The 54,735-nt window shown below is 65.2% G+C and carries 57 protein-coding genes, 2 other RNA genes and 2 pseudogenes; 33 read left to right on the top strand and 28 right to left on the bottom strand.

All coding sequences use genetic code 11. The features are described 5' to 3' along the window. Positions 1-144 precede the first annotated feature (144 nt). The 8 genes from FLG15_RS07675 to FLG15_RS07710 all read right to left on the bottom strand — a co-directional run bounded on the left by FLG15_RS07675 (position 145) and on the right by FLG15_RS07710 (position 8,216). Entirely contained in the window at positions 145-552 is a 408-nt protein-coding gene (locus tag FLG15_RS07675; RefSeq protein WP_057677701.1) for an RcnB family protein, read from the bottom strand. A gap of 114 nt (positions 553-666) precedes the next feature. Beyond that, on the bottom strand, positions 667-1,377 hold the full coding sequence (gene phoU, locus FLG15_RS07680; RefSeq protein ID WP_008572166.1) for a phosphate signaling complex protein PhoU: 711 nt from the start codon (positions 1,375-1,377) through the stop codon (positions 667-669). 128 nt (positions 1,378-1,505) lie between these two features. Then, positions 1,506-2,336: a phosphate ABC transporter ATP-binding protein PstB gene (pstB, locus tag FLG15_RS07685; protein WP_005913798.1), complete on the bottom strand. Its 831-nt coding sequence runs from the start codon at positions 2,334-2,336 to the stop codon at positions 1,506-1,508. Positions 2,337-2,358: 22 nt separating this feature from the next. Further along, positions 2,359-3,228 carry a phosphate ABC transporter permease PstA gene (pstA, locus tag FLG15_RS07690; protein WP_057677702.1) on the bottom strand — a complete coding sequence of 290 codons (870 nt, stop codon included), beginning with the start codon at positions 3,226-3,228 and terminating at the stop codon, positions 2,359-2,361. Then, positions 3,228-4,202 (bottom strand): phosphate ABC transporter permease subunit PstC, encoded by a 975-nt coding sequence (gene pstC, locus FLG15_RS07695; protein WP_003487154.1) that lies wholly within the window; start codon positions 4,200-4,202, stop codon positions 3,228-3,230. Before pstC ends, pstA begins: the two co-directional genes overlap by 1 nt. A 112-nt stretch (positions 4,203-4,314) precedes the next feature. Next, complete coding sequence (gene pstS / locus FLG15_RS07700; RefSeq protein ID WP_150145786.1) at positions 4,315-5,406, bottom strand: phosphate ABC transporter substrate-binding protein PstS; 1,092 nt, start codon at positions 5,404-5,406, stop codon at positions 4,315-4,317. A gap of 351 nt (positions 5,407-5,757) precedes the next feature. Further along, the gene (pstS, locus tag FLG15_RS07705; protein ID WP_057677704.1) at positions 5,758-6,777 is read right to left on the bottom strand and encodes a phosphate ABC transporter substrate-binding protein PstS; all 1,020 of its coding nucleotides are present in this window, start codon (positions 6,775-6,777) and stop codon (positions 5,758-5,760) included. Positions 6,778-6,965: 188 nt separating this feature from the next. Next, positions 6,966-8,216 carry an OprO/OprP family phosphate-selective porin gene (locus FLG15_RS07710; protein ID WP_057677705.1) on the bottom strand — a complete coding sequence of 417 codons (1,251 nt, stop codon included), beginning with the start codon at positions 8,214-8,216 and terminating at the stop codon, positions 6,966-6,968. Between the two features lie 336 nt (positions 8,217-8,552). Here FLG15_RS07710 and FLG15_RS07715 point away from each other — a divergent pair, with 336 nt between their 5' ends. The 3 genes from FLG15_RS07715 to FLG15_RS07725 all read left to right on the top strand — a co-directional run bounded on the left by FLG15_RS07715 (position 8,553) and on the right by FLG15_RS07725 (position 11,248). After that, a complete protein-coding gene (locus FLG15_RS07715; protein ID WP_017155852.1) occupies positions 8,553-8,873 on the top strand; it encodes a hypothetical protein in 321 nt (106 codons plus the stop codon). 114 nt (positions 8,874-8,987) lie between these two features. After that, a complete protein-coding gene (locus tag FLG15_RS07720; protein ID WP_017155853.1) occupies positions 8,988-9,668 on the top strand; it encodes a carbonic anhydrase in 681 nt (226 codons plus the stop codon). Between the two features lie 11 nt (positions 9,669-9,679). After that, complete coding sequence (locus FLG15_RS07725) at positions 9,680-11,248, top strand: SulP family inorganic anion transporter (protein WP_017155854.1); 1,569 nt, start codon at positions 9,680-9,682, stop codon at positions 11,246-11,248. A gap of 217 nt (positions 11,249-11,465) precedes the next feature. Here FLG15_RS07725 and nth read toward each other — a convergent pair whose 3' ends face one another. The 3 genes from nth to FLG15_RS07740 are packed head-to-tail and all read right to left on the bottom strand — an operon-like array spanning position 11,466 to position 13,343. After that, positions 11,466-12,176 carry an endonuclease III gene (gene nth / locus FLG15_RS07730; protein WP_057677706.1) on the bottom strand — a complete coding sequence of 237 codons (711 nt, stop codon included), beginning with the start codon at positions 12,174-12,176 and terminating at the stop codon, positions 11,466-11,468. Further along, positions 12,173-12,553: a hypothetical protein gene (locus FLG15_RS07735; RefSeq protein ID WP_057677707.1), complete on the bottom strand. Its 381-nt coding sequence runs from the start codon at positions 12,551-12,553 to the stop codon at positions 12,173-12,175. Before FLG15_RS07735 ends, nth begins: the two co-directional genes overlap by 4 nt. 7 nt (positions 12,554-12,560) lie before the next feature. Next, the gene (locus FLG15_RS07740; protein ID WP_057677708.1) at positions 12,561-13,343 is read right to left on the bottom strand and encodes an enoyl-CoA hydratase-related protein; all 783 of its coding nucleotides are present in this window, start codon (positions 13,341-13,343) and stop codon (positions 12,561-12,563) included. A gap of 163 nt (positions 13,344-13,506) precedes the next feature. On the opposite strand from FLG15_RS07740, the gene FLG15_RS07745 reads away from it, so the two are divergent. The 4 genes from FLG15_RS07745 (at position 13,507) to FLG15_RS07760 (ending at position 17,050) form a co-directional block, all read left to right on the top strand. Beyond that, complete coding sequence (locus FLG15_RS07745) at positions 13,507-14,205, top strand: FKBP-type peptidyl-prolyl cis-trans isomerase (protein WP_004429231.1); 699 nt, start codon at positions 13,507-13,509, stop codon at positions 14,203-14,205. A 112-nt stretch (positions 14,206-14,317) separates the two neighbouring features. Beyond that, a complete protein-coding gene (locus tag FLG15_RS07750) occupies positions 14,318-15,139 on the top strand; it encodes a CoA pyrophosphatase (RefSeq protein WP_057677709.1) in 822 nt (273 codons plus the stop codon). Beyond that, entirely contained in the window at positions 15,136-16,008 is an 873-nt protein-coding gene (locus FLG15_RS07755) for a sulfurtransferase (RefSeq protein ID WP_057677710.1), read from the top strand. Before FLG15_RS07750 ends, FLG15_RS07755 begins: the two co-directional genes overlap by 4 nt. Positions 16,009-16,096: 88 nt before the next feature. Continuing rightward, entirely contained in the window at positions 16,097-17,050 is a 954-nt protein-coding gene (locus FLG15_RS07760; protein ID WP_057677711.1) for a DUF1684 domain-containing protein, read from the top strand. A gap of 490 nt (positions 17,051-17,540) precedes the next feature. On the opposite strand, the gene FLG15_RS07765 is transcribed toward FLG15_RS07760, so the two are convergent. After that, the gene (locus FLG15_RS07765) at positions 17,541-18,116 is read right to left on the bottom strand and encodes an N-acetylmuramoyl-L-alanine amidase (RefSeq protein ID WP_017155861.1); all 576 of its coding nucleotides are present in this window, start codon (positions 18,114-18,116) and stop codon (positions 17,541-17,543) included. A gap of 23 nt (positions 18,117-18,139) precedes the next feature. Here FLG15_RS07765 and FLG15_RS07770 point away from each other — a divergent pair, with 23 nt between their 5' ends. The 8 genes from FLG15_RS07770 to FLG15_RS07805 all read left to right on the top strand — a co-directional run bounded on the left by FLG15_RS07770 (position 18,140) and on the right by FLG15_RS07805 (position 25,936). Further along, a complete protein-coding gene (locus FLG15_RS07770) occupies positions 18,140-18,631 on the top strand; it encodes an MOSC domain-containing protein (protein ID WP_057677712.1) in 492 nt (163 codons plus the stop codon). Beyond that, on the top strand, positions 18,628-19,155 hold the full coding sequence (locus tag FLG15_RS07775) for an alpha/beta hydrolase (RefSeq protein ID WP_017159140.1): 528 nt from the start codon (positions 18,628-18,630) through the stop codon (positions 19,153-19,155). Before FLG15_RS07770 ends, FLG15_RS07775 begins: the two co-directional genes overlap by 4 nt. A gap of 40 nt (positions 19,156-19,195) precedes the next feature. Beyond that, a complete protein-coding gene (locus FLG15_RS07780) occupies positions 19,196-19,702 on the top strand; it encodes a GNAT family N-acetyltransferase (RefSeq protein ID WP_057677713.1) in 507 nt (168 codons plus the stop codon). Positions 19,703-19,887: 185 nt separating this feature from the next. Next, on the top strand, positions 19,888-21,501 hold the full coding sequence (locus FLG15_RS07785) for an ABC-F family ATP-binding cassette domain-containing protein (RefSeq protein WP_057677714.1): 1,614 nt from the start codon (positions 19,888-19,890) through the stop codon (positions 21,499-21,501). Continuing rightward, entirely contained in the window at positions 21,480-21,671 is a 192-nt protein-coding gene (locus FLG15_RS07790) for a hypothetical protein (RefSeq protein ID WP_057677715.1), read from the top strand. The genes FLG15_RS07785 and FLG15_RS07790 overlap by 22 nt, the downstream gene beginning before the upstream one ends. Next, positions 21,668-23,803 carry a bifunctional 23S rRNA (guanine(2069)-N(7))-methyltransferase RlmK/23S rRNA (guanine(2445)-N(2))-methyltransferase RlmL gene (gene rlmKL / locus FLG15_RS07795; RefSeq protein WP_150145788.1) on the top strand — a complete coding sequence of 712 codons (2,136 nt, stop codon included), beginning with the start codon at positions 21,668-21,670 and terminating at the stop codon, positions 23,801-23,803. The genes FLG15_RS07790 and rlmKL overlap by 4 nt, the downstream gene beginning before the upstream one ends. 219 nt (positions 23,804-24,022) lie before the next feature. Beyond that, the gene (locus FLG15_RS07800; protein WP_017155868.1) at positions 24,023-24,799 is read left to right on the top strand and encodes an NAD kinase; all 777 of its coding nucleotides are present in this window, start codon (positions 24,023-24,025) and stop codon (positions 24,797-24,799) included. A gap of 180 nt (positions 24,800-24,979) precedes the next feature. After that, complete coding sequence (locus FLG15_RS07805) at positions 24,980-25,936, top strand: 5'-nucleotidase (protein WP_007966260.1); 957 nt, start codon at positions 24,980-24,982, stop codon at positions 25,934-25,936. Positions 25,937-25,966: 30 nt separating this feature from the next. Here the strand turns inward: FLG15_RS07805 and FLG15_RS07810 are convergent, their stop codons facing one another. The 4 genes from FLG15_RS07810 to sbcB are packed head-to-tail and all read right to left on the bottom strand — an operon-like array spanning position 25,967 to position 29,680. Beyond that, positions 25,967-26,518, bottom strand: coding sequence for a DUF2939 domain-containing protein (locus FLG15_RS07810; protein ID WP_017155869.1), 552 nt, complete (start codon positions 26,516-26,518; stop codon positions 25,967-25,969). A gap of 41 nt (positions 26,519-26,559) precedes the next feature. Continuing rightward, on the bottom strand, positions 26,560-27,552 hold the full coding sequence (locus tag FLG15_RS07815) for an aldo/keto reductase (protein WP_057677717.1): 993 nt from the start codon (positions 27,550-27,552) through the stop codon (positions 26,560-26,562). Further along, entirely contained in the window at positions 27,552-28,238 is a 687-nt protein-coding gene (locus FLG15_RS07820) for a DUF2461 domain-containing protein (protein WP_057677718.1), read from the bottom strand. Before FLG15_RS07820 ends, FLG15_RS07815 begins: the two co-directional genes overlap by 1 nt. Then, positions 28,235-29,680 (bottom strand): exodeoxyribonuclease I, encoded by a 1,446-nt coding sequence (sbcB, locus tag FLG15_RS07825; protein WP_057677719.1) that lies wholly within the window; start codon positions 29,678-29,680, stop codon positions 28,235-28,237. The genes FLG15_RS07820 and sbcB overlap by 4 nt, the downstream gene beginning before the upstream one ends. Positions 29,681-29,827: 147 nt before the next feature. Here sbcB and FLG15_RS07830 point away from each other — a divergent pair. Next, positions 29,828-29,904: non-coding RNA, sX9 sRNA (locus tag FLG15_RS07830), on the top strand. 227 nt (positions 29,905-30,131) lie between these two features. Here the strand turns inward: FLG15_RS07830 and FLG15_RS07835 are convergent. From FLG15_RS07835 to can, 5 genes are all read right to left on the bottom strand, one after another. Continuing rightward, entirely contained in the window at positions 30,132-31,499 is a 1,368-nt protein-coding gene (locus tag FLG15_RS07835) for an FAD-dependent oxidoreductase (protein WP_057677720.1), read from the bottom strand. Positions 31,500-31,670: 171 nt separating this feature from the next. Continuing rightward, positions 31,671-32,942 carry a kynureninase gene (gene kynU / locus FLG15_RS07840; protein ID WP_057677721.1) on the bottom strand — a complete coding sequence of 424 codons (1,272 nt, stop codon included), beginning with the start codon at positions 32,940-32,942 and terminating at the stop codon, positions 31,671-31,673. Between the two features lie 33 nt (positions 32,943-32,975). Next, positions 32,976-35,156, bottom strand: coding sequence for an FUSC family protein (locus FLG15_RS07845; protein WP_150145790.1), 2,181 nt, complete (start codon positions 35,154-35,156; stop codon positions 32,976-32,978). A gap of 12 nt (positions 35,157-35,168) precedes the next feature. Then, on the bottom strand, positions 35,169-35,699 hold the full coding sequence (locus tag FLG15_RS07850; RefSeq protein WP_007966273.1) for a 3-hydroxyanthranilate 3,4-dioxygenase: 531 nt from the start codon (positions 35,697-35,699) through the stop codon (positions 35,169-35,171). An 85-nt stretch (positions 35,700-35,784) separates the two neighbouring features. Further along, positions 35,785-36,447 (bottom strand): carbonate dehydratase, encoded by a 663-nt coding sequence (gene can / locus FLG15_RS07855; RefSeq protein WP_007966275.1) that lies wholly within the window; start codon positions 36,445-36,447, stop codon positions 35,785-35,787. A 155-nt stretch (positions 36,448-36,602) separates the two neighbouring features. Here can and FLG15_RS07860 point away from each other — a divergent pair, with 155 nt between their 5' ends. The 5 genes and pseudogenes from FLG15_RS07860 (at position 36,603) to FLG15_RS07880 (ending at position 39,160) form a co-directional block, all read left to right on the top strand. Beyond that, on the top strand, positions 36,603-37,139 hold the full coding sequence (locus tag FLG15_RS07860; protein ID WP_057677723.1) for a glycoside hydrolase family 108 protein: 537 nt from the start codon (positions 36,603-36,605) through the stop codon (positions 37,137-37,139). Positions 37,140-37,181: 42 nt separating this feature from the next. Continuing rightward, positions 37,182-37,712 (top strand): DUF2589 domain-containing protein, encoded by a 531-nt coding sequence (locus tag FLG15_RS07865; protein WP_150145792.1) that lies wholly within the window; start codon positions 37,182-37,184, stop codon positions 37,710-37,712. Positions 37,713-37,761: 49 nt separating this feature from the next. Next, complete coding sequence (locus FLG15_RS07870) at positions 37,762-38,379, top strand: DUF2589 domain-containing protein (protein WP_003485902.1); 618 nt, start codon at positions 37,762-37,764, stop codon at positions 38,377-38,379. 46 nt (positions 38,380-38,425) lie between these two features. Next, positions 38,426-38,683, top strand: a pseudogene (locus FLG15_RS07875) (hypothetical protein); the annotation flags it as partial. Between the two features lie 3 nt (positions 38,684-38,686). Continuing rightward, positions 38,687-39,160 carry a hypothetical protein gene (locus FLG15_RS07880; RefSeq protein WP_150147599.1) on the top strand — a complete coding sequence of 158 codons (474 nt, stop codon included), beginning with the start codon at positions 38,687-38,689 and terminating at the stop codon, positions 39,158-39,160. Positions 39,161-39,168: 8 nt separating this feature from the next. On the opposite strand, the gene FLG15_RS07885 is transcribed toward FLG15_RS07880, so the two are convergent. Then, positions 39,169-39,381, bottom strand: coding sequence for a hypothetical protein (locus FLG15_RS07885; protein ID WP_150145794.1), 213 nt, complete (start codon positions 39,379-39,381; stop codon positions 39,169-39,171). A gap of 31 nt (positions 39,382-39,412) precedes the next feature. Here FLG15_RS07885 and FLG15_RS07890 point away from each other — a divergent pair, with 31 nt between their 5' ends. The 5 genes and pseudogenes from FLG15_RS07890 to FLG15_RS07910 all read left to right on the top strand — a co-directional run bounded on the left by FLG15_RS07890 (position 39,413) and on the right by FLG15_RS07910 (position 42,595). Next, positions 39,413-40,123: a hypothetical protein gene (locus tag FLG15_RS07890; protein WP_057677725.1), complete on the top strand. Its 711-nt coding sequence runs from the start codon at positions 39,413-39,415 to the stop codon at positions 40,121-40,123. A gap of 168 nt (positions 40,124-40,291) precedes the next feature. Next, positions 40,292-41,158: a hypothetical protein gene (locus FLG15_RS07895; protein WP_057677726.1), complete on the top strand. Its 867-nt coding sequence runs from the start codon at positions 40,292-40,294 to the stop codon at positions 41,156-41,158. 372 nt (positions 41,159-41,530) lie between these two features. Further along, entirely contained in the window at positions 41,531-42,244 is a 714-nt protein-coding gene (locus FLG15_RS07900) for a response regulator (RefSeq protein WP_017155885.1), read from the top strand. Continuing rightward, a pseudogene (locus FLG15_RS07905) lies at positions 42,211-42,406 on the top strand (hypothetical protein). Before FLG15_RS07900 ends, FLG15_RS07905 begins: the two are co-directional and overlap by 34 nt. Positions 42,407-42,519: 113 nt before the next feature. Beyond that, positions 42,520-42,595: non-coding RNA, sX9 sRNA (locus FLG15_RS07910), on the top strand. 345 nt (positions 42,596-42,940) lie between these two features. Here the strand turns inward: FLG15_RS07910 and FLG15_RS07915 are convergent. From FLG15_RS07915 to asnS, 5 genes are read right to left on the bottom strand one after another with little or no spacing between them, the layout of a single operon-like run. Then, a complete protein-coding gene (locus tag FLG15_RS07915) occupies positions 42,941-43,576 on the bottom strand; it encodes an FMN-binding negative transcriptional regulator (protein ID WP_057677727.1) in 636 nt (211 codons plus the stop codon). A 1-nt stretch (position 43,577) separates the two neighbouring features. Beyond that, on the bottom strand, positions 43,578-43,904 hold the full coding sequence (locus FLG15_RS07920) for a type 2 periplasmic-binding domain-containing protein (protein WP_017158152.1): 327 nt from the start codon (positions 43,902-43,904) through the stop codon (positions 43,578-43,580). Beyond that, complete coding sequence (locus FLG15_RS07925) at positions 43,901-44,206, bottom strand: hypothetical protein (RefSeq protein ID WP_017158153.1); 306 nt, start codon at positions 44,204-44,206, stop codon at positions 43,901-43,903. The genes FLG15_RS07920 and FLG15_RS07925 overlap by 4 nt, the downstream gene beginning before the upstream one ends. Beyond that, the gene (locus FLG15_RS07930; RefSeq protein WP_057677733.1) at positions 44,203-44,553 is read right to left on the bottom strand and encodes a hypothetical protein; all 351 of its coding nucleotides are present in this window, start codon (positions 44,551-44,553) and stop codon (positions 44,203-44,205) included. Before FLG15_RS07930 ends, FLG15_RS07925 begins: the two co-directional genes overlap by 4 nt. A 28-nt stretch (positions 44,554-44,581) precedes the next feature. Continuing rightward, on the bottom strand, positions 44,582-45,976 hold the full coding sequence (gene asnS / locus FLG15_RS07935) for an asparagine--tRNA ligase (RefSeq protein WP_057677728.1): 1,395 nt from the start codon (positions 45,974-45,976) through the stop codon (positions 44,582-44,584). A 204-nt stretch (positions 45,977-46,180) separates the two neighbouring features. Here asnS and FLG15_RS07945 point away from each other — a divergent pair, with 204 nt between their 5' ends. From FLG15_RS07945 to FLG15_RS07980, 7 genes are all read left to right on the top strand, one after another. Next, positions 46,181-46,519 (top strand): HesB/IscA family protein, encoded by a 339-nt coding sequence (locus FLG15_RS07945; RefSeq protein ID WP_007966300.1) that lies wholly within the window; start codon positions 46,181-46,183, stop codon positions 46,517-46,519. A gap of 456 nt (positions 46,520-46,975) precedes the next feature. Then, positions 46,976-47,407, top strand: coding sequence for a 30S ribosomal protein S6 (gene rpsF / locus FLG15_RS07955; RefSeq protein ID WP_003485869.1), 432 nt, complete (start codon positions 46,976-46,978; stop codon positions 47,405-47,407). 11 nt (positions 47,408-47,418) lie between these two features. Further along, positions 47,419-47,649, top strand: a complete 231-nt coding sequence (gene rpsR, locus FLG15_RS07960; protein WP_002804494.1) for a 30S ribosomal protein S18 — start codon at positions 47,419-47,421, stop codon at positions 47,647-47,649. Between the two features lie 188 nt (positions 47,650-47,837). Further along, complete coding sequence (gene rplI, locus FLG15_RS07965) at positions 47,838-48,287, top strand: 50S ribosomal protein L9 (protein WP_010379584.1); 450 nt, start codon at positions 47,838-47,840, stop codon at positions 48,285-48,287. A 209-nt stretch (positions 48,288-48,496) separates the two neighbouring features. Continuing rightward, positions 48,497-52,000: a chromosome segregation protein SMC gene (gene smc / locus FLG15_RS07970; RefSeq protein ID WP_057677729.1), complete on the top strand. Its 3,504-nt coding sequence runs from the start codon at positions 48,497-48,499 to the stop codon at positions 51,998-52,000. Between the two features lie 56 nt (positions 52,001-52,056). Then, complete coding sequence (gene zipA / locus FLG15_RS07975; RefSeq protein ID WP_057677730.1) at positions 52,057-52,788, top strand: cell division protein ZipA; 732 nt, start codon at positions 52,057-52,059, stop codon at positions 52,786-52,788. A 6-nt stretch (positions 52,789-52,794) separates the two neighbouring features. Next, positions 52,795-53,178: a hypothetical protein gene (locus FLG15_RS07980; RefSeq protein WP_017158159.1), complete on the top strand. Its 384-nt coding sequence runs from the start codon at positions 52,795-52,797 to the stop codon at positions 53,176-53,178. 180 nt (positions 53,179-53,358) lie between these two features. Here FLG15_RS07980 and FLG15_RS07985 read toward each other — a convergent pair whose 3' ends face one another. After that, complete coding sequence (locus tag FLG15_RS07985) at positions 53,359-54,483, bottom strand: pyridoxal phosphate-dependent aminotransferase (protein WP_150145796.1); 1,125 nt, start codon at positions 54,481-54,483, stop codon at positions 53,359-53,361. Positions 54,484-54,735 lie beyond the last annotated feature (252 nt).

Here is a 54,735-nt window from a genome sequence, read left to right on the forward strand (position 1 = left end):
CATTGCCGCCCCACTGTCTGCAAGCGTGTTTCTCGAGCCGGGCGACTGCAGACCACGCAGCGGCCGTCGCCCCATACCGAAACGAAGAGGCCCGATCCGCGTTGCCACGGACCGGGCCTGCCTAACGACACGGTGAGCGAGCGCTTAGCGAGCCGCGACGACGCTGGCAATCAGCCCGGTGGCGACTGCGATCAGCACATACGTGTTGTCCACCCGACGCCATTCGTGCCCGCGCGGCGGCGGCTTGAGATGATGCTTGTGGTAGTCGGCAACGCGGCTGCCACGATGGTACGGCGCCAGCCGCTCGCCGCGGCGATACGGCGGGCCGCGCCGGTCGTTGCGATGATCGTCGTGATGTGCGTTGCGGCGGTCGTCGTGCCGGTCGTCGCGATGGTCGTCACGATGGTCGCCACGGCGATCAGGGCCATGTTCGTCGTGACGCTGCGCATCGCGGTCACGGTCGTGATCGAGGTCGTGCTGCTGCGGCGCTGCAAACGCTGCGCCAGAGGTCAGCAGCGTCAAGGCCATGAAAGATCCAATGAAGCGTTTCATCAGCGGACTCCTGCGTCGCAGGAAATGCCTGTGCACCTGCACCCTAGAAGTTCCAAGCTGAATACGTAATGAGAAGGCCTTCCGACACCTCGCCGGCACGACCGTCGCCGCGGTCTAGATGACGCCGGTGCTGCTGGTGTCGTCGCGCTTCACCCGCGGAGGCAAGGGCTGCTCGCCATGCACCAGGAACCAGACGTTCTCGGCGATGTTGGTGGCGTGGTCGCCAATGCGTTCCAGATTCTTTGCCATGAACAGCAGATGCGTACACGGGGTGATATTGCGCGGGTCTTCCATCATGTAGGTGAGCAGCTCGCGGAACAACGCGGTGTATTGCGCATCCAGGCGTGCGTCTTCGTCGCGGACGCGGATCGCCGCATCGGCATCCTTGTTGCGATACGCCTGTACGGCTTCGCGCACCGCATCGGCCGCCATCTGGCCAAGCGCGCGCAGGCCCACGGTCTGCGGCAGCGGCGGTGCGGAATTGAGCGCGATCGAGCGCTTGGCCACGTTGGCCGCGTAATCGCCGATACGTTCGATATCGGCCGGAATCCGCAGGCCTGCAAGAATTTCGCGCAGATCGCGCGCCATCGGCCCGCGCAATGCCAGCCGCATCACGTCGTGGCTGATTGCATGCTCCAGCGCGTCGATCGCCTCGTCGTTGACCACGATGCGGTGCGCGGCATTGTCGTCGCGACGCTCCACCACATCCAGTGCGGCTTCCAGCTGCGCCACCGCCGTCTCGCCCATGCGCACGATCTCGGCGACAAGACGGTGCTGCTCCTCGTCGTAGCTTTTGACGATATGGTCGTTGAGGTGCTGGTTCATCGTGATCTCGATTCGTGGCAGTGGTGGATGTCCGCCGTTACCTTGGCGACATGGCAGACGATGCAAATGTCGTGCCGGGCGGTGCGGCGGAACTGCGTCAATGCGGCGTTGCGCTGGCGCGCCTTACATCAACCGAAGCGGCCGGTGATGTAGTCCTCGGTCTGCTGCTTGGATGGCTGGGAAAAAATGGTTTCGGTGCGGTCGTGCTCGATCAGGTCGCCCAGGTACATGAAGGCGGTGTAGTCGGAGACGCGGGCGGCCTGCTGCATGTTGTGGGTCACGATCACGATGGTGTAGTCGCGCTTGAGCTCTTCTACCAGTTGCTCGATACGGCTGGTGGAGATCGGGTCCAGCGCGGACGTCGGTTCGTCCAGCAACAACACATCCGGGCGCAGCGCCACCGCACGTGCGATGCACAGGCGCTGCTGCTGGCCGCCGGACAGCCCCAGCGCGCTCTGCCCCAGCTTGTCCTTCACCTCGTCCCATAGCGCGCCCTGACGCAAGGCCTGCTCGACGCGGTTCTGCATGTCGGCCTTGGACAGTTTTTCGTGGTGGCGGATGCCGTAAGCCACGTTTTCGAAGATGGTCATCGGAAACGGCACCGGCTTCTGGAACACCATGCCCACCTTGCTGCGCAGGCGGTTCATCGGGTACTTCGGCGACAGGATGTTTTCGTTGTCCAGCAAGACCTCGCCGCGCGCTTCCATCTTCGGGTAGAGCGCATAGATGCGGTTGAAGATGCGCAGCAAGGTCGACTTGCCGCAGCCGGAGGGACCGATCAACGCGGTGACGCGCTTTTCGGGGATCTCGATGTTGATGCTCTTGAGCGCGTGGTATTTGTCGTAATAGAAATCCAGATTGCGTGCGGCCACCTTCACCGGCGCCTGCGCCGTCGGCGCCCCAGTGGCGGCCGGAACAGCGATGCGATGCATCGGCTTGGCGTTTTGGAGATCGTTCATGTCGGGTGTCCGGAAGGAAAGGTCAGTCATTGGAGATCTTGTTGCGCAAGAGCATGGCGCGCGCACCCAGGCTGACCAGCAACACGAACACGGTCAGTACCAGCGCGCCGGCCCAGGCCAGCGTTTGCCAGGTGTCGTACGGGCTGCCGGCAAACTGGTTCATGATCACCGGCACGCTGGCCATCGGCTGGAAGATGTTGCTGTTCCAGTACTGGTTGCCGAACGCGGTGAACAGCAGCGGTGCGGTTTCGCCACTGATGCGTGCCAGCGCCAGCAGCACGCCGGTGACGATGCCTGCCGAGGCGCTGCGGTACAGCACCTGCACCGTGACTTTCCATTGGGGAATGCCCAACGACAATGCCGCTTCACGCATCTGCGCCGGCACCAACCGCAGCATCTCGTCGGTGGTGCGCACCACCACCGGCAGCACGATGAAGGCCAGCGACAGCGCACCGGCGAATGCCGAAAAGCGCCCGCCGGTCTGCATCACGTACAAGGTGTAGACGAACAGGCCCAGCACGATCGAGGGCGCCGACAACAGGATGTCGTTGACGAAGCGCACCACCACGCCGGCCTTGCGCGCGTTGCCGTACTCGGCCAGCCAGGTGCCGGCTGCAATCCCCAGCGGCGTGCCGATGGCCAGCGCCAGCCCGCACATCACCGCACTGCCGAAGAAGGCGTTGAGCAGGCCGCCTTCCTGCATCGGCGGCGGCGTCATCTTGGTAAACAGGTTGAGGTCGATGCCCGGCACGCCCTTGGACACCAGCGTCCACAGGATCCAGGCCAGGAATAACAGACCAAACAATGCAGTGACGCACGAGAGCAGCAACGCGATGGCGTTGGTGACCCGGCGGCGGTTGTACAGCGATTGCGACACCGAAGCGGCGGACATCAGTTACCCTCCCGACGCGACAACTGCATCAGCATGAAGCGCGCGATGGCCAGCACGATGAAGGTCACGATGAACAGCACGAAGCCCAGCAGCAGCAATGCCGACCGGTAGGTTTCGGTGGCCTCGCCGAAATCGTTGGCGATCAACGCCGCGATGGTGGTGCCAGGCTCCAGCAGCGACGGCGACAGACGTACCGTGTTGCCGACCACGAAGGCCACCGCCATGGTTTCGCCCAGCGCACGCCCCAGCCCCAGGAACACGCCACCGATCACCGCCGAGCGGGTGTAGGGCAGCACGATGTCCCAGCTCACTTCCCATTTGGTCGAGCCCAGCGCGTACGCCGATTCCTTCAAGCGCGTGGGCACGGTCAAAAAGACTTCGCGCATCACCGAGGAAATGAAGGGAATCACCATGATTGCCAGCACGAAGCCGGCCGTCAGCAGGCCGATGCCCAACGGCGGGCCCTGGAACAACGGGCCGATCAGCGGCAGCGTACCGAGATGATCGTTGAGCCATGGTGTGACGTGTTCGGTCATCACCGGCACCAGCACGAACAGGCCCCACATGCCGTAGATGATCGACGGGATGCCGGCCAGCAATTCGATGGCGGTGCCCACCGGGCCACGCAACCAACGCGGTGCCACTTCGGTCAGAAAGAACGCGATACCGAAACTCACCGGCACCGCTATCAGCATTGCGATGACTGCGGTGACCAGGGTGCCGTAGATCGGTGCCAGCGCACCGTATTTGTTTTCGACCGGATTCCAGTCGGCCGAATAGAAGAAACTCAGGCCCTGCATCTGCAAGGCATGGCGTCCGCCCCACAGCATCGACAGTGCCGCGCTGCCGAGCGCCAACAGGACGAAAACGACCGTGGCGGCCAGCGCAAGCTTGAACAGGCGATCGGCGCGTGCGTCGCGCAGGTCGCGGCCGCGGGGCGCGGTCATCGCTTCGGGAATGGCGGTGGCATTCATTCGATTGGACTCGTCACCCGCGCAACGGCGGGAGCGTGAGACAGCAGGAACGGCGAGGCACCTTCAGGTACCTCGCCGCAGCGCAGCCTGCCGCATGGGCAGGTGCAGGGCATTACTTGAACTCGCTGCCCCAATAGGCTTCGATCTGCTTCACCAGCTCCGGCGGCAGCGGCACGTAGTGCAATTCGCTGGCCTGGGCCTGGCCGCTTTCCAGCGCCCACTTGAAGAAGTCCAGCGTCGCCTTGCTGCGCTTGGCGTCCTTGGGCTGCTTGTGCATCAACATGAAGTTGGTGGCGGTGATCGGCCAGGCCTTCTCGCCCGGTGCATTGGTGATCACCAGGTTGAAGTCACGGGCGTTGGCCCAGTCGGTGCTGGCAGCGGCGGCGGCGAAGCTTTCCGCATTCGGCTCGACCCACTGGCCGGCCGCGTTCTGCAGCGAGGTGTACGGCATCTTGTTCTGCAGCGCGTAGGCCAGCTCGACATAGCCGATCGAGCCCTTGATCTGCTGCACGTACGAGGCAACGCCCTCATTGCCCTTGCCGCCCACGCCACCCGGCCACTGCACCGAGGTGCCCTCGCCGACCTTGCTTTTCCACTCCGGGCTGACCTTGGACAGGTAGTTGGAGAAGTTGAAGGTGGTGCCCGACCCATCCGAGCGATGCACCAGGTTGATCTTGGTGGCGGGCAGGGTCACGCCCGGGTTGGCCGCGACAATGGCCGCGTCGTTCCACATGGTGACCTTGCCCAGGAAGATGTCGCCCAGCAGGGCGCCGGTCAGGCGCAGCTTGCCCGGGGCGATGCCTTCCAGATTGACGACCGGCACCACGCCGCCGATGGCCGACGGGAACTGGCCCAGGCCAGCCTGTTGCAGTTCCGTGCTGTCCAGCGGCTTGTCGGTCGACCCGAAATCCACCGTGCCGGCCTTGATCTGCGCAATGCCGCCGCCGGAGCCGATCGACTGGTAGTTGACCTTGTTGCCGGTGGCGGCGTTGTAGTCGGCCGACCACTTGGACACCAGCGGGTAGATGAAGGAAGCACCGGCGCCGGAAATCTCAGAGCCCTTGCTGTCGCTGGCGGTGGCGCCTGCGGTCGGCGCGCCCTTTGCGGCGTCTGCGGACGGCGCGTCCTTGCCGGGCGAACACGCGGCCAGGGCGAGGGCGATGGTGAGGGACAGGGCGGTCAGGCTGGCCGACTGCAATTTCATGGAAGCTCCGAGGCTGGATTGGCCGGTGTCTCCGGCAGACCACACTATGAAATGATGTTTTTGTTACACCTGCATGACAGCGCCTTCTGGCCAACGCATCACAAAAAAAAGACGCGGATCGCGGAGGGCGTGGCGCCCTCCGGGATCCGCGTCCCGGGGCCGACGCCGGGGAGAGAGACGGCGTCGTTCCTTTACGCGTTTTCGTGCTTGCCGCCGGGCCTTAGTGCAGGGCACCTGGTGGCCATTTCAGGTGGCCATGCAGGTCGCCGGCATGCCCCAGATAACCGCCCATGCGGTTTTAAAGCATGGCTTGCCCCACCTTGGCCGCTATATCAGGGGCCTGCGCCGTCCTTAGTGCGGCAGATTCTTGGCCCAGTACGCCTCGATCTGGGTCACCAGCGTGTCCGGCAGCGGCACGTAGTCCAACTGCTTGGCCTGCGCATCGCCCTTGGTGTAGACCCAGCGGAAGAAGTCCAGCGTGTTCTTCAGGCCCGCCGGGTTCTTCGGCTTTTTCTGCACCAGAATGAAATTGGTCGCCGTGATTGGCCAGGCGTTATCGCCGGCCGCGTTGGTCATCACCAGGTAGAAGTCCTTGGCCGTGCCCCAGTCGGCACTGTTGGCAGCGGCGGCGAAGGTTTCATCCGACGGCTGCACGAACTTGCCGGCCGCGTTCTTCATCGAGGTGTAGGCCATCTTGTTCTGCAGCGCGTACGACAGCTCCACGTAGCCGATGCCGCCCTTGATCTGCTTCACGTAGGCGGCCACGCCCTCGTTGCCCTTGCCGCCGATGCCGGTCGGCCATTGCACGGCAGTCCCTTCGCCAACCTTGCTCTTCCAGTCCGGGTTGACCTTGGACAGGTAGTTGGTGAAGTTGAAGCTGGTGCCCGAACCATCGGAGCGGTGCACCACGGTGATCTTGCCTTCCGGCAGTTTCATGCCCGGGTTCAGCGCGGCAATGGCCGGGTCGTTCCAGGTGCTGACCTTGCCCAGGAAGATGTCGCCCAGGGTCTTGCCATCGAGCTTGAGCGTGCCGGCGGCGATACCGGGCACGTTGACCACCGGCACCACGCCGCCGATCACCGAGGGAAACTGCGCCAGGCCGGCAGCGGCCAGTTCTTCCGGCTTGAGCGGGGCATCGGACGAGCCGAAGTCCACGCTGGCCGCCTTGATCTGGGCGATACCGCCGCCCGAACCGATCGATTGGTAGTTGACCTGCTTCTTGGTGGCGGCGTTGTAGTCGGCAGACCACTTGGACATCACCGGGTAGATGAACGACGCACCGGCACCGGTGACATCGGCAGCCTGGGCACACAGTGCCAGCGAGACGGCGAGTACGCCGACGGCCAGACGGGTCTTGAAGGAGTGGATCACGGAACAGCTCCTGTAGCGAAGGGATGAGGACGTCCCGCCGTGGTGCCATTGCAGGGCAACGGCATGACCATGCGGTGTCTGGGAAATGACAGGCCGATGACGGCGTTGCGCCGTCGGATGTTCAAGCCGGCAGGAAGTGGCGGCTGCCACCGCGTGCGCTTGACCGAGCGCACGTGGTGGCGACGCACTTACCAGTAGAACTGCGCGCGTGCTTCGATGATCGACGGGTTATCGTCGACCAGGCCGCGCGTGGTGCTGTTGTAGCGCGTGCTGTCGACCTTGGCGTAGTCGAGCGCCAGCTTGAAGTTGGAGCGCCAGTACCAATTGGCGCCGACCGTCCAGATGTTCATCTTGCCGCCCAGCACGCCATCGACGAACGGGGTATTGCCGTTGGCGACCAGGTGGCCATCGTTGAGGTCCAGGGTGTCGTAGCGCACCGCCAGCTGCCACATGCCCGATGCCGGCTCGTTGGGCAGCGGGGTGGTCGGCACGCCAGCCTTGTAGCCCCAGATTTCGCCGGTGAGGTTCCAGACGCCGCTCACGTACCAGCCGTCGCTCTTATAGTCGTGCGCATTGGCACCGATACGGTTGGCGTTTTCCTGGAAGTACTCGCTCTGCAGCTTGAACGGCCCGGTGATCCACATCGCCTCGGCACCGGCCACGCCGACGTTGTCCACATTGGTTATGGCGCCGCTGTCGATCAGGCGAATGGTGGTCAGGTCGGCGTCCGGGCGGGCACGCAGGCGCAGGGTGTCGTCGTCGGTGTCGTAGGCCAGGTAGCTGAGACCGAAGTGCAGCACGTTGCCGGTCTCGTTGATCGGCGCCCAGGTGCCGCGCGCACCGTAGCCGCTGCCGTGTGCCTGGTTACGGGTCAGTTCGCGGCCGAACGCACTGGCGGTCAGGCTCCAATTGTTGTCGCCCATGCCGTAGGCCACGCCCAGCCGGCGCGAGATGCCATAGGTGTTGGTCACCGACGCCTTGGAGACGAAGTCGTTGTTCTTGGTGCTGGACAGTTCTTCCAGGCTGTTGGGCTGCTTGAACTGGCCGATCTGCAGGTAATTGTTCGCGTTGCCGCCGAACTTGTACTTGATATTGTTATCCAGGAAGCGGCCGGTGCTGCGAATGGTGGTGCCACGGATGGTGACTTCCTTCAGCACGCTGGGGTCATAGCCGGCGACCCATTCGAAGTTGCCCGGGCCCTTGCCCTTGAGGACCAGCTCGGCGCGCCGGATGCTGAATTCGGAATTGTCGCCATTGGCGCCGATCGGGCCATTGAGGTCCTGCACATCGTTGTGGAACCAATTGCCGTCGGCCTGGACCAGGCCTTCCAGCGAGATTTCCGAACCACCGATCACATCGATGGCGATCTCGGCGTGTGCTGCGGGGGCGGCCAAGGCCAGCAGCAGCGCGGAACCAAGCAGGGTGGGAGCGAGTTTCATAGATGCCTTGCGACCTGAGAAAGTGGGCGCAGGCTAGGGTGTGAAGGTTGCGTTAATGTGACAAAACAACAGAAACGTAATACGTGATTTTTGCTAATAAAGACAAGAGTTTACGTGCGTTTCAACTATGTCATTGTGTGTCAAGAAGCTGAACGGAGCCGGTTTATGACAGCGCCCGGCGGCGACCTCAAAACCTTGAATATCCGGGCTGGCCCGCTGACGGCCTGAACTGGAGCCAGTCAGCATGAACACTTGCGTCAGTTTGTGCGGCGCACCACTTGCATACGCGGCGTCAAAATTGTTAGCTTCGAGGCCATGTTTCCTCGATTCCTCCAAATGCTGTTGGTCTGCCTGCTCGCGCTCTCCGCGTGGTCGGCAGCCAACGCGCACGCGCGCATGCATGATGCGTTCGTGGGCGACGGCCTGGCGGTAATGGTGGATGCTGGCGAAGAACGCGATGCAGCAGAAGATCCGCAGGACGACGGCGAAGCACAGAGCCAAGTCGACACACAGCCTGCAGACGATATCCCCTTGCTCTCCCAAGCATGGCCGATGCTGGCGCGGTATTCCCCCTCGTGGCACGCGCATCACGCGCCGGCAAATCAAAAACGCGACCTGATCCCACAGCTGCGCCCTCCAAACGCACTGCTTGGCTGATCCACGCTGTCGCTGCACCCGGTGCGTTCCGCGCCGGATTCCCAATTGATTTGTTTGTCTTTGCAATTCGCGGTTTTGCCGCGGATGGCCATTCGTTGCCTAGAGGAATCTCCCATGGAAAGTTTGCTAGAAGGTTTTCGTCATTTCCGTAAGGAAGTGTATCCGCGCCAGAGTGCGCGCTTTCAGGAACTGGCAGGCGGCCAGAGCCCGCATACGCTGTTCATCACCTGCGCAGATTCGCGCGTCATGCCGGAGCTGATCTTCTCCGCGCAGCCAGGCGAGCTGTTCGTCTACCGCAACATCGGCAATGTGGTGCCGCCGTACTCGCAGCATGTCAGTGGCGTGGTGGCAGCGATCGAATACGCGATCGCAGTGCTGGGCGTGCGCCATATCGTGATCTGCGGTCACACCGACTGCGGCGCGATGAAGGCCGTGCTCAAGCCGGAGTCGCTGGAAGACGTGCCCTCCGTGGCAGCGTGGCTCAAGCACACCGATGCGGCGCGCCATGTCACCGCGCATCACGGGCACGATCCGCAGAGCCAAGAGGCGCTGAGCTGCATGACCGAGGAAAACGTGGTCTCGCAGCTGGACCACCTGCGCACGCAGCCGGTGGTGGCAGCACGCCTGGCGGCAGGCACCTTGCGCATCCACGGCTGGATCTACGATATCGCCCATGGGGAGATCCGGGCCTTCGATGCCGAGAAGGGTGGCTTCCGGCCACTGCTGGCCGAAAGCACCCCCGAAGCCACCCCACGCCCGCGACTGCAGCAAGTCGTGCGCGCTGAACTCGCCTGACGGAGCCTGCCATGAACACATCAGGTATCGGCGGATATTTCCGTCAGGGACTGTTTGGGCGTGATTTATTGGCGTCTGTAGTGGTCTTTCTTGTCGCGCTGCCGCTGTGCATGGGTATCGCGATCGCATCCGGCATGCCGCCCGCCGCGGGCCTGATCACCGGCATCGTTGGTGGTCTGGTCGTCGGCTTTCTGGCGGGTTCCCCGCTGCAGGTGAGCGGGCCGGCCGCCGGCCTGGCTGTGTTGGTGTTCGAACTGGTCCGGGAGCATGGCGCTGTCGCGCTCGGGCCGGTGATCTTGGTGGCCGGCGCGATTCAGCTGATTGCCGGTCTGTGCCGCGCAGGCGTCTGGTTCCGGATGACATCGCCGGCCGTGGTGGCCGGCATGTTGTCGGGCATCGGCATCCTGATCGTCGCCTCGCAGGCGCACGTGTTGATGGATGCCGCGCCCAAGGCCCGCGGTCTGGAAAACTTCGCTGCATTGCCTGGCGTGCTGTGGCAGGCCATCAGCGAAGGAACCGGCCGGAATGCGCTGTTCGTGGGTCTGGCAACGATCGGGATCATCCTGGCCTGGGACAAGCTGCGCCCGCAGCGTCTGCGCTTTCTGCCGGGTGCATTGATCGCGGTGGTGGCGGTCACGGCGACCGTGCAGTTGCAGGGCTTGAACGTCAACAAGGTCGATGTCCCGACCAACCTGTTCTCTGCGATCAGCATCCCCAGCATTTCCGACATCTTTGGCGTGTTCAACCACACCTTGCTGGTCTCGGCAGTGACCTTCGCCTTCATCGCCAGCGCCGAAACCTTGCTGTCGGCGGCGGCGGTGGACCGCATGCATCAGGGCACGCGGACCCAGTACGACCGTGAGCTGGCGGCACAGGGCGTGGGCAATATGCTCTGCGGTTTCCTGGGTGCATTGCCGATGACCGGCGTGATCGTGCGCAGTGCGGCCAACGTGCAGGCCGGGGCCGCAACGCGTGCATCGACCATCCTGCACGGCAGCTGGCTGCTGGTATTCGCCATGCTGTTGCCGTGGCTGTTGCGGATGACGCCGGTGGCGTGTCTGGCCGGCATCCTGGTCTATACCGGCGTGAAGATGATCAAGATCGGGCAGGTCAAGGAACTAGCGACCTATGGCCGCGGAACGGCCGCGATCTACCTGGCGACCACCTTCGCGATCGTGGCCACCGACCTGCTGACCGGCGTGCTGATCGGCTTCGGTCTGTCGCTGTTCCGCCTGGCATTGCATTCGTCGCGTCTGAAAGTCGAAGTGCGCGAGCACGCCGACAAGAAGGACGAAATGCATTTGACCCTGCAGGGTTCGGCCACCTTCCTGAAGGTGCCGGCGATGGCGCGGACGCTGGAAAGTGTGCCGCCGAACACTGCGCTGCATCTGGATGTGGCTAAGCTGCACCACGTCGATCATGCCTGCATCGAGTTGTTGCGCGACTGGAGCCGCAATGCGGCCTCGCGCGGCTGCGAACTGGTGGTGGACTGGAACGAGCTGGATCGACGTGTCGAAGGCCAGCCCAGGGTGGATGGCGTGCTGGTGGAACAGCGCGTCGAGCAGGCGAAAGCTGCGTAACGTGTTGTAAGCGCCCGGCGTTCGCGCCGGGTGACCCCCATCGTGATCGGGTGATGCATGGCGCCGAAAGACGCATCATCCGGTCGCGATTTTTTTTTGGGCGGGGAGTGGGGATTCGGGAGTCGGGAGTCGGGAGTCGTGAAAGCCTGCGCCCTTGTGGTTTGCTGCGTGTGGATCCGGGCCGCGGTTGCGTCGTTACTTCGGCGCTACTGCTGCATCAGCCCTTGGTTTTTGTCTGCCGCTCAGGCGTCGGTGGCGTCTTGTCGCGGTAGCGGCACAGATCGTGGATGACGCAGCCCGGGCAATCTGGTTTGCGTGCCTTGCAGACGTAGCGTCCGTGCAGGATCAACCAGTGATGCGCATCGTGCAGAAACTCGGCCGGAATCACCTTGACCAGCTTGTCTTCGACGGCGCGTACGTCCTTGCCTGGCGCAAGACCGGTGCGGTTGGAAACGCGAAAGATATGCGTGTCCACGGCCATGGCGGGCTCGCCGAAGGCGGTGTTGAGCACCACATTTGCGGTCTTGCGGCCCACGCCGGGCAGCGCTTCCAGCGCGGCGCGATCGTGCGGCACGTCGCCGCCATAGCGCTCCAGCAGGATGCGGCAGGTGGCGATGACGTTCTTGGCCTTGGCGTTGAACAAGCCGATGGTGGAGATGTACCGCTTCAGGCCCTCCTCGCCGAGATCGAGAATGTCGCGCGGGGTGTTGGCCACCGGATATAGCTTGCGGGTCGCCTTGTTGACGCCGACATCGGTGGCTTGCGCCGACAGCAGCACGGCGATCAGTAACTCGAATGGAGTGGTGTATTCCAGCTCGGTGGTGGGGTGCGGGTTGAGTTCGCGCAGGCGCTCGAACATTTCCTGTATTTCGGGCTTGCGCATGCTGCTGCCGCGACGCGCCGGTACCGTTGCCTGAGGGGTGTTCATGGCTGCGCTCCGCCAGCGGCCTTCGCCTTCGCGCGCGCCAGGATGGCAGCGGCCAGCGGCGGCAGCGCGGGCGTTGCCGGTTGGCTGGTTATCGGGGCGGGAGCCCTGCGCGCATCGCGTTCGGCGGCGCGGCGTTGCAGGCGCGCCGCGCGCGCGCGATAGCGTTCGCGCGCGGCCCAGGCGTCTTGTAAACGGCGTTGCGCACTCAGCAACGTGGCGCAGACCTGCGGGCAGTTGGCGTCCAGCGCATCGTGCTGCGGGTCGGGCAGATACGCCATCAGGCCGAGTGCCAGCGCGCGACCCAGATCGTCGGCCTGCACACAATCGAACAACAGTAGCGGCAACGGACGCGATGCAGGAATGAGGTCGAGCGTCATGGCGATATCAACGATTGCGGAACTGGGCAGGGCGTTTTTCTAGAAATGCGCGCGTGCCCTCGCGCATGTCGTCGGTGGCGAACAACAACGCAAATTGCGCGGTTTCCAGCTGCAGGCCCTCTTCGATGGCGCATTCGCCGCCGAATACCACCGCATCGAGAATGCCGCGCAGTGCTAGCGGCGCTGCAGTTGCCAGGCGTTGCGCAAGCGCCAGGGTTTCTTCGTGCAGGGCATCGGCCTCGACCACGCGATTGACCAGGCCAAGCTGGAGTGCGCGGGCTGCGTCGATCGGCAGGCCGAGCAGGCACAGTTCCAACGCTGCGGCGCGACCGGTCAGACGCAGCAGGCGCTGGGTGCCGCCAAAGCCGGGGATCAGGCCGAGATTGATTTCCGGTTGCCCCAGGCGCGCTGTTGCTGCGGCGATGCGCAGGTGGCACGCCATTGCCAGCTCCAGGCCGCCGCCCAGCGCAAAGCCATTGATCATCGCGATCACCGGCTTGGGCATGCGCTCGATCCGGCGCATCAGCTGCTGGCCCAGCAACGAGAATTCGCGGCCTTCAATCGCCGACAGATCATTCATTTCCGCGATATCCGCGCCCGCCACGAAGGCCTTTGGGCCGGCGCCGGTGAGGATGACGGCACGGACATCGTCCGCAGCGGCTGCGTCCTGGAACGCCCGATCCAGTGCCTGCATGGTCTGCTGGTTCAATGCGTTCAGTTTGTCCGGCCGGTTGACCGTAATCGTCCGGACGCTGGCGTGATCGGCGATCAGAATGACGTGATTGGACATGTGAACCCTTACGAACGTAAAAAAATAGTAAACACGGAACTTCCAAAAGCCTTGCTGGTCCTAGCTTTCGCGATAAGTAGCGGTTCGGTATCGCGGCCGCTATCCTAGCGCGTCATCTCAGGCGGCAGACCCGTCCTGTGCCACCACCCTGGAGAATTGTTTGATGAAGTTGCGTTCTATCGCGGTCGCTGTGGCGGCCCTGGCCCTGACGGGCAATGCACTGGCCCAGGACACGACGTCCGAGAAGGGCAAGTTGAGCTATTACTTCGGCTACGACTACGGCAACAACCTTGCCGAGCTTACCGGTCGCGGCGAGCAGCTCGACATCAACTCGGTGGTCAAGGGTCTGCAGGACGCCTATGCCAAGAAGCAGCCGGCGATCACTGCCGACCAGCTGAAGCCGGCCGTTGAAGCGTTCCAGAAGCGCGAGCAGGGCCGTGCCCAGCAGGCCAAGGCCGAGTACGACAAGGCCGCTGCAGCCAACAAGACCAAGAGCGATGCGTTCCTGGCCAAGAACAAGAGCACCGCCGGCGTGCAGACGCTGCCGAGCGGCGTGCAGTACCGCGTGATCGAAGCCGGCAAGGGCGCCAAGCCTACCCAGGCCAGCACCGTGCAGCTGGAAGTGGCCGGTCCGTTCCCGTTCGGCGACCGCGAGAAGGCACGTCCGGCGCAGCAGATCCCGGCCATCAAGGTCAGCGAAGTCGAAATGCAGGCCATGCGCGACACGCTGCTGCAGATGCCGGCCGGCTCGAAGTGGGAAGTGACCCTGCCGCCGGAAAAGGCCTACGGTGCCGACCCGCGTACCCCGTTCCCGCCGAACGTGGCCGTGCAGTTCGAGATCAAGCTGGTCAGCGTCAAGTAATTGCATGTGATGTTGCTGCGACAACGCCGGCCACCAGGCCGGCGTTGTCGTTTTGGTCTGGCGATTGTCTGAAGAGAACGATGCAACGATGCAGCGGCCGCAGGACCCAGCGATGAGCGGCAACGATGTCGGATCCGACGCGGATCCCGGTTTGGCTGCCGGCCCTCTGCCCAGTCCGTGTATCGGTGTATGTTCGCTGGACGCGCAGTCGCACTGCGTCGGCTGCTTGCGCAGCCTGGATGAAATTGCACGCTGGATGAGCATGAGCGACGCCGAACGCCAGGACTATCTGCACACGGTGCTGCCCGCACGCGCGCTGACGGCACGGCTGCCCGAATACGCGCAGCTGAGGCGGGCGCTGTATCCGCTGGATACCGCGCCGGCCGGGCCGGGTTGGAACCATGCCGAGCTGATCGACCTGACCGACGGCGACGCGTCTGCCGAAGCGGCAGTGCTGTGCGGGCTGGTGCCGCGCGAACAGGGCACGACGGTGTTGCTGACGCGGCGCACCGACAGCCTGCGCCATCACGCCGGGCAGGTCAGCTTCCCCGGCGGGCGGATGGAGCCGTCCGATGCCGATGCTGCCGCCGCGGCGCTGCGCGAGAGTTGCGAAGAAATCGCGCTGGGCGCGCAGCATGTGCATGCGATCGGGTATCTGGATCCGTTTGTGACGGTGAGCGGATTTCGGGTGACGCCGGTGGTGGCGGTCATCGACCCGGCGTTCGTGGCGGTGCCGCAGCCGGATGAAGTGGCCGATGTCTTCGAAGTGCCGCTGGCCTATCTGATGGACCCGGACAATTTGCGCAGTGTGGAACTGGAGTTCCGCGGACGCCCGCGGCGCGTGCTCGAATACGACTGGCCTGCCCACCGCATCTGGGGCGCCACCGCCGCCATTCTTCTCAATCTTCGTCGTCGCCTGGAGCAGGTTGCATGAGTGCCGATCCGAACTGGACCACGTTGGTCGATGCCGCCACGCTTTCGGCCGCGTTGCAGCATCCACAGCTGCGTCTGCTGGATGCGCGTGCCGCGCCACCGACCGCGCCAGACCCGCACGCAGCGCGCAAGGCGTACGCGCAGGGGCATCTGCCCGGCGCGCACTATGCCGATCTTGACCACGACCTTGCAGATCTGTCGCGGCCGGCGCAGGGGCGGCACCCGTTGCCGCATAGCCAGGCCTTTGCAGGGCGCCTCGGCGAATGGGGCATCGATCCGCAGAGCCAGGTCGTTGTCTACGACGCGGCCGATGGCAGCATGGCGGCGGCACGCGCGTGGTGGATGTTGCGGCTGATGGGCCATCGCCGGGTGGCGGTGCTGGACGGCGGACTGTCCGCGTGGCGCGCGGCTGGCTTTGCGGAAAGCACCGAATCACCCGCCTTGCGCAGCGGCGCCGCGTATCCCGGCCATTTCGATGCCGCCGCGGTGGTGGATGCCGAGCAGATCGTGCAGCGCCTGCAGCAGGCGCCGGGCTGGTTGCTGGACGCGCGCGCAGGCGAGCGTTTCCGTGGCGAAGTCGAGCCGATCGACCCGGTGGCCGGGCACGTGCCCGGAGCGGTGAGTCGCCCGCTGGGGCTGAACCTGCGTGATGGCCGCTTCAAGCCAGCTGCCGAACTGCGCGCCGAGTTGTCCGCATTGTTGGGTGCGTACCGGCCCGAGCAGGCGGTGGTGATGTGCGGATCCGGCGTGACGGCATGCCATCTGTTGCTGGCACTGGAAGTGGCCGGGTTATCAGGAGCGCGCGTCTACGCCGGTTCCTGGAGCGGTTGGCTGCAAGACGCCTCGCGTCCGGTCGCGACCGGCGCCTGATTGCAGGCACAATGGCGGCAGGAACGGTGACCTGTGGGGACGCAGGTTCGCTGCGCGGAGCGCAGTTTCTTGCAGTGCTGGGTGAGCCATGCGGTTGCAGTTACGGGTTGGCGCGCTGTGCGTCGCGGTGTGGACGCTGGCTGCCTGTTCGGCGGAATCCTCCGCCGATGTCAGCGATACGCCTGTTGCCGCGCATCGAAATGCGGCGCAGCACGATGCGTACGAGGTCGCGCTGGAACAGGCGCGTGCGGAGCGGTTGAGGCAGCTGCGTGCGCCCGACGGGTGGCTGAGCTATACCGGTTCGGGGCGCGTGCGCGCCGGCCAGTACCGTGTGGGCAGCGATCCGCACAGCGATATCGTCCTGCCTGCCGGCCCTGCGCAGCTGGGGCAACTGACGCTGGATGCTGCGGGACAAATACGCTTTCGCGCAGATGGCTCCGCCGCGGTGACGCTCAACGGGCAGCGCATCGGCGACGTACCTCTGCAACCAGAGCAGGCCGGGCAGCGCGGCGACCGGCTGGACGTGGGCGGCCGGCAGTTCTACCTGGTGCAAACCGGCGCCTTGTACGGCTGGCGCTTCCGCGACCCGGCAGCGCCGGCGCTGACGCAGTTCGACGGGCTGGAATATTTCCCCACCGACCCGCAGTGGCGCATCCAGGCGCAATGGCAACCCTATCCCACGCCGCGCACGACCACCTTGCTGACCTCGATCGGTACGCCGCTCACCGTGGAGGTGCCGGGAGAAGCCGTGTTTTCGCGCAACGGCCATCACTACCGCTTGCGGCCGCTGCTGCAGGAGGATGGCCAGGGCCTGTTCTTCCTGTTCGCCGACCGCACCAGCGGCAAGGAAAGCTATGGCGGCGCGCGTTATCTGTTTGCCGCAGCGCCCCGCGATGGTCAGGTGGTCCTGGATTTCAACCTGGCCGAAAACCCGCCATGCGCACTGACGCCCCATGTGGTCTGCCCCATTGCGCCGCCTGAAAACCGCTTGGACGTGGCAGTGAATGCCGGCGAGAAGACCTACCGTGCAACCGAGCGTTGAGTGCGCGGCAACGGGCGGACGGTGTGCGAAGGAAGAGGTGTTTGCGATGGGTCACCCAAGCATCCGAGAGCTGTCACGTGCGTGTTGTCCGGGCGACGCTGTCTTTCGAGGGCGCGGCGGGCACGCAGGTTGAATCGCGTGTCGCTGCTGTCTGCGCTGTCTGCGCTGTCTGCGCTGTCGGGCGCGCCCGGGCATGACCGGGCATGACCGACGTAACGCAGTGCCTCGTCACTGGCTGTAGCTAAGGTGCATGAGCCGGAGTGTTTTCTGGCCGATGTTCTTCGCCAAGACCGCAACGCTGAAATCGGCATGCCAGATCTAGGACTGCAGATCCAGGCTGCGCGCGGCCGCACGCGCGGTTTGCCGAGTGGCTGCCGATCCCGCTCCCGTCATACCTGTGCAATGGGTTGCGCACGCTTTTGTAATCGCTGGATGAAGACCGGCAAACACATGCCGCGAGGGGCGCGTGGTCCGGTTTCTAAAACGCCTTCTAACGCGGCGCGTGCGACCAGCTGACCGCCGCTTCGATGCGCGGCCACGGGAACAGCGGGCCGGGATCGAGCTTGCGCCGGATTTTGCGGGCCGGGTCGTCGCTGGCGGCTTCCTGGGTGGTATCCAGCGCCTGATGGCCGGCGATGCGCCGCACCGAAGGCAACTGCTGCTGCAGCCATTGCAACAAGGTGATCAGCGCGGCGATCTGGGCTTCGGGATACGGTTCGGTCATCTGCTGATACCGCGAATCCAGCCAGTGCGGATAACGGCCGCGGTTGACCAGTTCGATGCCCAGCGTATGCGGGTTGTGGCCGCGCACATGATGCGCGACGCGCTCCAGCGCGACGTATTGCTGGATGCTGCCGTTGCGATCGAGGTAGTAATGCCCGCTGTTGCCGGTGCCGCTGTCATAAAGCACGCGTTCGCCGTATTCGCGCGCCATCGCCATGTCCGGCAATTCGGTGCAATGGATGACCACCATGTCGATCTGGGTGAGCGCGCGCTTGGCCAACCGCGATTCGTAGCACAGCGGCGCGTAGGTGATTGGCGGCGACGGCAAGACGGCATCGGACATGGAGCGGATGCTAGCATTGCCCGATGGCTTTGAATCCCGACAGCCCCCTGGGCAAATTGATGGCGACGCTGCCACAGACCGGTCAGGTGACCTGGATCGGCGTGCGTCCGGCGCGTGACGTGGCGATGCTGGAGGTGGACGTGGCGCAGGTCAGCACCGGTATTGGCCTTGTGGGAGACCGCTACAAGGGTGGCAGCGGCAAGCGCGGCGTGACCCTGATCCAGGCCGAGCATTTACCGGTGATCGCGGCGCTGTCAGGACAGGCCACCATGGCCCCGGCGACGCTGCGGCGCAACCTGGTGGTGTCCGGCATTCCGTTGATCGCGCTGAAAGGGCGGCGATTCCGAATCGGTGACATTGAATTGGAAGGCACCGACCCGTGCGACCCATGTTCGCGCATGGAAGATGCCTTGGGTGCGGGCGGCTACAACGCCATGCGCGGCCACGGTGGGCTGTGCGCACGCGTCTTGCGCGGCGGCGTGCTGCGCATCGGCGACACGGTGCAGGCGTTATGAGTCGCGGCCATTGCATCCTCTCGCACGGCTTCGAAAGTGGCCCGGACGCCTTGAAGGTGACCGCGCTGGCCAACGTGGCCGAGCAGTTGGGCTGGACCCATGAGCGCCCCGATTACACCGACCTGGATGCACGCCGCGAGGTGAGTACGCTGGGCGACGTGCGAGGCCGGCTGCAGCGCCTGCTGGACATTGCGCGGGCGGCGGCCGAGAAGGGGCCGGTGGTGCTGGTCGGTTCCAGCCTGGGCTCGTATATCGCCGGGATGGTGTCGTTGCAGGTGCCCACGCGCGGCCTATTTTTGATGGTGCCGCCGACCAAGATGGGCCCGATGCCGGTGCTGGACGCCGCACCGGTGCCGATCTCGATCGTGCATGCCTGGCGCGACGAGCTGATTCCGGCCGCCGACGTGATCGCCTGGGCGCAGGCAAGGCATGCGCGCCTGCTGCTGGTCGACGACGACCATCGCCTGGCCTCGCACGTCGACGCGTCGGCACGAGCGTTCGCAGAGTTGTTGCAGAGCCTGTGATGCGCACGGTTCCCAGCGATGGCCGCGCGCGGTGCCAGCGATGAACGTGTTGATCCGCGAAGCCACCGAAGGCGACGCCGCTGCCATCGAACTGCTGACCATGGTGGCCTTCATGCGCGCCGAACACAGCCGGCATGACGAGCACCAGGTGATTGCCGGTTTGCGCCAGGACGGCGCCCTGGCGTTGTCGTTGGTCGCCGACCACGACGGCTACGTGGTCGGGCATCTGGCCGTCTCGCCGGTGGCGTTGTCGGACGATTCGCCCGGCTGGTTCGCGCTTGGCCCGCTGGCCGTGGGGCCTGGCCATCAACGGCAAGGACTGGGGACGCGGCTGGTGCAGGCCGCGCTTGCCACGTTGCGCGAGCGCGGCGCCGCAGGCTGCCTGGCGCTGGGCGAGCCGGCGTTTTTTCGCCGCTTGGGCTTTGCGGTCGAACCTGGCCTGGTGTTGCCCGGAGTGCCTGCATCGGAATTGCAAGCCCTGGCCTTCGGCGACCGGCTGCTGCCGCTGGCCGATGTCTCTTACCCCCCGGCGTTCGGGCTGGGTTGAGCGCCGGCTGCATGCGCCGGGCCTGTTGCGCGGGTGTCGCTGCCAGCGCAGCGGGTTAGACTGGGCGCGCTTCATCTTTTGAGGATTGGTCCGATGCGCCATTGATGCCGCCGTCGTGATGACGGCCTGACCCGCTGCTGGTCCGCTTGGATCGGCACGTGTGCTGGCATGCAATGGAGACCCGTATGACCTGTCCGTCGCTGACGCTGGAAGGCGTTGCGTATGCGCTGACCGATGGCAGCCCGCTGTTTTCCGATCTGAACATCCATATCGACCAACGCGCGACCGGCTTGGTCGGGCGCAATGGCGTGGGCAAGAGCGTACTTGCGCGCTTGCTGGCCGGCGAGCTGCTTCCCAGTGCCGGACGGTGCGTGCGCAGTGGCAGCGTGCATTACCTGCCGCAACGGGTGAGCGTTGTGCCGGGCCAGCGCATTGCCGACCTGGCCGGTGTCGCGCCGCTGCTGGATGCGTTGGACCGCATCGCCGCCGGCAGTGTGGCGCCCGCCGATTTTGAATGCGTGGGCGAGCGCTGGACTGCGCACGAGCACTTTGCCGCCGAACTGGAACGGCAAGGCCTGGGTGGACGCGATCCGCATGCACCGGCCGCGCAACTGAGCGGCGGCGAAGCGATGCGCGTGGCGCTTGCCGGTGCGTTTATGAGCCAGCCGGATGTTCTGATCCTGGACGAGCCCGGCAATCACCTGGATGGTCCGCAACGCCGGCGGCTGATGGATCAATTGCTGGCGTGGCGCGGCGGCTTGCTGGTGATCAGCCACGACCGCGGCTTGCTCGAGGCGATGCAGCGCATCCTGGAGTTGTCAGGACAGGGGCTGCGCAGCTACGGCGGCAATTACACGTTCTATGCGCAGCAGCGCGCGAGCGAGCAGCAGGCCGCCAGCGATCTGCTGGCCCAGCGCAAACATGCACGCGCACGCGGCGAGCAGGTGTTGCGCGCGCAGCTGCAGCGTCAACAGCAGCGCCAGGCACGCGGCGCGTGTACTGCGGGGCAGGCCAATCAGGCCGCGATCCCGCTTGGCGGGCAGAGGCAACGCAGCGAAGTCAGCGCAGGCCGGCTGCAACAGCAAGGTCGGGCCGAACAGGCGCGGCTGCGCGAGGCAGTAGTGCAGGCTGCAGCGCAGGTGCAGGTCGATCCGGCGATCGCTGTGTTGGCGCCGACCTTGCCGGCCAACACGCTAAGGCGCCTGGCGACACTGCGGCAGGTGGAAGTGGCGCACGCGCGGTTGGGCGGGCGGCGGGTGGATCTGCTGCTGCAGGGACGGTCGCGGATTGGGTTGGTCGGCCCGAACGGCAGTGGCAAATCCACATTGTTGCAGCTGCTGGCCGGGCGCCTGCAGCCCAGCGCGGGGCATTGCCGGGTGCACGTGCCGGTGGCGTATCTGGATCAGGACCTGGCGCTGCTGGACCCGGCGCGCTCGGCCGTTGCGCAGCTGCAGGAGGCAAACCCGGCTGCGCCAGCCCACGTGCAGCGGCTGCGCCTGGCGCTGCTGGGGCTGGACCAGGCGCGCGCCGACTTACCCTGCGGCCAGCTCAGTGGCGGCCAGCGACTCAAGGCGGCGCTGGCCTGCGCGCTGTACCGGGCACGGCCGGCGCAACTGCTGTTGCTGGACGAGCCGACCAACCACCTGGATCTGGCCTCGGTGGAAGCGATCGAGGCGCTGCTGCGTCGCCACCAGGGTGCGCTGGTGGTCGCCTCGCACGATGCGGCCTTCCTGCAACGGTTGGGCCTGCAGCAGCGCCTGGACACCGCGCAGGCGCAGTGGCGGCTGGCGCCCTGGTGAACCGTGCGGCGGGCGATCCGGGCGCCGGGCTGGTAATGCCGGCCGCGATGGCCGACCATTTGCGGCCCGTCCACGGCGGCCGCGGCATTGCCTACCCAGGCGCCGGCCCGCTGTCCTGCTTTCACGCTCGCCGCCGCGGCCAGCGTCTTTATCGATACCTGCCTACGTGAAATTCTTCGCATCCTGCGCCAAGGGCCTGGAATACCTGCTTGCCGACGAGCTGCTCGCGCTCGGCGCCAGCAAGGCCACCGCCACTATTTCCGGCGTCAACGTCGAAGGGGAACTGCGCGATGCGCAGCGCGCCGTGCTGTGGTCGCGCCTGGCCAGCCGCGTGCTGTGGCCGCTGACCGAATTCGATTGCCCGGACGAAGACGCGCTGTACGCCGGCGTGGCCGAACTGCCATGGGAGGCGCACCTGTCGGTGGGGCATACGCTGTCGGTTGACGCGCACGTGTCCGGGACCGCCATCACCCACGCCCGCTACGCGGCGCAGCGCATCAAGGACGCGGTGGTGGACACCATGCGCCGGCAGGGCCTGGAGCGCCCGTCGGTGGACGTGGAACACCCGGACCTGCGCCTGAACCTGTCGCTGCGCAAAGGCCGCGCCACCCTTTCGGTGGACCTGGGCGGCGGCCCGCTGCATCGCCGCGGCTGGCGCATGGCGCAAAACGAAGCGCCGTTGAAGGAAAATCTGGCCGCAGCGGTCTTGATGCGTGGCGGCTGGCCGCGCGCCCATGCCGATGGCGGCGGCTTGCTCGACCCGATGTGCGGCAGCGGCACGCTGCTGATCGAAGGCGCGCTGATGGCCGCCGACGTCGCGCCGGGTCTGCAGCGCTACGGCAGCGATATACCCAGCCGCTGGCGCGGTTTCGACCGCGAGACCTGGCAGCAGCTGGTCACTGAGGCGCGCGAACGCGAAAGCGTCGGCCGTGCTGCGCTCAAGCAGGTGATCCACGGCAGCGACATGGATCCGCATGCCATCCGCGCCGCGAAAGAGAACGCGCAAGTGGCCGGCGTGGCCGAGGCGATCTGGTTCGGCGTGCGCGAGGTCGGTGAGTTGCAGACGCCGCCGCAGGCCACCGGCGTGGTGGTGTGCAATCCGCCCTACGACGAGCGCCTGGCCGCCGATGCGGCGCTGTATCGCCGCCTGGGCGACACCTTGCAGCGCGTCGTGCCGAAGTGGCGTGCCAGCCTGCTGTGCGGCAATGCCGAGCTGGCGTATGCCACCGGCCTGCGCGCCGGCAAGAAATACCAGCTGTTCAACGGCGCGATCGAATGCGCGTTGATCGTCTGCGACCCGATCGCGGTGCCGCGACGCACCCCGCTGGCAGCGCCCACCGCGCTCAGCGAAGGCGCGCAGATGGTGGCCAACCGGCTGCGCAAGAATCTGCAGAAATTCAAGAAGTGGCGCGCGCGCGAAGGCATCGAATGTTTCCGCGCCTACGACGCCGACCTGCCGGAATATTCGGCCGCCATCGACGTGTACCAGCAGGCCGACGGCGACCGGCGCATCTTCCTGCATGTGCAGGAATACGCAGCGCCGGCGACGATTCCCGAGGCCGATGTGCGCCGTCGTCTCAACGAATTGCTGGCCGCCGCACGCGAGGTCTTCGAGGTGCCTGCCGAGCGCGTGGCGCTGAAGTCGCGCGAGCGCGGCAAGGGCGGCAGCAAGTATGGCCGCTTCGAACAGCGCAACGAAATCGTCCACGTGCGCGAACACGGCGCGCTGCTGCGCGTGAACCTGTTCGATTATCTGGATACCGGGCTGTTCCTGGACCATCGCCCACTGCGCGGCACCATGGCGCAGCAGTCCAGGGGGCGCCGTTTCCTCAACCTGTTCTGCTACACCGGCGTGGCCAGCGTGGAAGCGGCAGTGGCCGGTGCAGCGTCCACCACCAGCGTGGATCTGTCGGCAACGTACCTGCAGTGGTGCGCCGACAATCTTGCATTGAACGGGCTGGCCGGCAGCAAGCACAAGCTGGTGCAGGCCGATGCACTGGCCTGGCTGGAAGCCGAGCGTGCGCACTTCGATGTGATCTTCTGCGACCCACCGACCTTCTCCAACTCTGCACGCGCGGAAGATTTCGATATCCAGCGCGAGCACGTACGTCTTTTGCGCGCGGCGGTGGCGCGGTTGGCGCCGGGTGGCGTGCTGTATTTCTCCAATAACTTCCGTCGCTTCAAGCTGGACGAGGAAGCGGTGGCGGAATTCGCGCAGTGCGAAGAAATCAGCCCGCGCACCATCGACCCGGATTTCGAGCGGCATGCGCGCATTCATCGCGCCTGGCGGTTGACCGCCTGAGTTCGCGCCGTTTGCGTCCGACGGCGCGCCGGCTTGGCTCGCCTAGGCGCCAGCGCACGCAGTTGCCAAGGTGCCATGCGTACAGGCTCAGCAGCGCGTGCTCGCGACGACGCGACCGCTGCCGTGCACGCGGAGAACCGGCGGGCATGATCGCAACGCACCCACAACAAGCCCGGCACAGGGCTGCGGTATGCTGATTCGCACGTTCTGGAGTCAACGATGACCGCATCACCTCGCATCGCTTTTCTTGCCAGCCCCGCCGAGCCGGCGGTGGCCGCGCGCGCGCGCCTTACGCAGCGCTATGGCGACCATGCCCTGGACAGCGCCGACATCGTCTGTGCGCTGGGCGGCGACGGGTTCATGCTGCAGACGCTGCACCGCCATGGCGCCTCCGACAAGCCGGTGTTCGGCATGAAGCTGGGCTCGGTCGGCTTTTTGATGAACCAGTACCGCGACAACGAGGACGACCTGCTCGAGCGCCTGCAGCGCGCCGAACCGGCGTATCTACGGCCGCTGGAGATGCAGGTGCAGACCGAATCCGGTGCCAGTGCCGGCTCGCTGGCCTACAACGAGGTCTCGCTGCTGCGGCAGACCCGGCAGGCCGCGCATCTGAGCGTGGATCTCAACGGCCAGACCCGCATCGCCGAGCTGATCGGCGATGGCGTGATGGTGGCCACGCCGGCCGGCAGCACGGCGTACAACTATTCCGCACACGGGCCGATCCTGCCGCTGGGCTCGCATACGCTGGCGCTGACGCCGATCGCGCCGTACCGCCCGCGGCGCTGGCGCGGCGCCATTCTCAAGGCAGATACCGAAGTGCGCTTCCGCGTGCTCGACCCGTACAAGCGCCCGGTCAGCGTCACCGCCGACTCGCACGAAATCCGCGATGTGGTCGAAGTGACCATCCGCGAATCCACGCAGCGCCAGGTCACGCTGTTGTTCGATCCCGAACACAATCTGGAAGAGCGCATCTTCAGCGAGCAGTTTGCGGTGTGAGGGGCGGGGATTGGGCAGTGGGGATTCGGGATTGGTAACGTCAACGGCATGTCTTGCCACCCGCCTATGAGCGGGCCGACCCGCTACGATGCAGCGCACGTCGTTCAACGCCTGATCTCACCTTCTCGATCGCCGCTCCAAACCAATCCCGAATCCCCAATCACGAATCCCGGCCCCCCAATGCCCGACAACTCCCCAAGGTTATTGACCGTCGCGGTGACCTCGCGCGCCCTGTTCGATCTCGAAGAAGGCCATGCACTGTTCGAGGCCGATGGAGTGGAGGCGTATTCGGCGTTCCAGCGCGAGCATGAGGACGACATCCTGCAACCTGGCGTTGCGTTCCCGGTGGTGCGCAAGCTGCTGGCGCTCAATCACGATGTGCCCGAGGACGCGCCGCGGGTGGAAGTCATCCTGCTGTCACGCAATTCCGCCGATACCGGTCTGCGCATCTTCAACTCGATCCAGCATTACAACCTGGGCATCGTGCGTGCGACCTTCACCTCGGGCGAGCCGACCTGGCCGTACGTCAAGCCATTCGGGACCGATCTGTTTCTCTCGGCCAATCCGGAATCGGTGCGGCGTGCCCTGAGCCATGGCATCGCGGCGGCGACCATCATGCCGCGCGCACTGGGAGAACGCGCCGAGGCCGCGGCGGCAATTGTGGACAACGACGAAAGCCGTTTGTCGACGCAGCTGCGGATCGCCTTCGACGGCGATGCGGTGATTTTCGGCGACGAGAGCGAACGCATCTCGCGCGAGCAGGGCGTGGAAGCCTTCGGACGTCACGAGCGCGAACGCGCACGCGAGCCGCTGTCGGTGGGGCCGTTCCGTAATTTCCTGTCGGCGCTGCACACCTTGCAGGCGGCCTTTCCACCGGGTCAGGCCTCGCCGATCCGCACGGCGCTGGTCACCGCACGCTCGGCGCCGGCGCATGAGCGGGTGATCCGCACCTTGCGCGAGTGGGGCGTGCGCCTGGACGAGGCGCTGTTCCTGGGCGGGCGTCATAAGGGCCCGTTCCTGCAGGCATTTGGTGCGGACATCTTCTTCGACGACTCGCAGCACAACATCGACAGTGCGCGTCAGCATCAGCACGTGGCCGCCGGGCATGTGCCGCACGGCGTGGCCAACGAAGGGTAAAGCGAAGGCGGCCGCATCACTGGACCTGCATCATGGCGTCGGTGACATCCCCAGCTGCAGGTCCACCACCTTCCAGCGCAGCCCCTGTGGTTCCAGCACCACCTTCAGCGGTGGTTCGCCGGGCGCGCGTTCGACGTCGATCACGAAGCGGTCCAGCGCCTCGAAGCGGTGTCTGGCGTCTTTCAGCGGTCGCGCTGGCTCGGTAGGGCCGAAGGGATCGCCGCCCTGCAGTTCATTGCGACCGCGCTTCCACAGCACATGCCCCTGCAACAGCGCGCCGATGCCGATCGGCGTCACCAGCGCATCCACCGCTGCACCACCGAGCTGGTTCCCCAGGCCATACAGCAACGTGCCCCACGGACTGGCGGCGACGTCTGGACCGGCTTGCCGCACCAGATAGTCGTCGAGCTGGGCGCGCAGGCTACTGCGCACCCGCGGGAAGTCGACATACCGTTCCAGTGCAGCGGTGTCGCGTTGCTCGATGGCCTTGGACAGGCCATGCATGGTCATGTAAGGCCCGCCGAACCACCATGCAGTGACGGTCAGCAAGACAGCGATGAGGATGCCGATGGCTTTTTTCATGGCGCCCAGACTGCCGCAATCGTGATCGCCGCAGGTGAAGGTCAGTGGCTGGGAGAGCCGCGGCCATCGCCGAAGGCGGTGACCAGACGTTGCCGTTGGGCGGCGTCCAGCGCGTGTGTGCGGGTCTGAAGCACTTCATCCAGATTGCCGATGCGCGTGGTGCCCAGGATGCCGCTGGACACGCCCGGGTGCTGCAGGACGTAAGCGAATGCCGTTTGCGCGGGGCGCTGGCTATCGATCGACGCCACTGCGCGGCGCATGGCCCGCGCGCAGTGCATCAACGTACGGCTGCTGGGCTTGAGCCAGGCGCGCGCCAGATACCAGGCGTCGGCCAGACGCGGCAGGCGCGCACGCGCGGGCAAGAGGTGGCCCTGTGCAAGCACGGTACCGGCCAGTACACCGATGCCCGCGCTGTGCAGCTGATCGATCAGCGGTTCACGGTCCTGCTGCAGCGCGTTGTAGTCCAGCAGCACCACATCGAAGACGTCAGGGTTGGCGATCATCCAGCGCAGGGTCGATGCCGAATGCGTATTGATGCCGGTGTGGCGGATCAGGCCACGTTCGCGCAGGCGCTGCATGGCCAGCAGCAGGTCGTCGTTGATGTCGTGCTCGCTGGCGCCATGCAGCTGGTAGATGTCGAGATAGTCCAAGCCAAGATTGCGCAACGATGCTTCGCAACTGGCCGTGATCGCCGCAGCAGAGAAGTCACGCTGTTCGGCACCACTGATACCGGCCTGTCCGGTCAACGTACCGCCCTTGCTGGACACGACAAGCGAATCCCGTGAACGCTGCGCCAGCATGGGCCGCAGGATCCGTCCCAGACGCGGTTCCGCATGGAAAGCGGAGTAGTTGTGGCCGGTGTCGAGCAGGTTCACGCCCTGCGCCAGCGCATGCTCGACCACCCGTGCGGCGGCGCCTTCGTCGAAGCGCCGGTGACCCCAAAAGCCGGAACACCCCAGACCGATCGGCGAAACCAATAGCTTGGTACGGCCCAGCGTCCGGCGCTGCTGGCCAAGCGGTAGATCCTGGGTCATCAAAATTCCAGGTCCAAGGCCGCACACAGGTAATCGACGAACGGCGCCAGGATCGCCAGGTCTGCCTCGATGGTCTGGCGCAGTCGCGGCCCGGTCATGATGCTGTCGCCCAGGTGACGCAGATACGCCCAGTTGCGGTGCTTGAGATCGTCGATGAACTCGAAGTCGTTGGGGAACCCTCGCGGTGCGCGCACCAGCTTTTCGCTGTCGTCCATGGTGAATTTGCGCAGCAGTTTCGGGTTGTGCGCGGCGGCCTTCCAGCTGCCGGGGTGGTCGAAAATGAACTGGCGCAGCTTGCGCTGTGTGTCCGGCTCCGGATGCCACAGGCCGGCGCCGACAAAACTTTCGCCCGGCTGCAGATGGATATAGAACGAGGGCGCCGGCATCTGGCGGCGGCGCTCATGGAACAGGCGCGCGCCTTGCCAGTTCTTGTACGGCGACTTGTCGTTGGAAAATCGCGCATCGCGATAGATGCGAAACAGCGAGCCGCCCTGGGTCTTGGGATCGGCGCGATAGTGCTCGCTGACCTGTGCCAGTGCCGGCTGCAGATCGGTGATCAGCTGCAGGAACGGCTGGCGCACATGCGCCTCGTACTGATGCCGATGGTCGTTGAACCAGGTCTTGTCGTTGTGGCGGGCCAGGGCGCGCAGGAACTTAAAGCTGGCGTCGGAAAAATAGGTGGTCATAGCGTGCGTTGGAGGTCCGAACCCCAGGCGGCGAGCTGGTCGAGTAGGGCTTGCTTGGTAGCATCGTCGGGGTGAGTACGCCGTAAATCCGCGATCTGCGCGTGGTATTGCTCCAGGGTGACTTCGCCCAGGCCGCGATCTTCGAGCAGGCGCTGGCGGCGATACACGTTCCAGCGCTCCTGTTCCTCGAACGAGAGGGTCTGCGGCCAGTTGCGCGCGCGGTAGCGAAACAGCAGTTCGATCAGGCGCGGATCGCGAAAGCGCGCTTCCAGCGCGCCCAGTTCGTCCGGCGCGCTGGCGCGGACCTGCGCAAGCAGGCGTTTGTCGCCTTCGGCCAGAAATCCATCGTAGAGCGAGGCATCGGCATCGTTGACCGCCGTGGCCGCGGCGCGTTCGCTGCCGTAGACCTGGCGCACCTTCTCGGCAAGTTCGGGGCCCAATGCACGCAAGCGTGCCGCCTTGGCCACTACCGCGTCGTGATCCACGCCCAGGCGCTCGAAGTCTGCAGCGCGCAGATGCTGCCAGGCCACCAGCGCAGGCGACTTGTTCAGATGCACTTCCTTCAACGGAATGCGCTGTTCGCCTTCCGGTAGATCTGCGGCGCGGATGTACAGGCGGTCGGCGATATCGTCGGGGCTCAGCCGCAACAGCACCTCCGGGTCGCCCTCCAGATCGAATACGATCACGCGGCTGTCGATGCGCGGGTGGCGCGTCAGCGGCAACACCGCCGCAGCGCACAGGCGCGAGGCGGGGTAACGCTGCGAGATATGCAGCACCGGTTGCATCGCGATGACATCCAGCAAGGTGGCGGCAAAGCGCTTGTCGCGCAGGCGCAGCGCGTAGTCCCACAACTTTGGCTGGTGCTGCTGGAATTTGCGCGCCATGCCGATGGTGGCGTACACGTCCGACAAGGCTTCGTGCGCATCGCCTTCGCGCACATCGTTGGCATCGGCCAGATGCTCCAGCTTGAACGAGGTAGCGCCATCGTCGCGCCGTGGCCAGACGATGCCGTCCGGGCGCAGCGCATGTACCATTCGCAGCACATCCAGCAGGTCCCAGCGCGAATTGCCGCCACGCCACTCGCGCTCGTACGGGTCGTAGAAATTGCGGAACAGGCCGCAGCGGACGAATTCGTCGTCGAAGCGGATCGAGTTGTAGCCCAGCGTGCAGGTCTGCGGCCGGCCCATCTGTTCGGCGATGCGGGCGAACGCCTCGGCTTCGGTGACGCCCTCGCGCAGCGCGTGCTGTGGGGTAATGCCGGTGACCATCGTGGCGTACGGAGAGGGCAGCAGATCGTCGGCCGGCTGCACGAAAAAGCTGATGGGCTCTTCGATCACGCGCAACTGCGCATCGGTGCGCACCGCAGCGAACTGTGCGATGCGGGTGCGGCGCGGATCCTGGCCGAAGGTTTCCAGGTCGTAGAACAGAAAGCTGTCAGGCATGCGGGTGCGACATCCAGATGCGCAGCGCACGGCGTATGCGCTGCCGATGCCGCCCAGTATCCCTCATCGCGGCAACGTCACGCCAAGAGCAGCCAACAAAACCACTGCGCAGCCGCCAGGCGGGTGCGGCCGGTGCTCGGAATCGGCATGTACCACGCGTACACTGCGGTTCTGAGCGCACCGTCCGCGCACACCTGACGACTGCTCGCTACGTTGTGTTAGCCGCTCCAAGGCGTGGCCGTGCGGCAGGCGAGCCACCTCCAGCGGCGAAGCATTCGCGAAGCGGGCAGGGTGCGGCGTTGCCCGGTCCTAGCGACCACCCATGGAGCGGTTGCAAGGGCCTGGCAGCGGTAGGCATCGCGCCGAAAAGGCATTCGACCGGGCGCCCATCGCAAGCCGGCGCGTCACCGTCGCCCTCTCAAGCATTCATGCCGTCCGCGCCTGGCAGGCGTCAATGCGCGCCGTCCAGCGGCTCCAGGCGTGCGTGCACAACCGCTTCCAGGGCGGCCCAGTCGATGCGCGACAGATCGCTGTGCCCGCGCGTGGCCTGCACCAGGATCTCGCGCTGGATCTCGCTGCGCGCCAGCGCAATCGAATAGCGCGTGCGCAGGAACGTCACCATGGTGTAGTGCGGCACGAAGCGGGTGGGCCAGCGCGCCTGCAATTGTTGTTCGAGCTCGCGCTGCAGCAGGAAGTCGGGGTCGTCGACGCGGTCGCGCATTTCCAGGTAGTTCTCCAGCGCCATCTGCTGGATGGCGGCCGCATCGTCGCGACGCGCAGCTTCGAACGCCGCGAACGCGCTGGCGAGGTCGTCGTGCGCGTCCAGCTGATCTGCCAGCGCCACGCAATCTTCGAACGCGCAATTCATGCCTTGCCCATGGAACGGCACCATCGCATGGGCGGCGTCGCCGATCAGCAATGCGCGGCCATCCAGATGCCAGCGATCCAGGGTGAGGGTGCCGAGCAGCCCAGGCGGATGCTCTTCCCAATGCTCCTTAAGCTGGGGAATCAGCGGCAACGCGTCCGGGAAATCGCGTGCGAACAAGGCGAATGCTTCATCGCCGGTCCGCGTGGTGGCGAAGCTCGGTTCGCCGGCGTTGGGCAAAAACAGGGTGACGGTGAACGTACCGCCATCGTTGGGCAGCGCAATGCACATGTAGCGCCCGCGCGGCCAGATGTGCAGTGCGTTGCCTTCGATCCGGAATCCGCCACCCGGCTGCGGTGGAATTTCCAGTTCCTTGTACGAGTGATCGAGGAATTCGGTGCGTTCGCCCAGCGGCGATTTGCGCTGCATCGCCGCACGCAAGGCCGAGCCGGCGCCATCGCTGCCGATCAGGCTCTGGAAGTGGATCTCGTGCGGCTGGTCGTCGCGGTCGTCGATGAAGCGCGCATAGCCGGCGTCGAAATCCACGGTATGCAGGCGGCGGTAGAAATGCACGCGCGTGCCGGCCTGTTCGGCCAGATCGAGCAGGGCGACATTCAGCGCGGCGCGGTGGATCGACCAGATCACCTCGCTGTCGTCGCGCCCGTAGCGTTGCAGCTGCGGTTGCCCGACCAGTGGGTGCACCATGCGTCCACGCATCATCACCGCCTTGGCCATCACCGCATCTTCGGCACCGGCCTGGCGCAGCGCATGCCGGCCGCGTTCGGCCAGCGCCAGGTTGATCGAGCGGCCGGACTCGTAGCCTTTGATGCGCGGGTCGCCACGCCGTTCGTACACGGTGACCTGCCAGCCGCGACGCGACAGCAGGATGGCCAGCAGACAACCGGCCAGGCCGGCGCCGATCAGGGTCAGGGAACGCGGAGAAACTGGGCTCAATGCAATGTCCGGAAGCAGCCGGACGCAGCGCCGGCGAAAAGGGGAAGACAGCGACTGGCAACGACGGCGACCCTGACAGCAACGCCGGGCGGGCTGGGAGTGTACGTGGGCGCGCGGCGATTGCGCGTGCCGTACAGGCGTGCTGGTGGCACTGCAGTCAGACTGCCGCGCTCAAGCAGCCGCCCAGGCTTCCACCTGCTCCACGAAGGTGTGCAGATCGCTGAAACGGTTGTACAGCGGCACAGGCGCAATCCGGATCACGTCCGGTTCGCGCCAGTCGCCGAGCACGCCGGCCGCGTGCAGATGCTCGAACAGCGCGCGTCCCTGTGCGCGTCCGCCGGCCACCCGCAGCGAGAGCTGGCAACCGCGTCGTGCCGGTTCGGCCGGGGTGACGATCTGCAGCACCTGCGGCACCCGCGCGTGGATCAACTGCTCCAGATGCCCGGTGAGCTGTTCGGACTTGGTGCGCAATGCAGCCATGCCGGCCTGGTCGAACACTGCCAGCGAGGCGCGCAGCGGTGCCAGCGCCAGCACCGGTGGATTGCTCAGCTGCCAGCCTTCGGCACCGGGCGAGGGCACGAACTGCGGGTCCATGCGGAAGCGGGTCTGCTGCTCGTGTCCCCACCAGCCGGCCATGCGCGGCAGGTCGCTCTTTGCATGCCGCGCGTGCACGAAGCAACCGCCCACCGCGCCAGGACCGGCGTTGAGATATTTGTAGTGGCACCACACCGCGAAATCCACGCCGTCGTCGTGCAGGGTCAGCGGGAGATTGCCCACCGCATGCGCCAGATCGAAACCCACCGCCGCGCCCTGCGCGCGCGCCAGCCGCACGGTCTCGGCCAGGTCGAAGGCCTGCCCGGTGCGGTACTGGATGCCCGGCCACAGCACCAGGGCAAGGCGCGGGCCATGCTGCGCGATGGCCTCGGCAATTGCCGTCATCGACACGGTGCCGTTGGGTTCGTCGGCGTCCACTTCGATCAGATGCGTGGCCGGGTCCAACCCGTGCAGGCGCAACTGCGATTCCACCGCGTGGCGGTCGGATGGAAATGCGCCGGCTTCGATCAGGATCGCGCCGCGCTCGGCAGTGGGGCGATAGAAGCTCGCCATCATCAGATGCAGATTGACGCTGAGGGTGTTCATCGCCACCACTTCGCCGGGTTGCGCACCGACCACGCGCGCCAGGCCGTCGCGCACCAGTTGGTGGTAGGTCAGCCATTGGGTCGGGCCGGTGAAGTGACCTTCCACCGCCAGTGCGCCCCACTGGTCGAGCACTTCCTCCACCATCGCACGTGCTGCGCGCGGTTGCAGGCCAAGCGAATTGCCGACGAAATAGGTCTGATCGCCATCGCCGTGTTGCGGGAACACGAACGCATCGCGCAGGTTGCGCAGTGGGTCGGCGGCATCCAGTGCAGCAGCATGGGCGCGGGACAGCAGGTCGGTCATCGTCGGGCTCGCAACACGGATCAGGGCGGCAGTTTACCTGCCGGCATCGTGCACGCCGTCATGCACGGCCGGCGCATCGGCCGAGGCCGGTCGGGCGGGGCGCAGCAGGTGGGTGAGCGTGCCGATGCTGTCGGTGACGCGGTCGATGGTGTCGGCCAGCGCGGCGGTGGTCGGGGAACTGTCGGGCAATGCGGCCAACGCATCGGAAAGCTGGCGCTCGGCGTTGCGCAAGGTCGCCGCGGCAGGGGTGCCGCCAGTGCGCAGGCAGTCGATTACCGCAGACAGCGCCTCATCGGCCTGCTGCGCAAAGATGGGCAACGCGTCCAGCGTGGGCAACGGATGGCCATCGCGCAGCGCCGCTTCCAGCAACAAGCTGGCGCGGATCAGCCGGTTGCCATTGGCCAGCAGCGATTCGGCCAGCTTGAGCTCCTGCAGGTTGCGGCGGCTGCGCGGTTCGCCACGCAAACGCTCGATCGAGGCCTGCGCATTGGTGCGTGCAACACGCGCGGCGGCACGCGTATCGCTCAGGCCCTCCATCTGGCCGAGCAGCACATGGCGCAGGTGGTCGCGATATGCGCTGAGCAACTGCGCCAGCGAGGCGCGAATCTGCCGGCGTTCGCGCGTGGGCCACATCGCGTAGGCGACCAGCGCCAGCGCGCTGCCGGCCACTGTCGCCTGCAGGCGCGCGCCGACCGCTTCGCCCGGTGCAACCCCTTCGAAGGACAGCAGCAGCACCAGCATGCCGGTCAAGAACGCCACGCCGATGCCGTAGTTCACCTGTGTCAGCAAACGAAACCCGAGGCAAAACAGCGCCAGCAGGGCCATGCGGACGCTGGCGCCGTCCATGGCCAGATGCGCGAGCAAGGTGGCAAGCAATAGCCCGACGAAGGTGCCGGCCACGCGCAACGCGCCAAAGCTGAAGGTGCCGCCGAAATCGGGCTTGAGCACGATGGCGGTGGTCATCGGAATCCAGAAGCCGTGCGGAATGTGCTGCCAGCGCTGGAAAGCGATGGCCAATGCCAGGCACACGCCGCAACGCAACGCGTGCCGGAAGGCGACCGACGACAGGTCCAGATTCGCGCGCAATGTGGCCCAGGTCGCGGCCGGCCGCAGCGCCGACGGCAGGCGCGCTTCGGCCAGTTGCGCCTGGATTTCGCCACGGCTGCTGGCCCAGTGCGCGTTGCGGACCAGCGCGCGCAGCTGGCCGCCCAGGCCTTGCGCACGCGCGACGGCGACACGCACCAGGCGGCGTTCGCGCGTGTCGGCGTTGTCGTGCTGAAACTGTGCCAAGGCGCCGACCAGATCGTCGAACCCGGTCATCGAGGCATTGGCTGCCTGCGGGTCTTCGCCCATGGTCATCGCGTGCGCGAGCTGTTCCAGCACGATGGCGCTGCGCTCGAGCACCCGTTCGATCGCCGGGCGCGCCTGAGAGTCGGTCAGGCGCGTCTCGGCATCGGCCAACGACAGCAGCTCCAGCCGCACGCGATCGCACAGCTCGGCGATGATGCGAAAGCTCTGCACCGCGATCGCGCGCGAGCGATGCTCGCCGTGCAGCATCACCATCGCGTCGAGCACTTCCTGCGTGGCCGGCGGCGCTGCACTGGCATCCGGGCGCTGCCGCGCGATGCCGGCCAGCTGGCGCATCAGGTCCGCCAAGGCAAAGCGTTCCGGGCGATAACGCTGCAGCGGCCACGCCGCCAACGCCAGCACCACCTGCAGCAGGCCGCCAGCGAAAATCAGCGCGGCCACACCGGGTGCCTGCTGCACCGGCAGCCGCATGTCTGCGCTGACCACCAGCAGAATCATGCTGGTCAGGCCCACCCGCGCGGCCACCGGACCGAGCGCCACCAGCAAGCCGCCGCCCAGGCCGAGCAACAGGCCGGCCAGCACCAGCGCCGGCGTATTGTGGCCGACCCAGATGCCGAGCAAGGCAGCCAGGCCGGCCGCCAGGGCTGCCATCAACATGCGTTGCAGACGCGCACGATACGGCCCGGGCTGGTCGGAGAACATGGTATTGAGCGCGCCGCTGCACACCGCCAAACCGGCAGCAACCTGCCCGGTCGCCACGCCGACCGCCAGCGGCAGGACGACTGCAGCGGTGTTGCGCAGCGCGACGCGCAAGGGCACGTCGCGCGGTTTGAGGTCGATCAGTGCGCGCAGCATGGTGCCGGTTTCAGAGCATGCGAGCGCCACACCTGCTGTGCGCGATCGCATGCCATTAGGCTGTCAATCCTCGACGGTGGCATAGCGCTCAGGCGCAGGATGCAGATGCCCGCACTGCGAACAGGTGCGCAGCGCGAGCGAGCGGTAGAAGCGATCGAACACCGGCGGGAAGTCGGTTTCGATGTTTTTCAGCGGAAACATCGCTTCATACAACTTGTGATTGCACTGCGGGCAATACCATTGCAGGCCGTCCTGCTCGGTGGACAGGCGCTCGCGCTCGATCACCAGGCCGATCGAGCCGGCCGCGCGTTGCGGCGAATGCGGCACCTTGGGTGGCAGCAGAAAGACTTCGCCGGCACGGATCGGGATGTCGCGCGCCACGCCCTCGTCCTGCACCTTCAACACCATTTCGCCCTCGAGCTGGAAGAACCACTCCGGGCCTTCGTCGTAGTGATAGTCGGTGCGCGCGTTCGGCCCGCCGACAACCATGATGATGAAGCCATCCTGCTGGATGCACTTGTTGCCCACCGGCGGTTTGAGCAGGTGGCGGTGTTCCTCGATCCAGGCGTGCAGGTTGATTGGCGGGATCAGCATCGACGTTTCTCGGCAAAGAAGATATCCGGCTCAGCCGGCCGCCGATGTCCGATGGACGCTGCGGCCGGCCACGTGTGCGTACGGCTCAGCGCTCGGTGTGATCTGCCCGGATCTGCGCCAGCGCTGCGTCATAGCGTTCCTGCAGCAGCTCGGGGCGGTCGATCGACATGCCCAGGTCGTGCGCGCGGCCATCGCGCAGGCTGTAGACCCAGCCATGCACGCTCAATTGCTGGCCACGCTCCCAGGCGTCATGCACGATGGTGGTGCGGCACACGTTGACCACTTGTTCGAGCACGTTGAGCTCGCACAGGCGCGCGTGCTGCACCGACAGTTCGCCCGCGTTGTGCAGGCAGGCTTCGTGCTTGTCGGCCACGTCGGTGACATGGCGGATCCAGTTGTCGACCAGGCCCATGCGCTTCTGGGTCAGGCTGGCGAACACGCCGCCACAGCCGTAATGGCCGACCACCAGCACATGCTTGACCTTGAGCACATCCACCGCGAACTGGATCACCGACAGGCAATTCAGATCGGTATGCACCACCACGTTGGCGATATTGCGGTGCACGAACACCTCGCCCGGCGCCATGTCGATGATCTGGTTGGCAGGCACGCGCGAATCGGAGCAGCCGATCCACAGATATTCCGGGGTCTGCTGGGTCGAGAGCTTGGAAAAGAATTCCGGATCCTCGCGGCGGATACGCTCGGACCAGGCGCGGTTGTTTTCAAGCAAGTGGTTAAGCTCGTTCATGCGTGCAGTATTCCAGAAAATGTGGTCGTGGCGGCTTCTGTGAGCGCCCAGGATGAATCAGCTTTCAGGCTTCCCAGTCTCGGCGAACGACCGATGTCCGGCCAGTGCACCCCTGGGGAAACTGGCGCCACCGATCAACTCAACAGGTGGCGCCGATGGCCGACTTCAACGCGTTCTTTCCGACCTTGCTCAAACACGAAGGCGGTTTCGTCAACGATCCCGTCGATCCGGGCGGCGCCACCAACAAGGGCATCACCCTGTTGACCTTCAAGGCCTGCGCGCAGAACCTGCTCGGCATCGAGCCAAGCCTGGCGAACCTGCGCGCGTTGACCGACGCCCAGGCTGGGGTCATCTACAAGGCGCAGTACTGGGACCGGCTGCGCGCCGATCAGATCTCGCTGCAGCCGTTAGCCAACATCGTGTTCGACTTCTACGTCAACGCGGGCAACAACGCGATCAAATTGCTGCAGACCGTGCTCAACAGCCAGACCGGCGGCGGGTTGGTCGCCGACGGCCGCATGGGGCCCGCCACCTTCGCGGCGCTGGCATCCAGCAACCAGCAAGACCTGTATGCACGCTACAAGGCCGGCCGCAAGGATTACTACCACCGGCTCGTCGCCGCGCGACCGGCGCTTGGCAAGTTTCTCAAGGGCTGGCTGGCGCGCGTGGATTCCTTTCCCGATTCGGTCTGAGCCGGTAACGGCCAGCGACACTTCCCGACTGACGAGCCCGACATGGCGCAGATATCCCTCAATGATCTGATCGAAGCACTGGCCGGCGCGGTCATCGATGCCCAGGATCGGATCGAGCAACACCAGATGGCTAACCTGGGTGCGTTCTTCGACGAAGACAACCGCCCCAGAAGCGTGTTGATCCGCTTGCCGTCGCAGCACCCGGAAGCGGGTGAGAACGACGAAGACCTGTATCGGGCCCCGCTGTTGCCGCTGGTGTCGTCCAACGTCCTGCGGATCAAGGATGTAGAGATCAGTTTCGATGCACAGCTCGGCGAACTCAGCGAGCTGGACGAAGCCGTATTGCCGGACTCGCTGGCGGTTCCCGCCGCCGTCGAAGACTGGCATCCCAAGCCGCCGGCGCTGCCGGGCCAGATCGGCATCGACCTCGGCTCCAACGCAAAAAATGCACGAAACAGCGCGGTTCACGTCGTGTTGCGCGTGGAAGGCAGCGAGCCGACCGAGGGCGTGGCACGTCTCATCAATCGCCTTGGGCAGTCGCAAGGTGTGTTCAAGACGGTCAAGGGGGAGTAGCTCCCGCGGTCACCGTTTTTCTTAAACAACCGTTCTTCAGGAGAACACCATGAGCGATATCGTCAACATGTCCGACCAATTCAAGGGCCTGCCGATGGCAGACCTGATCGGCGCCCCGTTGCGTGCAGCCTGCGATGCGCAGGTCATGCTGGCACGGGCCACCGCCGACTTCATCAAGGTCATCGGCTTTCTGCCGCCGACCGACCCCGCAGATCCCAACGGGAACGGCGGCACCCGCACCGCGCAGTTCAAATTCAAGCGCCCGGTCGAAGACCCTAGCGGCACCGGGATGGCCGAGGAAGAAGTCGAGATCGTCGTGCCGCTGTTGACCCTTGTCAACGTCCCCAACCTGAGCATTCAGACCGTGGACGTGACCTTCGATATGGAAGTCAAATCCTCTTTCTCGGAGAAGGAAGCCGAAGACAAGAGTCTTAAGGTGGATCTGGAGGCCAGCGTCGGCTGGGGCGTCTTCAAGGCCAAGGTCAACGTGCAGGGCTCTGTGTCCAGCCATAAGGAAAATACCCGCTCTTCGGATAACTCGGCCAAGTATCACGTCGCGCTGCACGCCGAAGATCGCGGCACGCCCGAAGGCCTGTCGCGTGTGCTCGACATCCTGCAGACCGCTGCGGCCCCACGCAAAGTCACCGCGCCCGTGCCGGTTCCGTAAGCGTCGCTGTTGCGTCCCGTACTTTTCCTAACTCGAGTCGTTGCCGATGATGGATTTGTCAGAAGTCAGTTTCATCAAGCGCATCGTCGTCGGCAGCGACAACCCGGCAAAAATGCAGACTGCCGAGCAAGTCGAGGCCGCGCAGCAGTTACTCAATCGCTGTCTCAGCGAAGCGCCCAGGGGAGCGATTCTCGGGGTCGAGAAGAGCTTCAATATCCTGCAGTTGGGCGAGCACCAGGTCGTGCTGCAATGGTTGTGCTACCACGTCGGGTTCAAGCGCAAGCCGGTCTGGCTGACAGAGGCATGGATGGCACGTGCAAGCTATTGCCTTGACGCTTTCGTGGAGCTGCTCGACCAGGCCGTTCGACGCGCGCAACAGCGGTGCCGCCAGCGGCACGCCGCAGTTGTAAACGCCGCGGTGGCCGCCTGCGACCTGTGGGTGCAGTGCGTGGACGGTGAGCAAACGGTGCAGTCCGAAACGGCAACCCTGCTTTCCATTCCCGTCTGCCAATTGCGTGCGCTGCATCTGCAGCAAATCAGCGAGTTTTCGTTGACGCTGCAAGTGCAGATAGAGCCGGTCACGCAGACCGACGGTGCTCCGGGGCTGGCATTGCGTGTTGCGCCGCCAGATGGCCGTACGCCTGGGCATACGCTGAAGATCAGCTATCAAGGAACCGAGCGTCCGCATGGCGTGCTTTGGTTCGATGGTGTCGCATTGAAGGAGTGGACGCTGCATCCGTTCATGGACATGCCACTATCCGATTCAGGAGCGCGGCGGTGAGGCTGCTGCTATCGGACGCCGACGCCCGGGCGGTCGCCGAGCGGCTGGGGACCGATGTGGCCACCCTGCACGCAGATCTCCGTCGGCAGTCCCGGCGCAAGCTGCGATCCATCTTCATCATTTGCCTGGTTATTGTGCTGGTCATCGCTGAGTTCGGTGTGCTGAGCGGCAGCGTGATCGATCTTTCCGCTGTTTCCAATTTTTTCTCGGAGCTTTTTCATGGCTGGTCAACATCGGTATCGGCATCACGTTTTGCGCATCACCTCGGCGCTTGCCCTGTGTCTTTCGCTGACTGCGGCGCAGGCAGCTCCCGCGGGCGGGATTCCGGCGGGTGACTGGCGCGGCATCCTGTCCGCCAGCGGCAGTACCGGCCCGGTTTACGTCCGTCTGAGCGCGCGCGCGCCCGGAGTCGAGGGCGCCCAGGTGGCGGATCTGCGATTCGGGCCTCCCTACAATTGCGCGCTCGAGTTACGCGCGCAGCCGGACGGGTACGCGTTGCTGTCGCGCAATGGCGGCAAATTCTGCGACGCGCTGGCCGGCGGGCTTGCCCAACTCCAGGTAGCGGAGAGTGGCGTGCCCGGGGTGCAGCTCACCTTGCCTGGCAGCGCCTCGCCGTTGGTCGTTGCCCTGAATCAGAGCAGTGCCGGATTGGCCGAAGCCGGGCGCTGGCGCGCGGCGGGACTGATTTCCGCACAGCTGGAGATCGTGGCCACCAGCGTCCGTCCGGGAGACGTCCTCGGTCGCCTGCGTTATGGCGCGCCACGGGATTGCCAGGTGGAAGTGCGCTACGCCGGGCGTGCCGCAGGTGCGTTGAATGCTTGGGTCGTGGCCAACGATAGAGGCTATTGCCGCCAGCTCAGTGATGCCCAGGCCAGTCTGCAGGTTCGTGCAGATGGCAGTGCCGAGCTTGCATTGCTGTTGAAGGGGCAGCGAGAGACGACGCTGTTCGAACGGATGCCTTGAGGTGTCGCAGCTGCGCGGCTGCCAGTAAGGACCTCATTTATGTGGAAGCGAGCCAATAGGCGCGGCGGCCTACGACAACGCGCAGTGGCCCGTCCGGTCCCGCCGGCGGAAGTCGGCGGGCCGATATTTTCCAGCGTGCTCGAGCAACTGGAGCTCGAATGCCGGGCGATGGTGTCCTACGCACTGAAGCAAGGGCTGGCAATGTCTCCCGATCTGCCTGGCCGGCTGGCAGAGCTGCGCGTGATGCCTGGCGCTTCCTTGCACGGCGAAGCCGGCGCGCGCGAATTGGCCGGTCTGCACCGACAGCTGGTGCGTGCGATCCAGCCGGCAACGCCGCAGGCGGTGGTGCTGATCGAGCGCGAGCGCCTGCGCGGCGGTTGGTTGCGCTGGCTGGGGCCGATTCCGTTGATCCGCACCTTGACCTTGACCTCGGTCGGTTGCCTGGCCTCAGTGGTCGGGCTGGCGATGTCCAGCCTGGTGAACGAGCGCAACATCACGTTGGGCTTCCTCGATTCCTCGGGGAGCACGCTATGCTGGAATGTGATGTTCATCCTGGCCTGTGCCGGACTCGGTGCAGCGTTTTCCGCGTTGTTCCAGGCCCATCGTTACGTAGCCGACGCAACATACGACCCGCGCTTCGATTCCTCCTATGCCGCACGTATGATCCTCGGTCTCATCGCTGGCCTGATCCTGGTGGAGTTGCTGCCGGAGAATCTCTTCGCCGAAAGCAGCCTGGGCGCATTCGGAAAGCCCGCATTGGCGATGATGGGCGGTTTCTCGGCAAGCGCGGTGTATCGCCTGCTGCAACGCATGGTCGAGGTCATGGAAACGGTCGTGCGCGGCGATTCCGGCCAACAAGCCGCCGCGATGCAGTCGCAGCGTGTGTCGGCCGAATCGGAGAGCATCCGTGCGCGTGGCGAACTTGCCGCAGGTCTCCTGGACCTGCAGCGTGAGATGCAGGCGGACCCGCGCCTGGATCAGGTGCGCCAGCAACTGACCGGCCTTGCCAGGCAGATGATGTCAGACGATTCGTGATCTTTCGCGCATCAGGTGCGCTGATCACGCGCATGCGCCTTTTTCTGGCCGTCCATGGAGTGCGGTTTGGCACAGCCTGCCGGACATCAAGTGGCAGCACGCTTTCGCGTCGTGCGGCATAGCTCGCTTCGGCGGTTGCGCAGATTGCGTAACACACTTCAGGCAGGCGCACCCGTCATGGTGCCTCAGCGAGATCTGTAGCGCTGTCGATACCAGCATCCAAGGCTCGCCAAATCAGTTCAAGACCGATGGCCCGGAGATGAGCGTGTGACAAGCTCGCTCAAGTGCTCCTGCCGAGCATCTGCCGATTCGCTGCAGCGCGCCGCATGCAAGCCGCTGCACAGCGCGGTCCCCATTCGTGCACCAGAGGGTATGATGAAGACACGTATCGTCGTCGCTGCCGATCGCACCATCCTTGTGGAGGGGATGGTCGCTTTGCTGCAAAAGGTTCCCGGTATCGAAGTGGTGGGGCATGCGGAAGACGGCCTGGCATGTCTTCAGATCGCCGCCAGAGAGCAGCCTGATATCGTGCTGGTGGATGTGCTGCTGCCCGGCCTCAATGGTATCGATCTGACGCGGCGCTTGATGCAGCGCAGCCCCAATAGCCGGGCAATCTGTATCGCTCCGTCCGATGCCTGTACGCAGGCCAGCGCAGTCTTCGAAGCTGGCGCCAAGGCGTATCTGGCGCGAACCAGCCGCTTCGCCGAATTGCTGCGGGCGATTCAATGCGTCATCCAGGATCAGACCTACATCAGCCCGCAGATGTCGCGTTCGCTGATCGCCGGGTTGCGTCGAGCCGCCAAGGCCGATTCTGCCTATACCCGACTCACCTCACGCGAGCGGGAAATCGTGCAGCTCTATTCGGAGGGCCTGTCTACCAGGCAGATCGCCAACCGCTTGCACCTGAGCGTGAAGACGGTGGGGACGCATCGCGAAAACTGCATGTTGAAGCTCAATATCCAAAGCATCGCGCAGTTGACCCGTTATGCGATCGCGCAGGGCCTTTCTCCGCTTGAAGCAGCGATCGACGGTAGCGGCGAGTCATCCGAGGGATGCGTAGCGCAGCACATGCGCCGTGCTGGCTGAGGCGTCCTGGCAATGCACTGCGGTACATCGGCGTGGACACACTCTGAGCGCCAAAAGCGCCGATTCGGCTGGCGCGCTCTCCAGGGCCGGCAATGGCAAGGCCGCCATGAACGACTGGCTGAGCGTGGTGATATGTCTGATCTGCGAGGCCGCGCGTTCTGAGCCGATCGAACGCGCGATGCAGGCAGTCTTCGCGCAAAAGCACGTCGATTTAGAGCAGCTGAAAAAACTACTGCGTAGCCACCAGGCGGGCGCGGCCGGTGCTCGGGATCGGCGTGTGCCACTCGTACACTGGGGTTCCTGCGCGCCGTCCGCTCCCACCTGACGGCTGCTCGCTACGTTTTTTTAGCTGCTCTTGGAGAGCTATCGGTTTTGGTGAACATGTACGAGAACAGGCTCCCATTCGAACGCGAAAGGCGCACTGCAGGCGCTGCTGATGAGTATGTCGAAAGATGCCGTTGCCGGCGCGCAAGGCGGCAATCTGGAGCCGAGTCGATGGCTGGAGCGAATGCTCGACATGACCGGACCGGCAAACTACTGCTCATGCCATGAGCGTCGCGAAGGACGATTTCTGGCGAAGTTGGGGGACACCGCAATGACCTGTGCGCGGGCCGACGATGCAGGCGTCGGCCGACCGTGTGGCCGACGCGCCCCAGCGTTTGGTGACTAGCCGTTCGAGGTGTAAAGGCGGCCGCCTCAGCGCGTCGTATCGGCGTCCATCGCCGCCTGCATCAATGCTGCGATCGCATGCGCGTCTTGGTCGGCTTGCTGCGTCAGAAACTGGGCGACACTACGTTGATTGCCGGCCGGATGGTTCTGGCTCAGCTTGAAGGTGAGCTCGATGCGGCTTGGAACGAAGCGGAAGCCGACCAGCCCGCGCAATTGTCGGCGATGACTGTCGCGCTCCATTTCGAACTGCCAATCGCTGCCCACGCGCTGCTCGAAGTGCGCGCTCATGCGCGCAATCAAACTGCCCAACGCGTCTTCATCGCTCACCTGGCTGCAGCGTCCATGCAGGTGCGCAACCGCGTAATTCCAGGTGGGCACGCGCGCAGCTGCGTCCTTGTCCAAGTACCAGGTAGGCGAGACATAGGCATGCGGGCCCTGCAACACCATGACCGCATCGCCGAAAGTGCGTGCCTGCGGATTGGGGCGTGCCCAATGGCCTTCGATCACGACATCCTGGTCATCGCGCCGATACAGCACCGGCAGGTGCGAGATCACCGGCTGCCCATCCTCGCCCTGGCTGATCAGGGTGACAAATGCATCGCGCGCGAACAGCCAGTCCAGCAGGGCCAGATCGGTCTGCGCAAATGCGCGCGGGGCGTACATGTCAGGCGCGGCCGCCCATGTTCACGACCATGCGCGCACGCAGCTCGGCATCGTCGTTACCTTGGGGCGGCGAGACTTCATGCAGCGAGAAACCGCGGATGAGCGCGTCTTCTTCGTCCAGCCCGTCCAGTGCCACGAATTCGGCATCGAACAAGGCTGCGCGTGCGCTGTCTTCGCTGTCGTAGGGCAGCGTCTTGCCGTCGCTGTCCAGTACCTCGGCGGTGCCGGCTTCGTTGACGCGCAGGCGTGCCCAGATCAGCGTGCGGCCGATCGTGGCCAGCCACCAGGAGTCGCGGGCGCCCTGCAGGGTGTCGTCGTAGTTCGTCATTGCATTACCTTGGAAAGCAGGCCGAGCAGGGCCGCCATGCCCAAGCCGAAAAAGATGGTGAGCAGCGAGAGCCAGGCGGGTGTGGCCAGACCGGACAGTGCACTGTCGCGATAGCTGCGGTAACGGCGCGCCAACAACCAGCGCAACGCCACGGGACTGATGAAGGCCGTTTCGCCGAAGCTGGCCAACGCTTCCGGGTGGCGGTCACGCATGTGCACCAGGGTCAGCGGCCAGAAGATCAGCAGTGCGGTGAGGCCTGCAACGGCGACACCGACAAAACACAGTGCGAAAAACAGCGTCATGCAGTGTGCTCCGCAGGCGGGGCATCGTATTGGCCGATGATGTCGATGAGGCCGACGATATTGTCGTTCAACACATCCAGCGCTTCGGCAGGAGTCCACCACTCGGTGTGGTGCGCGCCGCCGACTTTTTGAATGGGGTACTGTTCGACAAACGCTGCGCGTACCTCGAACTGCGCAACATAGCCAACCCCGCTGTCCTTGACGTTCCAGCGCGACGCGATTTCCTCGGCGTAGCGCTGGTTGGTGACTGGATAGAAGATTGGTTGCTCCGGCAACCGCGGCGGCCAGCGTCGGAAGCCGGAGTCGCGCACCAATGCGTATTCCTCCGGCCCCAGCGGGCGGTACATCGTGACCGTGGCCTGCGCGGTCGTCACCTCAGAACTCCGCGCTGCCTGGCGCGCGCGGGTAGGGGATCGCGTCGCGGATGTTGCTCAACCCGCACACGTACACCACCAGCCGCTCGAAGCCCAGGCCGAAGCCGGCGTGCGGCACCGAGCCGTAGCGACGGAAATCGCGATACCAGCTGTAGTGCTCCTTATCCAGGCCGAACTGCGCCATGCGCGCGTCGAGCACATCCAGGCGCTCTTCGCGCTGGCTGCCGCCGATGATTTCGCCGATGCCCGGCGCCAGCACGTCCATCGCAGCGACGGTCTTGCCGTCGTCGTTCAAGCGCATATAAAACGCCTTGATGTGCTCGGGGTAATTGGTCACCACCACAGGGCGGCCGATGTGTTCTTCGGTGAGCCAGCGCTCGTGCTCGGTCTGCAGGTCCAGGCCCCATTCGACCGGGAAGTCGAACTTTTTGCCGGAGTTCTGCAGTAGCTTCACTGCGTCGGTGTAGTCGATCTGCTCGAACGGCGCATTGATGAACGCTTCGAGCTTGGTGATCGCGTTCTTGTCCACGCGCTCGGCCAGGAACGCCAGGTCGTCGCCGCGCTCATCGAGCACCGCGCGGAACAGGTATTTGAGGAACTGTTCGGCCAGGCGCGCGTCTTCGGCCAGGTCGGCGAAGGCGATTTCCGGTTCGATCATCCAGAACTCGGCCAGGTGGCGCGTGGTGTGGCTGTTCTCGGCACGGAAGGTCGGGCCGAACGTGTAGACCTTGCTCAGCGCCAGGCAATACGCCTCCACGTTGAGCTGGCCGGACACGGTGAGGAAGGTTTCCTTGCCGAAGAAGTCGCGGCTGAAATCCACATTGCCGCTGGCATCGCGTGGCAGGTTGACCATGTCCAGCGTGGAGACGCGGAACATCTGCCCGGCGCCTTCCGCATCGGAGGTGGTGATGATCGGTGTGCTGATCCAGTTGAAGCCGTTCTGGTGGAAGAAGCGGTGCACCGCCTGCGCCAGGCAGTTGCGGATGCGGGTCACCGCACCGAACAGGTTGGTGCGCGGGCGCAGGTGCGCCACTTCACGCAGGAATTCCGGGGTCATCGGCTTGGGCTGGATCGGGTAGGTCAGCGGGTCTTCGACCCAGCCGACGATGTCCACGCCGCTGGCCTGGATCTCGAACGACTGGCCCTTGCCCTGCGACTTGACCAGCACGCCCTTGGCGATCAGCGAGCAGCCGCTGGTCAGCCGCTTGATCTCGTCGAAATTGGGCAGGGTGTCGTTGGCCACCACCTGGATCGGAGCGAAGCACGAGCCGTCGGTCACGTTGATGAAGGCCAGTCCGGCAGATCCGCGCAAGGTGCGCACCCACCCCCGTACCGTGACTTCGCCGCCTTCCGGGAGCTTTCCCGCAAGCACATGTTCAACGCTGACCACCGTCATGACTGTTCCTCGCCGTAGCGACCTTGAATGGCCTGCGAGTTTACTGGCTGCGGCTGCGCCGGCGCGAGCATCTGAACCGCTTGCCGAGCGCAGCGCTTGTTGCAGGCGCGTGCTGCCCCCATCTGTTGCGCACGCCGCCACTCAGCGTTCCGCCTGGTTGTTGCGGCCTCGCTATACTTGCCACCATCGTCTTGGAGTGCCCTCATGGCCGTCAGCCTCACCCCCGCCGCGCTGGAGCGCGTGCAGCGTTTCGTGCAGCAGACCCCGGGTGCATTGGGTCTGCGCTTTGGCGTGACCAAGACCGGGTGTTCCGGTTGGGGCCATGTCACCGACCTGGCACGCGAGGCGCGTGACGACGACGCGGTCTTCGAGCAGGGCGGGGTACGCATCTTCGTCGACCCCGCCAGCCTGCCGCTGGTGGATGGCACCTGCATCGACTTCGGCAAGCACGGCCTGAGCGAAACCTTCACCTTCAGCAACCCCAACGCCACGGCCGAATGCGGCTGCGGTGAGAGCTTCACGACTGCAGACGAGCATCGCTGAGCCGGCCGCGCGCGTTATTCCTTCTCCCATCGGACATTGTCCCCCTTCATGGGGAGAAGGTGCCCGAAGGGCGGATGAGGGTGCGCCTCGTAACCTGCCAGCGTCTGTCATGGCAGACGCGTCGCCACGCGCCGTCAGAATTGAATCACCGACTGCTCCGCTGCCTCGCCCGGACCCTCACCCCCAACCCCCGCCTCCGCGGCCCGGCCCGCGCGCGAGGCGCGGGCGCCCCAAGGCACACGCCCCAGTGGCGCGTAAGCCGTGCCTTCTCGCCACGGCGGGAGAGGGGCTTTGGAATGTCCTTGCCGGGCAGCTGGTTGCGGCTAAACGCCTGAACTGCCATACTTTCCTGCTTCCTGCCCGATTCCGGGCGGAAACCCTTGCTCCACCGGCCGCTTGCGCGGACCACCGGGGAGCTGTCCGGCCCACGTGGCCACATCCGAAAGGTAAAACAACATGAGTCGTCATTACGAAGTCGTGTTCCTGGTCCATCCGGACCAGAGCGAGCAGGTCCCGGCCATGATCGAGCGCTACAAGTCGCTGATCGAGGGCGGTAACGGCACCATCCACCGTCTGGAAGACTGGGGCCGTCGTCAGCTGGCCTATCCGATCCAGAACCTGGTGAAGGCGCACTACGTGCTGCTCAATATCGAAGTCGACCAGGCCGTGCTGAGCGAGCTGGTGGAAAGCTTCCGCTTCAACGATGCGGTGCTGCGTCACCTGGTCGTCAAGCGCGATGGCGCCGACACCGAGCAGTCGCTGATCATGAAGAGCAAGGACGAGAAGGGCGACAAGCCCGAGCGTAGCGAGCGTCGTCGTCGTGACGACGAAGAGGGCGAAGCGCCCGCCGCCAACGATAACGACGGCGACAACGCCGAAGCCGCTTAAGGAGCGCTGTCATGTCCAAGTTCTTCCGTCGTCGCAAGTTCTGCAAGTTCACCGCCGAGGGCGTCAAAGAGATCGACTACAAGGATCTCAACACCCTGCGTCAGTACCTCACCGAGAACGGCAAGATCGTGCCGAGCCGCGTGACCGGTACCAAGTCCAAGTACCAGCGTCAGCTGGCCACGGCCGTCAAGCGCGCGCGTTTCCTGGCGCTGATCCCGTACACGGACAACCACGACGTTTAATCCGAGTCCCTCGGAAGAACCCGCACATCCATGTGCGGGTGATTAAATTGATAGACGCCTGGTGATTGGAGATGCGGTGTTGATCGTGCTTTTGCGATTCCCAAATCCCGATTCCCGAATCCCGTCTTTTCGGACAGCACCCGTTGCGCCCGCCACATGCCGGCGCTAACGAATAACGGAGTACCACCATGGATCTGATTCTTCTGCAGAAAGTGACCAACCTGGGCAACCTGGGCGACAAGGTCAGCGTCAAGCCGGGTTACGGCCGCAACTTCCTCGTGCCGCAGGGCAAGGCCGTGCCGGCCACCGCTGCCAACGTTGAAGCGTTCGAAACCAAGCGCGCCGAGTACGAAGCCAAGGCCAACAGCATCCTGGCCGACGCACAGAGCCGCGCCACCAAGTTCGAAGGCGCTAGCGTCACCATCGGTGCGCATGCGTCGACCGAAGGCAAGCTGTACGGCTCGGTTGGTCCGCGCGACATCGCCGAGGCGTTCACCGCCGCCGGCCTGCCGCTGGAAAAGAGCGAAGTGATCCTGGGCGAAGGCGCATTCCGCAATGTCGGCGAATACGACGTTGTGCTGCACCTGCACGCCGATGTGGAAACCACGGTCAAGGTCATCGTCGAGTCCGACGCCTGATCCAGGCCGCATGTGTCACCCGAAGGGCGCCTTGTTAGGCGCCCTTCGTTTTTGGGGCGCCGCCGCCAGCACTGGCATGCCCGTTATACTCATGCCCCATTGCCGGTTCCACGGCCTGCAGATCTTATGGATCAAGGGCTTGGGTGCTGGCTTCACAGGAAAAGTGCCTGCCGGCCTCGTCCGCGCGGTGCCCGGAATCTCCAGCCCCCATGCGCCTGTCCACGATCAAGCTGTCCGGTTTCAAGTCGTTCGTCGACCCGACCACGTTGCACCTGCCCACCAACATGACCGGCATCGTCGGCCCCAATGGTTGCGGCAAGTCCAACATCATCGACGCGGTGCGCTGGGTGATGGGCGAAAGTTCGGCCAGCCGCCTGCGTGGCGATTCGTTGACCGACGTGATCTTTTCCGGCTCTTCGGCACGCAAGCCGGTGTCGCAGGCGACGGTGGAGCTGATCTTCGACAACTCCGACCACACTATCAGCGGCGAGTTCGCCTCGTTCAACGAGATCTCGGTCAAGCGCCTGGTCAGCCGCGACGGCAATAGCGCCTACTACCTCAATGGCACCAAGTGCCGGCGCCGCGACATCACCGATCTGTTCCTGGGCACCGGCCTTGGGCCGCGCAGCTACTCGATCATCGAGCAGGGCATGATCAGCCAGATCATCGAAGCGCGCCCGGAAGACCTGCGCGTGTATCTGGAAGAAGCCGCCGGCATTTCCAAGTACAAGGAACGCCGCAAGGAAACCGAAACGCGTATTCGGCATACGCGCGAAAACCTCGACCGTCTGAGCGATCTGCGCGAAGAAATCACCAAGCAACTGGCGCATCTGCAGCGCCAGGCGCGGCAGGCAGAGCAGTACCAGGCATTGCAGGAAGAGCGCCGGATCAAGGATGCCGAGTGGAAGGCGCTGGAATACCGTGGCCTGGATGGTCGGTTGCAGGGCCTGCGCGAGAAGTTGAATCAGGAAGAGACGCGCCTGCAGCAATTGATTGCCGAGCAACGCGATGCCGAAGCACGCATCGAAACCGGCCGCGTGCGCCGCGAAGAAGCCGCCGAAGCGGTGGCCAAGGCACAAGCCGATGTCTACCAGGTCGGTGGCGCGTTGGCACGGATCGAGCAGCAGATCCAGCACCAACGCGAACTCTCGCATCGCTTGCACAAGGCGCGCGATGAGGCGCAGAGCCAGCTGCAGGAATTGACCCAGCACATCAGCGGCGACTCGGCCAAATTGAGCGTGCTGCGAGAAGCGGTGGCGTCTGCCGAACCGCAACTGGAGCAACTGCGCGAAGACCACGAATTCCGCCAGGAGTCGCTGCGCGAAGCAGAAGCGCGGCTGGCCGACTGGCAGCAGCGCTGGGAAACCCATAACCGCGACACCGGCGAAGCCTCGCGTGCCGGTGAAGTGGAGCGCACGCGCGTCGATTATCTGGACCGCCAGGCGCTGGAAGCCGACCGCCGCCGCGAAGCGTTGGTCAACGAGCGTGCCGGGCTGGACCTGGACGCATTGGCCGAGGCGTTCGAGCAGATCGAACTGCGCCACGAAACCCAGAAAACCTCGCTGGACGGCCTGACCGAGCAGGTCGAGGCGCGCAAGCACGCGCTTGCCGGGCTGCAGGAACAGCAACGCGCCAGCCAGAGCGAGCTGGCCGAAGTGCGCAAGCAGGCGCAGGCGGCGCGTGGCCGGCTGTCGTCGCTGGAAACCTTGCAACAGGCCGCGCTTGGCCAGGAGCAGGGCGCCGCAGTGGCGTGGTTGAAGTCGCGCGGACTGGATTCGGCCGCGCGCGTGGGCGAGCGCATCAGCGTCGAGAGTGGCTGGGAAAACGCGGTCGAAGGCGCCTTGGGGCAGTTGATCGAAGGCGTGCTGGTGGAAGCGCCGGAACAATTGGTCGACGCGCTGGGCGAGTTGGGCGATGGCCGCATCGCGCTGGTGTCCAGTGCGACTGACGATGCGAGCTTCGCGCCGACCTCGCTGGCTGCCAAAGTGCAGGGGCCCATCGCGATCCGTCGGCTGCTTGCGCGTCTGCACACCGCCGAGGACCTGGACGCTGCGCGCACGCTGCAACGCAGCCTGCCCGAAGGCGATTCGGTGATCACCCGCAATGGCGAGCGGCTGGGCGAAGGCTGGGTGCGCGTCTCGCGCTCGGGCGCGGCCAAGCAGGGCGCGTTGCTGCGCGAGCGCGAGATTCAAGAGCTCCGTACGCAGATCGAAACCTTGCAGGAGCGCGAAGCCGAGCTTGAGCACCAGCTCTCCAGCTTCCGCGAACAGCTGCTGGCGGCAGAGCAGCAGCGTGAAGACGCGCAGCGCCAGCTCTACATGGCGCACCGCAGCGTTTCCGAACTGGCTGGGCAATTGCAGAGTCAGCAGGGCAAGGTCGATGCCGCGCGCACGCGCATCGAGCGCATCGAAACCGAGCTGGCGCAACTGCTGGAAACGCTCGACACCAGCCGCGAGCAGGCACGCGAGGCGCGCGCCAAACTCGAAGATGCGGTCACCTTGATGGGCGATCTGCAAGGCACGCGCGAAGCGCTGGAGAGCGAGCGCCGCCAGCTCACCGATGCACGCGATCAGGCGCGCGATGCCGCGCGCGGCGTGCGCGATGCAATGCATGCCTTGGCGCTGACGCTGGAGTCGCAGCGCACCCAGATCGCATCGCTGAGCCAGACCCTGGAACGCATGGACAGCCAGCGCGGGCAGCTCGATACGCGCCTGGAAGATCTGGTCGCCCAGCTGAGCGAAGGCGATTCGCCGGTGGAAACGCTGGAACACGAACATCAGGCCGCGTTGAGCGAACGCGTACGCACCGAGCGCGCGCTGGGCGAAGCGCGCACCCTGCTCGACAGCATCGACAGCGAGCTGCGCAGCTTCGAACAGACCCGCCAGCAGCGCGACGAACAGGCGCTGGCGCAGCGCGAGCGCATTTCCCAACGCAAGCTCGATCAACAGGCGCTGGTGCTCAACGCCGAGCAACTGGAAGCGGCGGTAGTCAAGGCCGGCTTCGTGCTGGAAGACGTCGTCAACGGGTTGCCCGAGGCGGCCAACGTGGCCGAATGGGAAGCGGCCGTTGGCCAGATCGACGCGCGCATGCGTCGCCTGGAGCCGGTGAACCTGGCCGCCATCCAGGAATACGGCGAGGCCGCACAACGCTCGGAATACCTGGACGCGCAGAACCTGGATCTCAATACCGCGCTGGAAACGCTGGAAGAGGCCATTCGCAAGATCGATCGCGAGACCCGCGGCCGCTTCAAGGACACCTTCGATCGCGTCAATTCCGGGGTGCAGTCGCTGTACCCGCGCCTGTTCGGCGGCGGCCATGCGTATCTGGAACTTACCGGCGAAGACCTGCTCGACACCGGCGTCACCATCATGGCGCGCCCGCCGGGCAAGCGCGTGTCGAGCATTTCGCTGCTGTCCGGCGGCGAGAAGGCGATGACTGCGGTGGCGCTGGTATTTGCGATCTTCCAGCTCAACCCGGCGCCGTTCTGTCTGCTCGACGAGGTGGACGCGCCGCTGGACGAGGCCAATGTCGGCCGTCTTGCCAACATGGTGCGCGAGATGAGCGAGAAGGTGCAGTTCCTGTTCGTCAGCCACAACAAGGCCACGATGGAAGCCGCGCGCCAGCTCTCCGGCGTGACCATGCGCGAGCCGGGCGTCAGCCGCCTGGTCAGCGTGGACCTGGAAGAGGCCGCACGTTTGGCGGGTGCGGCATGACGTGCCATGCTTGTTGGAATATCGACACCTGTCACTCTTATGCGGAGGCACGCTGAATGTCCGACATGGCCATGATCCGGATCGGGATCCTGATCGCTGGACTGCTGCTGGTCGCGGCCATCTTCCTGTTTGGTCGCCCGAAGAAATCGCCGCAAGGGCGCCGGGTCGACAAGGACGAGGGCCAGCCGCGCGAACGGCGCGAACCGGTGATTTCCAGCGAGTTCGGCGTGGATGATGAAACTGCGCAGCGCGCAGAAGGCGTCGAGCAGAGCGAGCTCAACCTGGAAGGGCAGGATGCGGCCGGCGTCAACGAGGTGGGCAAGCGCCCGAACCAGGATTTCGACAAGATCGTATCGTTGTTCGTGGCCGCCAAGGCAGGCCAGGTGCTGCGCGGCGAAGATGTGGTGGTGGCCGCCGAGAAGACCGGGCTGGTGTTCGGTCACATGAACGTGTTTCACCGCCTGGTGGAAGGCCACCCCGAGCGCGGACCGATCTTCAGCATGGCCAGCATCCTCAAGCCCGGCAGTTTCGACATGGCCAATATCCGCGAGATGCAGACGCCGGCGATTGCGTTCTTCCTCACGCTGCCGGCGCCGATGACCGCGTTGGATGCCTGGGAAAAAATGCTGCCCACCGTGCAGCGCATGGCCGAACTGCTGGATGGCGTGGTGTTGGACGACAGCCGCAATGCGTTGGGTCGCCAGCGTGTTGCGCATATCCGCGACGAGCTCCGCGCCTACGACCGCCAGCACCAGGCACCGCCGCTGACCAAGTCGCCGCGCTGGTGAGTTGAGATGTTGAGCCTGCAGGGCGTGTTGGCGGTGGCGTTGCTGCTGGTGCTGTGGGCGATCTTGGCGATGCCGTTATTGTGGATCTTCACCCGGATCGCCGCGCGCCTGCGCAAAAGGCCGCGCCATTCGCCCTGGCTGGTGGTGGGCTTTGCTGCCGCGATCACGCTGCTGGTCGCGCCGGTGCCAACGCCTTTCGTCAGCGTGTTCATGCCGCACGCCATCGCACTGCTGGATCGCCGCTATTACCTGCACATCCTGCAAGGCCCGCCGATGCTGCACGAGCTGCTGCTGTGGAACGCGGGCTCGATGGCGTTGACCTTCGTCATCAGCTATCTCTGGATCCGCCGTACGCTGCGCGCACCGGAGCCTGAGGCGTTGGATCGCTAGGAACTTGAAGCCCCTCTCCTGCGCGAGAGCGGTTGCGGTGAGGGTACGGGGCGAAGCCCTCGTGCAGCCGGACAACGCCCGGCTTCGCGCGCACCCTCATCCACCTTCGGGGCACCTTCTCCCCCATGAAGGAGGACAATGTCCCGAGGGGAGAAGGATTTACCGCTCAGTGCTTGGTGCTCAACGCTTGGCTTTCCCGAATGCCTCACGGAAGCGCAGCATTTCCGCTTCGGTCCCCACGCTGATGCGCACGCGCTTGGGCCAGATCGGCCAGCTGCGGCCGACGATGACGCCCTGCTTTTGCATCGAATCGGCGAACACGCTCGCATCGCGTTTGACGTCCAGCAGGAAGCAGTTGGCTTGCGAGGGCAGGCAGGTGTAGCCCTTGCCCTTGAGCCAGGCGATGGTCTCCTCGCGTACGCGGGCGTTCTCGGCGCGGCGGGTCTGCACCAGCAGCGGGTCGCGCAGGCTGGCGATGCCGGCGGCCATCGCCGGAACCGACAACGGGTTGCTGCCGAAGGCGGCAAGTTTGGTCTGCAAGCCGGGCGGGGCCAGGGCGGCACCCAGGCGCAGGCCGGCCAGGCCGTAGAGCTTGGAGAAGCTGCGCAGCACGATCAGATCCTGGCGCTGACGCACCAGATCGGCCACCGAGGGCTCGTTGCTGTAGTGGATGTACGCCTCGTCGACCACCAGCACGGCGCTGGCCGGCTTGTTGGCCAGCAACCATTCGATGTCGGCGCGCGGGGTGATGGCGCCGGTGGCGTTGCCGGGGTTGCACAGATACAGCATGCCGGCAGTCGGATCGGCCTTGGCCATCGCCTTGACGTCGTGCGCGCCATCGGCACGCAGCGGCACCTTGCGCACGGCCACGCCGCGGGCGGTGGCGCTTTCGATCAGCGGGTCGAAGCTCGGGTCGGCCACCACCAGCCCTGCACGCGCGGACGTCAACAGGCTGCCGGCCCGGTTCAGCGCGTCCCGCGAACCGGGGAACAACGACAGATGATCGTTGGGCAGCTGCAGCTCGCCGGTCATCAGGTTGTGCAGATCCTGCTCCATCTCGACCAGGTAGCGGTCCGCGCGTGCCAGCGAACGCGTGGCAGCGTCCAAGGCGGCCGGGGCAGGCCCGAGCGGATGCTCGTTGAGGTTGAGGTAGACCGTGCCGGCCGCCGCGGCCACGCCCGGCGTGGCCGGCGCCGCGGCGCGCTTGCGGGCCGCCCCGGCCGCGGGTGCCAGCCCCAGTGCGGAAACCGCCACGCCGGTGGTAGCGAGGCTGAGAAACGAACGGCGCGAGACGGGCAACGACACGGGCGAACTCCAGAGGCGGCGGGCAAAGAGGGCGCCACGCTAGCCGGTTTGTGTCTGTCTGCCTATCGGGGAATTGCCATAAAACTGGTTCGACACGCGCTTGCAGGCGTTGGAGGGCAGAGGGCAGGTGGCGCGACGGCAGCTGGCGGCGATGACCGGGCGCCTGCCGGGCTCGCTGTCGGCCCGAATGCCGATGGGTGCGGGCGCACCTGGTGCGTCTCGACGCAAACGACTTCATCCATCGCTCAATCA

Origin of the sequence: Xanthomonas phaseoli pv. dieffenbachiae (genome assembly GCF_008639345.1) — a bacterium.
In the GTDB taxonomy this organism is placed as follows: Bacteria; Pseudomonadota; Gammaproteobacteria; order Xanthomonadales; family Xanthomonadaceae; genus Xanthomonas; species Xanthomonas phaseoli.

Excerpts from the sequence above, each read along its gene's own strand:
- zipA (WP_057677730.1), top strand. The coding sequence starts at position 52,057 with ATGTCCGACATGGCCATGATCCGGATCGGGATCCTGATCGCTGGACTG.
- rplI (WP_010379584.1), top strand. The coding sequence starts at position 47,838 with ATGGATCTGATTCTTCTGCAGAAAGTGACCAACCTGGGCAACCTGGGC.
- FLG15_RS07900 (WP_017155885.1), top strand. The coding sequence starts at position 41,531 with ATGATGAAGACACGTATCGTCGTCGCTGCCGATCGCACCATCCTTGTG.
- FLG15_RS07750 (WP_057677709.1), top strand. The coding sequence starts at position 14,318 with ATGAGCGGCAACGATGTCGGATCCGACGCGGATCCCGGTTTGGCTGCC.
- FLG15_RS07885 (WP_150145794.1), bottom strand. The coding sequence starts at position 39,381 with ATGAAAAAGCTCCGAGAAAAAATTGGAAACAGCGGAAAGATCGATCAC.
- phoU (WP_008572166.1), bottom strand. The coding sequence starts at position 1,377 with ATGAACCAGCACCTCAACGACCATATCGTCAAAAGCTACGACGAGGAG.
- pstS (WP_150145786.1), bottom strand. The coding sequence starts at position 5,406 with ATGAAATTGCAGTCGGCCAGCCTGACCGCCCTGTCCCTCACCATCGCC.
- FLG15_RS07785 (WP_057677714.1), top strand. The coding sequence starts at position 19,888 with ATGACCTGTCCGTCGCTGACGCTGGAAGGCGTTGCGTATGCGCTGACC.
- FLG15_RS07880 (WP_150147599.1), top strand. The coding sequence starts at position 38,687 with ATGGCACGTGCAAGCTATTGCCTTGACGCTTTCGTGGAGCTGCTCGAC.
- FLG15_RS07720 (WP_017155853.1), top strand. The coding sequence starts at position 8,988 with ATGGAAAGTTTGCTAGAAGGTTTTCGTCATTTCCGTAAGGAAGTGTAT.
- FLG15_RS07735 (WP_057677707.1), bottom strand. The coding sequence starts at position 12,553 with ATGACGCTCGACCTCATTCCTGCATCGCGTCCGTTGCCGCTACTGTTG.
- FLG15_RS07865 (WP_150145792.1), top strand. The coding sequence starts at position 37,182 with ATGGCGCAGATATCCCTCAATGATCTGATCGAAGCACTGGCCGGCGCG.
- FLG15_RS07765 (WP_017155861.1), bottom strand. The coding sequence starts at position 18,116 with ATGTCCGATGCCGTCTTGCCGTCGCCGCCAATCACCTACGCGCCGCTG.
- FLG15_RS07725 (WP_017155854.1), top strand. The coding sequence starts at position 9,680 with ATGAACACATCAGGTATCGGCGGATATTTCCGTCAGGGACTGTTTGGG.
- smc (WP_057677729.1), top strand. The coding sequence starts at position 48,497 with ATGCGCCTGTCCACGATCAAGCTGTCCGGTTTCAAGTCGTTCGTCGAC.
- FLG15_RS07740 (WP_057677708.1), bottom strand. The coding sequence starts at position 13,343 with ATGTCCAATCACGTCATTCTGATCGCCGATCACGCCAGCGTCCGGACG.
- rpsR (WP_002804494.1), top strand. The coding sequence starts at position 47,419 with ATGTCCAAGTTCTTCCGTCGTCGCAAGTTCTGCAAGTTCACCGCCGAG.
- kynU (WP_057677721.1), bottom strand. The coding sequence starts at position 32,942 with ATGACCGACCTGCTGTCCCGCGCCCATGCTGCTGCACTGGATGCCGCC.
- pstB (WP_005913798.1), bottom strand. The coding sequence starts at position 2,336 with ATGAACGATCTCCAAAACGCCAAGCCGATGCATCGCATCGCTGTTCCG.
- can (WP_007966275.1), bottom strand. The coding sequence starts at position 36,447 with ATGAACGAGCTTAACCACTTGCTTGAAAACAACCGCGCCTGGTCCGAG.
- FLG15_RS07945 (WP_007966300.1), top strand. The coding sequence starts at position 46,181 with ATGGCCGTCAGCCTCACCCCCGCCGCGCTGGAGCGCGTGCAGCGTTTC.
- FLG15_RS07715 (WP_017155852.1), top strand. The coding sequence starts at position 8,553 with ATGCTGTTGGTCTGCCTGCTCGCGCTCTCCGCGTGGTCGGCAGCCAAC.
- FLG15_RS07895 (WP_057677726.1), top strand. The coding sequence starts at position 40,292 with ATGGTGTCCTACGCACTGAAGCAAGGGCTGGCAATGTCTCCCGATCTG.
- FLG15_RS07800 (WP_017155868.1), top strand. The coding sequence starts at position 24,023 with ATGACCGCATCACCTCGCATCGCTTTTCTTGCCAGCCCCGCCGAGCCG.
- FLG15_RS07775 (WP_017159140.1), top strand. The coding sequence starts at position 18,628 with ATGAGTCGCGGCCATTGCATCCTCTCGCACGGCTTCGAAAGTGGCCCG.
- pstC (WP_003487154.1), bottom strand. The coding sequence starts at position 4,202 with ATGAATGCCACCGCCATTCCCGAAGCGATGACCGCGCCCCGCGGCCGC.
- pstA (WP_057677702.1), bottom strand. The coding sequence starts at position 3,228 with ATGTCCGCCGCTTCGGTGTCGCAATCGCTGTACAACCGCCGCCGGGTC.
- FLG15_RS07850 (WP_007966273.1), bottom strand. The coding sequence starts at position 35,699 with ATGCTGATCCCGCCAATCAACCTGCACGCCTGGATCGAGGAACACCGC.
- FLG15_RS07820 (WP_057677718.1), bottom strand. The coding sequence starts at position 28,238 with ATGACCACCTATTTTTCCGACGCCAGCTTTAAGTTCCTGCGCGCCCTG.
- FLG15_RS07980 (WP_017158159.1), top strand. The coding sequence starts at position 52,795 with ATGTTGAGCCTGCAGGGCGTGTTGGCGGTGGCGTTGCTGCTGGTGCTG.
- FLG15_RS07810 (WP_017155869.1), bottom strand. The coding sequence starts at position 26,518 with ATGAAAAAAGCCATCGGCATCCTCATCGCTGTCTTGCTGACCGTCACT.
- asnS (WP_057677728.1), bottom strand. The coding sequence starts at position 45,976 with ATGACGGTGGTCAGCGTTGAACATGTGCTTGCGGGAAAGCTCCCGGAA.
- FLG15_RS07710 (WP_057677705.1), bottom strand. The coding sequence starts at position 8,216 with ATGAAACTCGCTCCCACCCTGCTTGGTTCCGCGCTGCTGCTGGCCTTG.
- FLG15_RS07755 (WP_057677710.1), top strand. The coding sequence starts at position 15,136 with ATGAGTGCCGATCCGAACTGGACCACGTTGGTCGATGCCGCCACGCTT.
- FLG15_RS07860 (WP_057677723.1), top strand. The coding sequence starts at position 36,603 with ATGGCCGACTTCAACGCGTTCTTTCCGACCTTGCTCAAACACGAAGGC.
- FLG15_RS07675 (WP_057677701.1), bottom strand. The coding sequence starts at position 552 with ATGAAACGCTTCATTGGATCTTTCATGGCCTTGACGCTGCTGACCTCT.
- sbcB (WP_057677719.1), bottom strand. The coding sequence starts at position 29,680 with ATGCCTGACAGCTTTCTGTTCTACGACCTGGAAACCTTCGGCCAGGAT.
- FLG15_RS07805 (WP_007966260.1), top strand. The coding sequence starts at position 24,980 with ATGCCCGACAACTCCCCAAGGTTATTGACCGTCGCGGTGACCTCGCGC.
- FLG15_RS07770 (WP_057677712.1), top strand. The coding sequence starts at position 18,140 with ATGGCTTTGAATCCCGACAGCCCCCTGGGCAAATTGATGGCGACGCTG.
- FLG15_RS07915 (WP_057677727.1), bottom strand. The coding sequence starts at position 43,576 with ATGTACGCCCCGCGCGCATTTGCGCAGACCGATCTGGCCCTGCTGGAC.
- FLG15_RS07920 (WP_017158152.1), bottom strand. The coding sequence starts at position 43,904 with ATGACGAACTACGACGACACCCTGCAGGGCGCCCGCGACTCCTGGTGG.
- FLG15_RS07815 (WP_057677717.1), bottom strand. The coding sequence starts at position 27,552 with ATGACCCAGGATCTACCGCTTGGCCAGCAGCGCCGGACGCTGGGCCGT.
- nth (WP_057677706.1), bottom strand. The coding sequence starts at position 12,176 with ATGAACACCCCTCAGGCAACGGTACCGGCGCGTCGCGGCAGCAGCATG.
- FLG15_RS07925 (WP_017158153.1), bottom strand. The coding sequence starts at position 44,206 with ATGACGCTGTTTTTCGCACTGTGTTTTGTCGGTGTCGCCGTTGCAGGC.
- FLG15_RS07780 (WP_057677713.1), top strand. The coding sequence starts at position 19,196 with ATGAACGTGTTGATCCGCGAAGCCACCGAAGGCGACGCCGCTGCCATC.
- FLG15_RS07870 (WP_003485902.1), top strand. The coding sequence starts at position 37,762 with ATGAGCGATATCGTCAACATGTCCGACCAATTCAAGGGCCTGCCGATG.
- rpsF (WP_003485869.1), top strand. The coding sequence starts at position 46,976 with ATGAGTCGTCATTACGAAGTCGTGTTCCTGGTCCATCCGGACCAGAGC.
- FLG15_RS07760 (WP_057677711.1), top strand. The coding sequence starts at position 16,097 with ATGCGGTTGCAGTTACGGGTTGGCGCGCTGTGCGTCGCGGTGTGGACG.
- FLG15_RS07930 (WP_057677733.1), bottom strand. The coding sequence starts at position 44,553 with ATGTACCGCCCGCTGGGGCCGGAGGAATACGCATTGGTGCGCGACTCC.
- FLG15_RS07745 (WP_004429231.1), top strand. The coding sequence starts at position 13,507 with ATGAAGTTGCGTTCTATCGCGGTCGCTGTGGCGGCCCTGGCCCTGACG.
- FLG15_RS07845 (WP_150145790.1), bottom strand. The coding sequence starts at position 35,156 with ATGCGATCGCGCACAGCAGGTGTGGCGCTCGCATGCTCTGAAACCGGC.